This is a genomic window from Desulfitobacterium elongatum (assembly GCF_055378975.1).
Genome location: NZ_AP038772.1, coordinates 57,672 through 115,342 on the forward strand (window position 1 = coordinate 57,672; position 57,671 = coordinate 115,342).

Below are 57,671 nucleotides of genomic sequence, written 5' to 3' on the forward strand. Positions count from 1 at the left end.
ATTTGGCCCTTGAGTTGAAGGAGAAAATCGGGATCCGACTTGAATTCGTAAACTTCGGAGGAGGAATCGGAATTCCCTACCGTCCGGAAGAAGAACCCGTCAATCTAGAGTATCTGAGCGAAGGTATCAGAAAAGCATATGAAGAGAAGATTATTCCTAACGGTTTAGATCCTTTGAGAATATCTATGGAATGTGGACGAGTGATTACGGGTCCTTATGGTTATCTTGTAACTGAAGTTCTGCACAAGAAAGATATTTATAAAAATTACGTCGGTCTTGATGCGAGTATGGCGGATTTAATGCGTCCGGGGATTTATGGAGCTTATCATCATATCACCGTAATGGGAAAGGAAAACCGGGCAAAAGATCATGTCTATGATGTAACAGGAGGGCTATGCGAGAATAACGATAAATTCGCTGTGGATCGCGAACTTCCTCAAGTGGATATCGGGGATATTGTGGTCATTCATGACACAGGCGCACACGGGCATGCCATGGGCTTTAACTATAATGGGAAACTACGTCATGCAGAGTTATTACTCAAACCCGATGGTAGCGTGAAACTCATCCGCCGGGCCGAAACCATTGAAGATATCTTCGCTACACTTGATTTTTCCAATCTCTAAGTCCTTAATTTTACTGGAATGAAAGTAAATTCCCTTTATTCAACAAGCGACTACAGGAGCAAGTCTCCTGTAGTTTTTGTTCATTAATGAGAAGGTGATGCCCTAATTTTGGAGGTCGTACAAGCCAGAGAAAGTCATATGTTCTGCTGTTTAATTCACCTCGGATTAATTCCTAGAAAAAAAGTATGAATTAAGATTGACAAGATAAGCTCATTGGAATTATACTATGGTTAGTAACGAGAATCGTTATCAATAAGAAACTTAAAATAGTCACAAACATAAAGCTGATTTCAAATGGATTTGATGGGAGGAGAGATAATTATGACTCTTGATACTGTAAAACGAGGTCAATCCTTTACCATAACAGACATTGCTAGTGATTCGGTTCGCGCTCAGGCAATCCGCTTTGGAATTGGTACTGGGGAATGGCTGGTCTGCGAAGAAGTTGTGCCTGCAGGACCTATAGTTGTCCGAAAGAACCGCCAGCTTATTGCGATGGGGCGTAGCCTAGCACAAGGAATCCAAGTCTCAATTAACTAAGTTTAGTACAAGATTTAACGTCACAAAAGTTAACTTAAAGAGTCAATCTCACTAATCGTTGAGCGTTTTAAACGATTGAGTTCCTTCACTAAAATGATTAACCGGCTTAAATTTGTGAACCGGGTTCTTAATGAGGAGATGAAACACAATGGCACATTGTCATGGAGCAAATGTACAGATCGATGCTCCAGAAGGAGCCCGGCGAATTGTTTTGGCCGGAAATCCGAATGCAGGGAAATCAGTATTTTTTAATAACTTAACAGGGATGTATGTTGATGTCTCGAATTATCCGGGGACAACACTTGAGATCTCCTCGGGTCGTTATCTAGACGATGTAGTCATTGACACACCAGGCGTATATGGAATTTCTTCATTTAATGATGAGGAACGTGTCGCCCGAGATGTAATCCTTTCAGCTGACGTGATTGTTAATGTTGTGAATGCGGTGTATCTGGACCGGGACCTTTTCTTAACTCAACAAGTCATCGATACAGGGATTCCAGTTATCGTTGCCTTGAACATGGTTGATGAGGCCGAAGCCCAGGGATTGAAAATCAATATCAACCACTTAAGCGAATTATTGGGTATTCCAGTCATCCCGACCGTAGCCATCACGCGGAAGGGAATGAATGAACTTAAACAGAAAATCTTCGACGCAACACCCGGTCATATCGATGCTTCGCTTGAGACGGAACTTAAGGAAATAACCCAACAAGGAGTGCCCCAGGCTGAAGCGCTTCTGATCCTTGAAGGGGATACGGCTGTAGCAGAACGTCATCAGCTTCAACCGATGAATCTGCGTGAACAAGTCTACCAGACGCGGCGCAAACGGGTCAATATGATAGTGGCTGAAGTTGTCCGTGAAGAAAATAAAAGTGTAGCCGTTAGCCAACTTTTGAACCGGATTATGATTAAGCCTTTTACCGGGATTCCAATCCTACTGGTTGCCTTATACTTAATGTATAAACTCATCGGGGTTTTTGTGGCGGGAACAGTTGTGGGCTTTACAGAAGAGACCGTCATGGTGGGATACTTCGAACCCTTCATTCGTTCAGTCGTCGGGCACTTTATTCCGGAAAGTACTGTATTGGGAACTATATTGATCGGTGAATTTGGGCTTTTAACGATGACCTTTACGTATGTCTTTGGCTTACTCTTGCCTTTAGTCGTAGGGTTCTACTTCTTTCTTTCCCTTTTTGAAGACTCGGGGTATCTGCCACGAATTGCGACATTAGTTGACCGGGTACTCAGTGGGATTGGACTCAACGGCCGGGCGGTTATTCCCCTTATTCTTGGATTCGGTTGTGTGACTGTGGCTACGATTACCACGCGTCTACTCGGTACGGAGCGTGAAAAGAGGATTGCCACCTTTATATTGGGGTTAACAATTCCTTGCTCTGCCCAACTAGGAGTTATCGCTGGAATGCTTGCTTTTGTAGGGCCAGCGTATGCAGTTCTCTATGTGGCTGTAATTTTTGCAATCTTAGTTTTGGCTGGAACCGCGATGAATACCCTATTGCCAGGAAAATCTTCTGACTTGCTGATTGACCTACCACCTCTGCGCGTGCCCCGTTTGAAGAATGTATTGACAAAGACTTGGATTAAGTCTTATCAATTCATTATGGAAGCGTTTCCCCTTTTTGCTTTCGGCGCGCTCTTGATTAGTGTACTTCAAGTAAGTGGTATACTTGTGGCCATGCAAAATCTCTTGATGCCTCTAACCGTGAATTGGCTTGGCTTGCCGAAGGAATCCGCTACGGCGTTTATTATGGGGATTGTGCGACGTGACTTCGGGGCAGCAGGTTTAGCAGATCTCCCACTAACCTCAATCCAAACGATTGTTTCATTGATAACGATTACCCTATTCGTTCCCTGTATCGCCTCAATCATGGTCTTGTTTAAAGAACGCTCTAAGAAAGATGCTGCTATCATGTGGTTGAGCACTTGGGTCATCGCCTTCCTCGTGGGAGGGATCGTTGCTCAGTTATCGAAACTGATTGGAACTACGACCTCTGCGCAAGTTCTTTTAACGGCAGTAGCATTTTGGGGAATCGTTCTCGTGCTAGTTTTTACTTTCAAAACCTATCGGAAGAAAAGCAATATGAGGGATAAAGAAGGGAGCTCCTTAACAGCAAAAGGGGTGGTATAACATGTTTTGGACGAAGAAGAGTAATGATGAGCAATTAAGTACTCACGCAGAGGGGAAATCGACGCCACTGAGTAACTCATCTTGTTGCCATAACGCAAGATGTCCGCGGTGTGGATACTCTGTAGAAGGGCTGGCCTTAGTTTGCCCGCGTTGTAGGGAACAACTGCCCCGTGGGTGTTCAGGGAATTGCTCGGGGTGCGGAAACTAGGGTATAGGCTTCCGTGCAAAGGTTTTATTCTACACCTCACTACTTTGAAATAGGTATGACTAGGAAAAGGTTTTGAACCTAATATAAGAGAACCGAGGCAAGCTGCCCCGGTTCTCTTTTCCCATATAACATTATTTTTTATACTAACCTACTATACTTGAATACCTGAAGATTTTCCGGTCGTTTCGATAATTGTTATCGAAAAATTTAGTAATCCCATGCAATTTTAATATTAAAGATTTAATATCATGAGAATTCACTAATGTTCAGGATATCTTTTTTCTCTGGCTTTTTTAGTTAGGACATAGTTATATGGGCCTAACAGAAATTAGAGAATTAGAGGCTAAGTTTGTTGCTGGTTAAATTTGTTAGAAAGGGCCGATAAATGCAGCCAAAAAATTAACTTACTGCGTATTACCGACGCTAATAGCTCGTCAGGGATTGGGTAAAATAGTTATGCTTCAGTTTTGTTTATGCAGAATGAAAGTTTCGGTTTTGTAAGAGAAGATATGAATATTTCGGTCATTTATATAAGATCATCAAAACTCTTTTATAAATAAAAAAGGGATAAGAAAGTAATTTGCGAATTAATCATTATGACAAAGATCGTGCTTTTTTGAGCTTTCTTGGAGGTTTTTTTATGCAGCAGCTAAAATTTGAACAACTCGTCAAATTATTACCTATACTTGCCCAAACAACAGGTGGCTATGCAGCTATAACTGATTCCGAAGGTTGTAGAATATTGACATTCGACTATAATGGTCAGGAAATCAGTCATCTTAAGGGAGAGGTCTATGAACTGGCTAAAAAAGCAGCAAAAGAGGGGAGACCGCTTGTTGGTTCTTCGCAAATTGTTGATCTAGCTGATGCTTGGGCCTTACCCTTAGGTAGCTTTGTCCTGACTTGTAGTAACGTGGAACGGTTGAAAAGCGAGCAGAAGTTTCAAGAGTCCTTGAAGCGGGCATTGCCAATGATTGCACAAGTAGCTGGTGGTGAGGCAGTCCTTTTTGATGAGCATGGTAAACGTATTATTAGTTATAATGCGGATGGCACAGAAAGTCCCCATATGAAAGAAAAGGTTAGTAGACAGGCACTTAAAGCTATGGAGTCCCAAGAGCCAGTGGTTGGTAAATCCTTTTCTATCAATGGAGCTATGGCGGTACGTATTCCTATTACCAAAAAATTCGGTTTCGGTTTTAATAACGAAAATGCTGCGCATCAGCAGCAAAAATTATATGAAGAAGTTAAGAAGTTGCAAAATACACGCTATACTTTTGAAGATATCATCGGTGATAGTGATTCTATAATTAAAACAAAGAGTATGGCCAAATTTGTAGCAAACGGAATTTCTTCAATATTAATATACGGGGAAACTGGAACAGGTAAAGAACTGTTTGCACAATCTATTCATAATGCAAGTTCTAGACGTAATAAACAGTTTGTAGCCCTAAACTGCGGGGCCTTACCAGCAACCCTTATCGAAAGTAATCTCTTTGGCTACGAAGAAGGTGCTTTTACGGGAGCTAAAAAAGGAGGAAGCCCTGGTGCATTTGAACAAGCGAATGGGGGTAGTATTTTCCTTGATGAGATCAGCGAGATGGAACTGGGCTTACAGACAAAATTATTAAGGGTATTACAAGAGAGGGAAGTAGTGCGTATCGGCGGTTTGAAACCTATTAAAATAGATGTGCGCGTTATTGCTTCTACCAATAAAGATTTAAATGTTTTATTAGCTGATGGGAAATTCCGTCAGGATTTATTCTATCGCCTTAATGTGGTACAGATTAAAATACCCTCTCTGAAGGAACGGCAGGGGGATACTGTTCTATTAGCAAGATATTTCATAAGGAAATATAATGCCTCTTTTATGAAATCCGTTGAAGATATCAACCCGGAGGCGATTAAAATTCTGCAAAATCACGCATGGCCCGGTAATATTCGAGAACTTCAGAACTGTATCGAGCATGCTATGAATATGGTCGGACGTGATGATCCAGAACTTTTGCCTAAAGACTTACCATCCTATTTGCGGCAGACTACAAGTCAGGTGAAAGAGTCTTTAGTCCTCGAAATCAAACCAGGTAATCTTAACCTTGGGGACGCTTTGCGCGAGACAGAGAAGAAAATAATTAAGGAAGCGCTAGAAGTTGTAAAGCATAAGAAAGTTAAAGCAGCCCAACTTTTAGGGATTAGTACAACGACACTTTGGCGAAAATTGTGTGAGTATGGCTTGAGTGATAGCTTAGAAAGAGAATAAAAGAAATGAACCATTTCTAAAATGAAATGGTTCATTTCTTTTGCGCTGGCAGTATTATAAACAAGTTACAGCATAAACGTAGGAACCAGTGTGTACCGAATGGTACGAACGTAGGTGTGGAAGGTTGGAGGCTCATACAATAATTAGTGGTCTCCAACCCGATTTAACTTCTTTGTGAAATGGATCCCAAGAAAACTTGTGCCATATCGTTTCGCAAATGAAATGAAACCTTTTACTTTAATCTTATTGTGAAATGGATCCCAAGAAAACTTATGATATATCGTTTCATAAATGAAATGGTGCCTTATACTTTAACCCTATTGTGAAATGGATTTAAAAAAATCTATCGTATTTCATTTCACAAATGAAATGGACTACAATGTTATGTGTCGAAATTTGTACATAAATGTTATGAAGTAGAATGAGGGATGCCCAATAAAATAAGGCTTTAAGGCCTTTCTTACTTTTTTTGGCGAGTTGACTAGAGTTGGCATGAATCTTGCTTATTATATGAGCGTGACCAACAGAAGAAACTAAAATAGTTTTCCTCATGGCACCGAAAGATATGGGGGAATCTATAAAAGGGCATATTTCGGTACTCAATAAGGGAGGCGCTAGCAAAGGTGAGTAAATTCGAGTATTTTAGACCAAGCTCTCTAGAAGAGACCTTTGACTTGATGTTAGGGAATCCTAGCCATTGTCTTTTAGCTGGTGGAACTGACGTAATGGTTAAACTTAAAGAAAACATAATTCATCCTTCGGTTATCCTGGATTTAGGGGCCTTAGATGATTTAAGAGGCATAAAAATCGAAGGTGGAAAGATAACCATTGGTCCTTTAACTACCCATACTCAACTTGCTGAATCAGATATTATTAAGAAATACGCTCCAGCTTTAGCTAAAGCTGCAGGATTAGTTGGATCTCCACAAATACGCAATGAGGGAACTGTAGGGGGAAATATGGGTAACGCTTCCCCAGCAGCGGATACAGTACCGGCACTGATTGCTTATGACGCAACAATTACGATAGCGAGCGTGACTGGGGCCAGAGAAATCCCCTTAAATGACTTATTTGTAGGTCCGGGTCGTACGAAGCTTAAACCCGGGGAGTTAATCATAAAAATATCTTTTGAAGCTCAAGAAGCTAATCAAAGCAGTAGTTTTGAAAAACTTGGTAAACGTAAGGCTTTGGCAATTTCGGTAGTTAATGCTGCAGTATTTATTGAAGTTCATCCGAAGACTAAAATCGTTACTAAGGCTAGATTCGCTTTGGGTTCTGTAGCCGCTACTCCGATTAGAGTGCATACTGCTGAAGAATATTTAATTGGAAACGTCATATCGGAAAAATTGCTTTTAGAAATTGCTGATGTTGTATCAAATACGATTAAGCCCATTGACGATGTTCGTTCGACGGCGATCTATCGTAAAGAGATAGCGGGTACGTTGATTAAGCGGGCACTCGAAAATGCCTTGAGCACGCTTAGCATTTAGATTGGGGGTAAATGATATGTCAAAAGTAACGATAAGTTACGTTTTAAATGGAGAAAATCAGACGACTCAAGTCGAATCAGACATGCGTTTGGTCGATTTTTTACGGGAAGAGTTATCGCTCACCGGAACAAAGATCGGCTGCGGTGAAGGTGATTGTGGCGCTTGCACAGTGATTATCGATGGAAAAACAGCGAATTCGTGTTTAGTATTGGCTCCTCAAATTGACGGTAAAGAAATTGTAACAATTGAAGGATTAGGTGACTACGAACACATTCATCCCCTTCAACAAGCCTTTATAGAAGAGGGTGCAGTACAATGCGGATTTTGTACTCCTGGAATGATTATGTCAGCAAAAGCTTTGCTTGATAAGAACCCCCATCCAGAAAGAGAAGAGATTATCCGTGAGATTTCTGGAAACCTTTGTCGCTGTACTGGTTATGCCAAGATTGCTAATGCTATCGAAAAGGTTGCCAATCAGAAGAAGGAATAGGCTTAAAGAGGAGTTGAAAATATGCAGGAATTCAACGTCGTAGGAAAGTCTGTAATCAGAAAAGATGCCTTAGATAAGGTTCTGGGTAAAACGCAATTTGCTGCTGATATAAAGCTACCTGGAATGCTATACGCAAAAATTCTTCGTAGTAAAGTACCACACGCTATTTTGAAAAGTGTAGATACAAGTGCAGCTGAATCACTGCCGGGGGTATATGCAGTTCTTACGGCTAAAGATGTACCTGGAAGTAATAGTCACGGAATTATTCTTAAAGATGAGCCTGTTTTGGCTCATGATAAAATTCGTAAAATCGGAGAACCTCTAGCAGTGGTTGCTGCTGAGAGTGAAAAAATAGCTGAGCAAGCTTTGGCGTTAATCACGGTTGAATTTGAAGAGATCCCAGCTGTATTTGACCCTGAAGAAGCGATGAAACCAGACGCTCCTAAGGTCCACGAAAAGGGTAATATTGTTCAATTGAGGAAAATCCGTAAAGGGGACGTAGAGAAAGCTTTCGCAGAGGCAGATATTGTGATAGAAAATGTCTATCGTACCCAAATGCAAGAGCACGCTTATATTGAACCTGAAGCCGGAGTTGCTTACCTTGATCGGGATGTCGTGGTCTTAAATGTCTCTACGCAGAATCCTCATTTTGACCGTAAAGAAGTTTCTCGTAACCTTTCTTTACCAGTTAATAAAGTAAGAATTATTCAAACAACCACTGGAGGGGGCTTCGGTGGAAAACTGGATATTTCAGTTCAGGTGTATATAGCTCTCTTGTCTATACGGACGAAACGACCCGTGAAACTAGTTTATTCTAGAGAAGAGTCTTTGGTTGCATCTACCAAACGACACCCCTGCGTGATCTATTACAAAACGGCTGCTGACAAGAATGGTAAACTTCTTGCGGTTGATGCAACTATCATTGGCGATACAGGTGCCTATGCTTCTTATGGCCCGGGAACGATTACGAGGTCTGCTGTCCATGCTACAGGTCCTTATGAGGTTCCAAACGTGAAGGTAGATGCTTATACTGTCTACACCAACAATCCGACTGCCGGGGCTATGCGTGGTTTCGGAGTTCCTCAGGTGGCATTTGCCCATGAACAACAAATGGACATGCTTGCTGAAAAGGCTGGGATCAATCCTGTTCAAGTTCGTCTACTGAACGCGCTGAGACCTGGAAGTTTGACAGGTACTGGACAGGTTTTGAAAACAGGGGTTGGAATCAGTGAAACTATAAATAAAGCTTATGGAAAAGCTAAGGAAGTCGTAGGCGAGATTTTTTAGAGAGGAGGCGGGCATCGATGAAAAAAAGAGGTTTTGGTGTTGGCTGCATGTGGTATGGAGTAGGAAATACTGGCTTACCAAATCCTGCTGGGGCCTTTGTTGATTTATTAGATGATGGAACTGTTACCCTTTTGTTAGGTGCGGCTGACATCGGTCAGGGCTCAAACACAACAATAGCACAGATTGTTGCTGAAGAGTTAGGCGTTAATTTCGATGATGTTCATGTAACGTCCGCTGATACGGGGATTACGCCCGATGGTGGTGCTACTTCTGCAAGCCGCCAGACTTATATTTCTGGTAATGCTGCTTTACGTGCTGCTAGGGAAGCTAAAAAGGTACTAATTGAAGAAGCAGCCCATTTATTTGGGGTTGATACTTCAGAAATCTGTGTTAAAAACCATCGTGTTTATGTAAACGGTGATAAAGATAATTTTAAGAAGATACAAGATATTATTGCCAGTTGTCGGGGCAAAGGAAAAATGACAATAGGACATGGATGGTATAATCCTGATACTACCGGTCTAGATGATGAGACTGGTATGGGTAGTCCCTATGGAGCTTATGCCTTCGCTACTCAAGTTGTTGAAATTGAGGTAGATACTGAGACAGGGCAAGTAGAAGTTATCAACATCTTTGCAGCTCATGATGTCGGAACTGCGATTAATCCGATGCAAGTTGTGGGTCAAATTGAAGGCGGAAGCACTATGGGCTTAGGATTTGGTCTTTACGAAGAAGTCAAGAAATCTGAAGGCAAAATCAAAACCCCATCATTTGCAACCTACACAATCCCCACGGCCATGGATGTTCCAACGGTTTATCCGATCATTATAGAAGATCCTGTTGAAAGTGGTCCTTTTGGGGCAAAAGGGGTTGGTGAACCAGCGCTTATTCCGACGGCCGCCGCTATTGCTAATGCAGTTTATGACGCCATAGGAATCCGTATTATGGATTTACCTGTAACTCCGGAGAAAGTTTTATCTCAATTAAATAGAGATAAAAAAAATTTTTAGGGGGTATTTTTATGGCTACTATAGCACTTACCAACATTGGGAAATTAGTTACTGGTGACATTGAAAATCCTGTCAGTAGTGCAAACACCATCGTAGTCCAAGAGGGGAAAATTGCTAAAATTGGAGATGCAGAAATTCTTAAAGGTTTCACCTTGGACAAGACGGTTGATGTCGCTGGTATGACAGTAACCCCTGGCTTAATAGACTCTCACGTTCATACCATGCTTGGAGATTATTCACCTCGTCAAAAAACCCAGGATTATATTGATGGTTCAGTACACGGGGGCGTAACAACGTTTATCTCTGCTGGGGAGTGTCATACTCCCGGTAGGCCAAAAGATCCGGCTGGCACAAAGGCACTGGCGATTTTGGCTCATAAATCTTATAACAACTTGCGTTCCACTGGACTTAAGGTTCATGGTGGCGCTGTCATTCTAGAGAAAGGCTTAGTTGAAGCCGATTTTGATGAGATGGCAAAAGAAGGCGTATGGTTAGTGGGGGAAATCGGTCTTGGCAGTATCAAGAAACCGGAAGATGCCAAACCGATGGTAGAGTGGGCTAAAAAACGCGGAATGAAAGTAGCAATGCACTGTGGTGGTACTTCGATTCCAGGAAGCTCAACCGTAACTGCTGAAGATGTCATGGCTGTTGAACCAACGGTGGTTTCCCATATCAATGGCGGACCTACTGCAATTGCTCCTGAAGAAGTCGAAAGATTAATTAACAATACGGAACTTACCCTTGAAATTGTTCAATGTGGTAACCCCAAAATTGGTGATTTAGTTGTTCGTAAACTTGCTGAAAAAGACGCTTTGCATCGTGTTATTTTTGGTAACGATTCTCCATCCGGTACAGGGATTATTCCACTCGGTATTTTAAGAACAATGAGCCTGATTGCCTCCATGTCTGATATTCCTGGTGAAAAAGTTGTAGCAATGGCTAGCGGTAATACAGCCAGAGTATTCGGTTTGGAAACAGGCTTGATCGAAGAAGGAAAAGATGCAGATTTGGTCGTTATGGATGCTCCAATGGGTTCGATCGGATCGGATGCTATGGAAGCATTAGCAGTGGGCGACTTACCGGGTGTTGCGATGGTTATTGTTGATGGTGTTATAAAAGTGAGTAAGAGTCGTAATACCCCTCCAACTGCCCACAACTATACGATTCAATAGCTTTTGTTATAAGAGGAGATGTTCAAGTGGCGGTTTTAATTGATCTTGAGTTATGTAAAGGATGCGGGATTTGTACTAAAGAGTGTCCAAACAAAGCGATAGTTCTTGAAAATAAGAAGGCTGTACTCCAACAAAGTTGTACAAGTTGTGGTGTATGTACCAAGGTATGTCCTTTTAAAGCAGCTACTAAAAATACGGAAATTAAAGAGAACGCAGTAAAATGCACATCTTGCCCAGTTCAATGTGAGATCTTAGAAGGATATTCTGGAGCCTGCCAACGTTACCGCAACGTTGAGGGTAAGTTAGTACGTAATCGTCAACTTGTTACGGATACCTATGAAGGTGGGCCGCTTATCACTGCAGTTGGCGCTGGAACAAGCTATCCATGCTGCCGCCCAGCACCGCATATTGTTCAAGATACTGTAGATGGGGTAGAAATTGTAACAGTAGTTACTGAAGCCCCGTTAAGTTATAGCGGTGTTAAGGTTAAGATTGACACCAATCTCTTTATCGGAGAAGAAGGAGCTAAGGTCAAACGCAACGGTAAAGTTGTAGGGATGGTAGACACAGAAGAATATGGTTCAAAAATGCTTTCAATCGGTGGTGCGAATCTCCTAACGGGTAATGAGGGTTTCGTTGTTGCCCGTACGATTGTAGAAATCTCTAACGGTGAACGCGTGACTTTAAAAGTTAACGAAGGAAGTACATTAGAACTTCAAGTCGGTTATCCTCCCATTATTAATGGTGTAGAGGATACAAAAATGAGGGTAGGTTGTGGCAGTGCCACAATCGGAATGTTCGCCGCCAGACTTAAGGAAGCTGTAGATGAAGCTATCATTCTTGACCATCACGTCGTTGGACTTTTATCCGAACATCTCGCCGGTGAAGTGGTGGGTATGAGTTGGAGCGGTGTCGTTCCGAATGCCAGAAGAAGTACTCGCGGACGCTATTTCGGTGAACATGGTAAGGGTTGGGGCGGTACTCATATCGAGAACCCCAGAGATGCCATTAAATCAGTAGATATGACTATAGCTAAGCCAGGGATCAAAGTACTTGTCACAGAAACGACAGGACAAAAAGCTGCGCTTTTCCAAGTTGAAGAAGACGGAGCTGTCAAAGAGATCCCAATGACTTCTGAGGTAAAAGCTGCAGTTGATGATATTGCTGCAAACTGTGAAGACGCTAGAGTTTCCGCTCTGTATGTGGGAGGAACTGGTGGCAGTGCCCGCGCTGGGGTAGCAGTAAATCCTATTAAAGTGACACAGGCTGTGCATCAGGGTGATGCTAAGATGACTGTCGGGGGTGCTAAAGCCTTTGTTCTTCCGGGTGGCGGCATTAACTTTATGGTTGATGTAGAAAAAATTGTGCCGAAAGCCTTTACCTGGGTTCCAACACCAGCAACTGTTGCTCCCATAGAATATACAATGCCTCTGGCCAAGTACAAGGAAATCGGTGGTCACGTCCAGGCTATTAAGAAGTTAGACGAACTTAAGAAGTAATTGATACGAATCTAAGCCGGGGAGAAACAGGCATGATTACGGTGTTATCTGACGAACGGGTATTCCTAAACTTTGGACCAATGCAAATGATGCTTGTGGCAAGTTCAAAAACAAGAACATTTACCCAGGAATTACAGGAAGCGGCTAATTACGCAATAACAATTCTAGAAGACCTTGCCAAAGTGATTGATAGGGCTAAGAATGTCAAAACAGTAAATGATCCTCATACTGCAGAAGGGCCTTTACCTTTAAGACTCATGGTTGAATCAGTACAAGCAACCGGAGATGAGACTTTGACTCCGATGGCTGCAGTCGCTGGAACATTCTCAGATCTGGTAGCGGATTGGTTAGTCGCAAAGGGAGCTACCAAGGTCATGATTAATAATGGTGGGGATATTGCAGTGAGGTTAATAGAGGATGAGGAAACAAAGGTGGGCCTTACGCCGAGTATTGGCGCCCCCAGCTTCACTCATGTTCTACCGATCTCGTCGGAGGATGGCATTGGTGGAATTGCTACAAGCGGTTTAGGTGGAAGAAGTTTTACTAAAGGAATTGCTAGCGCCGTAACAGTATTAGCTTCCACGGCCAGGGTTGCTGATAGCTGTGCAACCCTTATAGCAAATCATTGCTATGCAGATGACCTAGGTATCTTAAGAGTACCAGCGGAAATACTCGATCCAAATACGGACATCCCCGGTCATTTGGTTACGACCAAAGTAGAGAATATTAAAGCCGAGACCAAGCGCCTAGCGCTCTTGAACGCTCTGGCAAAAGCCGAAGAATTAAAGTCTAGAGGTGTTATCCTGGGGGCAGTTATTTTTGTAGATGATCTGGTTGCTATGATCCCCGATGGTTTATGTTATCAAGTGAATTCTAAGGAGGTAAATGAAAATGGAAATCCGTAAAATTGTTACCGTCGTTGAAGAAACACATAAGGATGGGGAAAAGGCTTTAGCTAAGCCAACGCGTAAAGCTTCTGTTGCCGCGGTTATCAAGAACCCATTCGCAGGGAAATACGTTGAAGATCTAACTGAGCTTAGTAAAATTGGCGAACAATTAGGTCAAATGCTAGCTGAAAAAGCTGTTAAAGCTCTCGGTATTGCTAAAGAAGAAGCTAATAGCTATGGTAAAGGTGCTATTGTTGGGGAAAAAGGAGAGCTGGAACATGCAGCAGCCATTCTCCATCCTCTTATGGGCAAACCTTTCCGTGAAGAGGTTGGAGGCGGAAAAGCAATTATTCCTTCAGCTAAAAAACTCGGTGGGGTTGGAACTGGCTTAGATGTTCCTGTTCATTACAAAGATGCTGCTTTCGTTCGTACACACTATGATGCTATGGAAGTTAGACTTCCTGATGCTCCGAGAGCAGATGAGATCGTTGTTGCAATCGTTGTAACTGACGCAGGACGTCCACATCCAAGAATCGGCGGCTTACAAGTAGCAGAGATCAAAGGGGAAGACGGATTAAGATAAGAAGCTTCACAGGAGTTTATTATACTTCGTTAGCTTATAAGTGAATTTATGACGTAGTGCGGTCTACCTTGAGGGTAAAAAGCACTACGCCATAAATCCATATATTGATGGGGAAGAGATTTAGGAGGAACGTCATGAAAGTAGGATTTATAGGTGTAGGCGCGATGGGCAAACCAATGGCACAGAACATCATTCGAGCTGGGCATACTCTCGTAGTTAATGATGTTAGTGTAGCTGCTGTTGAAGAGCTCGTAGCAAATGGAGCACTTCGTGCAGAAAGCCCTCGGGAGCTTGCAGAACAAGTAGAAGTCGTTATCACGATGTTACCTAATGGAGCAATTGTTGAACAGGTTCTTCTTGGTGAAAAAGGCGTATTTGCCGGCGCTAAACCTGGTTTTGCTATTATCGATATGTCCAGTGTTGCACCTAGTTTTACAAAAAAAATTGCAAAGCTTTCTGCTGATCGGGGTATTAGTTACATGGATGCACCTGTCAGTGGCGGTGTAAAAGGTGCTACCGAAGGAACGCTAACCATTATGGTAGGTGGCGAAAAAGAACTTGTTGATCGTTACCAACCTCTATTAGAGATTATGGGTAAGAAGATCTACCATGTTGGCGGCGTTGGCGATGGAGACGCTGTTAAGATTGTCAATAATCTTCTTTTAGCGGTAAATATGGCTGCAGCAGCTGAAGCGTTTGCCCTAGGAACTAAAATTGGTCTTGATCCAAAGACTTTATTTGAAATCATCAGTGTAAGTTCTGGTAACAGCTACGCAATGACGGCTAAGATGCCGAACTTCATACTAAAAGGAAACTTCGCTCCAGGATTCGCTATTGACCTTCAGTATAAGGATCTCGAGCTTGCGGTACAGACTGCAAAAGAAGCAAAAGTCCCAATGATGTTGACGAACGTTGCACAGCAACTTTATGAAAATGCACGGGCTGCAGGGTTAGGACGTGAAGATATTTCAGCTATTATCAAGCCGCTTGAAGAATTATTAGATATTAGTGTCAGAGCTTAGAACTTTTATTCGGAGGTGACTCAAAATGAAAAAAATTGTTGATCACATTAAGGAAAAGGGATATCAAGTTGGTAGCTTAACCTTGGGCGAAGTAATAGATATTGCAACTGATTTGGATTTACGTGTCAGTGATGTCATCATCGCGGAAGCAATGCACAAGAATTCAATGACTAAAGAAGAGGTTGTGGATGCCGTATTAAACGCATTCGCTCATAACCTGTATGCAGCTAAAGTAGGGATCACCTCCGGCTCGAGTTTCTTGCTCGGCAAGGTTCCACAAGAATTGGCAGCTGATAATTATGCAAATCGGTTGTTTGAGGATGATTTCATTAACAAAATACTGGTAAATACGTTGGCCTCGCAAGTAGGTAATCATTCTTGCGGATTACAACCGTGTGCTGGTACGGGAGATTCTTGCACTTATACGGGTTTATTCATTGCGTTACAGGAGACTGTCGAAGATAAAGAGGAATTGGCAAGGGCAGTATCAGTAATGCTCAAAGTCGGGACGATCTTCCGGGCAGGAAAGACCTCTACAGGCTGTAATATGGAGGGGTTTGGAGCAGGTGCTGCGGCAACTGCGGCCACTTTAGTAGAACTGCGTAAAGGAAGCCCAAAAGCTATGGAGAGGGCTGTCGTATTAGCGCTTTCTCCAACGATTGGTAACCCATGTACACCAAGGGTTATGGTCGCCGGACTTTGCGCGACCCATATCGGTGGGGGCGTTGTCATTGCTAACCTTGCTGCTAACTTAGCACTTCATACGACAATCCCTGTTAATGTTCCGGTTGATGTTATGATCTCAATGGCTGCTGCTGTGCACCCAGTTTCTGCTAAACAAATCGTGCCAGTAGTTGTTAAATATATGCAACCTTTCTTCAAGACAAATCTTGAAGTGGAACACTTTATTAGTGATCAAGTAAAAGAACGTGAACATGCTACCATTAAACAAACTATGGAATTAGCTGTTGAAGAAGCTCGAGCATTAGCCAGCAAGGCGAATTCGATTGTGAAGCCTTTTGGAGATGCAGTCGTTGGCGGTAGCAGTCAAGCTGTTGGCTCGCCTACGAATACTGGACGGATTGCGCATGAGTTAGCTAAAGGTGAAATCACTGGTGTTAAGATCGAGTTATATCCAGAATTGTTTGCTCGTCGTGGTATTAACGTTCCAGGAATTCTTATGGGAGCTGTTCTTGGAGCAAGCACTGACAACGGCAAAGCCTATCGTGAAGTTATGGCAAGTGTACTTGATAAAAAGATAACGGTTGATATTGTTGAGGTTGATGAACCTCAGATGCAGAGGGTTACAATTTATGCAACTGAACAAAATGCCATGGTTGAAGCTCTTAATCGAGGTGGCGCGCGACTGGTTCTCAAGAATGCCAGTCCTTCAAAAGAAGAAGCACGCCTTGCGGCTCAAAGACTTGGGATTGTACTTGTTGACTAACTATTAAAGACTGTCAGTTCTGGAGGAGAAGGAAAGTGAACCAAGTAGAAAAGTACCTAGCCAAAGCAGCTGGGCTGGAGAAGGTTCAAGCGGGCGAAGATATTACCGTTAAGGTTGACTTAGTCATTGCTCACGACGTTACTGGCCCTATGGCTGTTGAACAGTTTAAGAAAATCGGGGTTAATCGGGTCTTTGACTCTCAGAAAGTCGTATTTGTTGTGGATCATATTATTCCGGCTGCTACTCCTGAGGTTAAAGCGCTTCATAATATCCTTAAAAGATTTTCTCAGGACTATGGCGTTAAGGTTTATGACAAATGTGACGGAGTTATTCATCAGGTCATAGCCGAAAAGCACCGCTTAGACAGAGGCTCAATTCTTATGGGTGCTGACTCGCATACTTGTACAGCAGGAGCATATGGGGCTATAGCCATACCAGTAGGAGCCACGGAGTTAGCAGCAACGATGGCTACTGGAACACTTGATTTAGAAGTTCCGGAGACGTTTGAGCTCCGACTGGAAGGTAAGCTCACTCCTGGAGTATATGCGAAAGATGTTATCCTGCACCTTATCGGACATTTTGGGACAGGGGGCTTCACGGATAAAGCAGTTATCTATTCAGGTAGCCTTATTGAAAATATGACCTTAGATGACAAGATGACTATTTCCAACATGGGAATTGAAATGGGTACCATGATCAGCTACTTTGCTGATGAGAATGAACCTGTTGGACCAGTTAAAGAAGTATATACCTTTAAGGCTGAGGAGATTCCAGCAAGTGTTGCTTGTCCACCAAACCCGGGTAATGTTGCTAAGGTTACAGATATCGTGGGGACTAAAATAACCCAGGTTGTGATTGGAAGTTGTACGAACGGGCGTCTGAGTGACATGAAGATTGCTGCTGAAGTTCTTAAGGATCGTAAGGTAGCCGATGCAGTAACATTATTGGCAATTCCTGCTTCCACCAGCATTGCGCAGGAGATGGAAGACCAAGGAATAACACGCATCATCCGTCAAGCTGGTGGTATTGTCACTAGTCCGGGATGCGGTCCATGCTTCGGAGCGCATATGGGGCTCTTAGCCGAAGGTGATGTCGCTGTTTCTACTACTAATCGTAATTTCCCAGGACGGATGGGTCATCGGAATGGCATGGTTTATCTTGCATCACCGCGTTTAGCTGCGGAAAGTGCGATCGCAGGGGAAATCGTCGCTCCGGGCACGATTGTCGAGTTAGGGGAGGTAGACTAATGGCTTGGAATAGCAAGGTTAGAGGCCGAGTTTGGAAATTTGGCATTAACGTTGATACAGATCAGATTTTACCGGGCTACGCTATGGCAGCCCCTATCGATAAGTTAAAGGATCATGCTCTTGCCGGAAGTGAAATCCCGGATTATGCCCAAAAAGTACTGCCTGGTGATATTGTCATCGCAGATGAGAACTTTGGTTGCGGTTCAAGCCGGGAGCAAGCACCCGTTGCTTTAAAAGACGCGGGTACTGGGCTTATTATTGCCAAATCGTTTGCTCGGATTTTCAGACGGAATTCTATTAACATTGGTTTGCCGGTATTGATTGCAGATGTAGTGGATAAAGTAAAACCCGGACAGGAAATCGAAGTCGATCTGGAAACAGCTGAAATAACGATCGTCGAGACTGGAGAAAAATTACAAGGGCAGCCTCTTTCAGCTAATGTTTTAGAAACGTTAGAAGCCGGAGGACTTATTGCCAAGGTACGCAAACAACTCCAACTATCTTAGATTATTTAAGTTAAGGCTATTAGGAGGAAAAGACTTCAATGCAAGAAAAGACTAAGAAAATTATTATCGAAGACTATGAAGGTGTTCAGGCTTACGAAAGAGTATTCGGGGTCGAAATGCCAAAAGTAGGTCCGGATGGTACCGTTACCGGTCTGCCAGCCCCTTATCCTCGAATTGTTAATGGGGTTGAACGTAGCGGTTATCGGATTGCAGAGTTAGGTCGCCAAGCAGTTCAGACGGGTATTCCTGTTCAGAATCCTATCTTAGGAAGAAATAGTGCCGAGGAGACTTATAAAGAGTCCAATGAAATGTATAAAGTCGCTGAGGAACTGGGGACTTCTCTCTTCCAATTTGTTCACTCTGAGGCAACCCGGCATATTGATCCGCTCAAGGGAGCTGATCTGATTGAACAATCAAGAGGAAAAGGCGGAATTACCCCTGCCGGAGAACGGGAATTCGTTCAGCTTGGCGGCGGCGCAAAACATCCCCTTCGTATTAACGCGACTGGGGATACGCCACACTTATCCATCATCAATGCCCTGATTGCTGGTTTTGATGGAACGGATATTGGGCCGGTTATCCATGTTCATTTCGGTGGTCGCGGAATTCACGATTATAAAACGAAAGTGACCAATGGCTATAAAGCGCTACAGATTTGCGCTGATAATAACATCTTTGTGCAGACAGATTCTCATAAACATCTTAACAATATCGGTGGGACCGATGGTATGGCATTAGCAATGTGTCTATTGGCTGAGGGTTTAGCAGTTCATGCTGGCTTGCCAAGGGCGCTTAGCGGGATTCAGATGAATGTCGGCGGAATCAATGTATTAGCTGATTTGGCCGTCATGCGCGCCTTTAAGCAGGTCATGTGGAGTGAGTTCTTGATTGTTGTACCAGAAACTTTCCAAAATCCGCCTGCTGACCTCATTGCCGAACAAGCCCACTTCGCCCGCATGGCTGTTAGTGCCAAATTAGGCGGTGCCAATTTCTATCGACCGAAGGCGGCTGAAAATGTAGGCATTCCAACAGGGGTCTCCATGGCTAAGGCTATTTGGGCAACACATAACGTATTTACGAATGTAGCTTCTTATGAAATTAACGATCCAGCCATTGACCGGAGAAAAGACGAAATTATTACTGAAGCAATGGCAGTCTTAACCGCAGCGTTTGCTCTTCCCGAAGAGCTTAAGCCTGAGGAAATCGGGCCTGATTTCTGGTTGAAGTATAGTGCTGAGGAACTCATTGATATCATTGTTGCCGCCGGTAAATCGGGTATTCTTGATGCTCCACGGGCTGGTGGCTGGGATCTTAAACGAGGTGTTAGAACACATCGCGATAAAGACGGAATCCGTCGTTACATTCCTGGCTATGGTCCAGTAGGAGTTCCTGTTGGGAAGTTATCTTTTACTGATGAAAACGTTAAGGTTGAGGCAAAAGCTCCGGTTACGAAAAAAGAGAAGATCTTATTAGCAACCGTTGGTGCGGATGCCCATGTTGTTGGAATTAACACCATTCGGGAAGCTTTCGAACAAGCGGGCTACGAAGTTATCTATCTACGGGGGATGAATCTTCCGGAAACAGTTGCAGAAGTTGCGGCAGAGGCGAAAGTTGATGTTGTTGGTATTAGTAACCTTCTGGGACTTGGAACGACGTTATTCCCGAGGGTAGAACAACGTTTAAAAGAACTCGGTATTCGTGATAAGGTTGTCCTTATGGCTGGTGGCCGGATCGCGGAAAAAGAAGAAGAACATGCTATGTTTGAAGAAAAAATGAAAAGCGAAGGAACAGGGTTCCTTGGAGTGGATGGCTTCTTTGGACCAGGAACGAATACAGAAGATGCTATTAAATGGGTTCAAGCGAGATTTGAGTAAAGGGGAGAAGTAAAATGAGTGATCAACATAGAATCCGCACAGCTATTTTGCGGGCTGGTACGAGTAAGGGTATTTTCTTAATGGAGAATGATTTGTCATCGGACACTAAAAAAAGAGATCAAGAAGTTCTTTCGATTTTCGGAAGCCCAGACGTAAGACAGATCGATGGCCTAGGTGGAGCCGATCCATTAACAAGTAAGGTGGCTATTATCGGACCGGCTACACGTTCAGATGCTGACGTTGATTATACTTTCGGGCAAGTCAGCTTTACTAAAGCATTCGTAGATTACTCAGGTAATTGTGGAAATATCTCTGCTGGCGTTGGCCCTTTCGCTATCGACGAAGGTTTGGTTCGTGTTGTAGAGCCTGTTACGACAGTTCGTATTCACAACACCAACACTGGGAAGATTCTCGTAGCAGAAGTGCCTGTTAAAGATGGGAAATCTCAAGTAGTCGGTGACTATAAAATTGACGGTGTTCCTGGTACCGGCGCTAAGATTATGCTTGATTTTGCAGGTACAGCTGGAGCTGTTACCAATAAAGTTTTGCCAACAGGTAATGCAATCGATGTCATCAATGTACCTGAAGTTGGTGAATTAGAGATCTCCATCGTTGACGTTGCCAATCCCATGGTGTTTGTGAAAGCTAAGGATTTAGGGCTGACGGGGATTGAAACACCTGCTGAAATCGGTGCCAACAAAAAGATGTTAGGGATTCTTGAGCAAATCCGTGGTAAAGCAACTACGATGATTGGTATGGCTAATAGCGAGGACGATGCGCTACAAAGCAGCCCTGCTTTCCCTATGATCGCTTTTGTCAGTGAACCACATGATTATGTTGACTTTACTACAGGAAACACAATTTCAGCCAGTAACGTTGATTTAGTTTCCAGACTTATGTTTATGCAAGTGATGCATAAGACTTATGCAGGTACTGGGACAACTTGCACAGGTGCAGCCTCTAAAATTCCAGGAACGATTGTCAATGAAGTTTCACGTTCTAATGACTCTTTGGTACGTATCGGTCATCCGGCTGGGGTTATTGAGATTGAAGTAGAAGTTGAAGCTAACGGAAAAACCTTAGAAGTTAAACGGGCAGCTTTTGGGCGTACTTCACGCCGCATCATGGATGGTTACAGTTATATCGTGAAGTAACTCCTGGTCTAAAAAATACCAGGGGGTGAAAAAATGCAACATGTTGATTTGTTGGTTTACGACGTAGGAAGCACTTATACCAAAGTGACTGCGTTTGAGAAACAGAATAAAGTTCTCAGCTTTATAGGTCGATCACAAGCACCTACAACGGTCTCAAATATTGAGATTGGGCTTATAAACGCACGAAAAAACCTAGCTAAAAATATGGGTCTGTTAGATATTACGCCGGGTAAGGTTTTGGCTACTAGTTCAGCTGCAGGTGGACTTAGAATGATCGCCATGGGATATATGCCGCGTGTTACTGCAAAGGCGGCCAAAGAAGTAGCCATGAGTGCTGGAGCAAGAGTCTTAGAGATTATCTCCCATGAGACTCCTGTTGATTTCCGGGAAGAGGTCTTACACGAGATTAAACCGGATATCATTCTTCTCGCTGGTGGAACAGATGGCGGCGATGAGGACTCGGTTCTAGAAAATGCTCATATTATTGTCAAGAGCAAATGTGGAGGCGTTGTCATCATTGCCTGTAATGCTCAGGCCCAGCCTAAGGTTGAAGCGTTTTTAAAATCTCATGACGTCAGTACGATCAGAGTACAAAATGTTATGCCAACGATTCACGAATTAAGGGTCAAACCAGCTCGGGAAGCGATTCATAGGGAGTTTATCCGTCAAATTACTCAGGCAAAAGGCTTAGGACGTCTTCTAGAGATGGTTTCGAATAAGAGCGTCATGCCCACACCTGGGGCTGTACTTATGGGGACAGAGGTATTAGCTCTAGGGACTACTGAGAATGAGGGTTTGGGTAGCATTATGGTTATCGATATTGGTGGCGCAACAACGGATGTTCATTCTGTTGTACCGGAACTGGCCGAATTGAGTAACGAGGAAAAAGGGTTAGTTATTTCTAACGAAAAACAGGTCTCCTATCGGACAGTTGAGGGTAACCTGGGATTACGGGTTAGCGCTACTGGAATCATAGAAACAGTTGGTGCCATAGGCGTTTTAGCAAAGATTGGTTTAGAAGGTGAAGATTTAGCCAATGAACTGATCGCGTACACGGAAAATTTGGAGAAGAATCCCGAGCATATCAGCGTTACTGATAAAGAAAAATTGTTTGATAAAGCCATGGCTATCTCAGCCATTGAAGTGGCCATCAAACGTCACGCCGGGTATTTAGCTCAGAGCTTCGACGCAATTATGGGTGTCGCTCCAGGAACTGCTGTCGGACGTGATTTGAGAAAAGTCCAGAAAGTTGTCGCTGTCGGCGGTATTTTTGCCCATTCATCGGAAGAAGATTGTAAAGAGATTCTTAGGAAAGCCTTCGCTAACCGTGGTATTTCTTTGTTGCCTGAAGATCCTCAATACATTATTGATAAGAGTTATTTACTATACACCATCGGTGCTTTAGCACAAGAGTTTCCTAATGAAGCCTTAAAATTGGCTTATAACAATATATATGGTAATCAATAACTAAATTAAGCAGACGAAGGAGTTAACAACATGAATAAAGGTAAAAAACTAAGAGAATTATTAGCAGCAAAAGAGATCCTTGTTGCCCCAGGCGCTCATGATGTACTGACTGCAAAGGTTATCGAGAAAACAGGTTTTTCTGCAGTTTACATGACTGGATATGGTCAGGCAGCTAGCCACTTAGGTACGCCGGACGTAGGTCTCCTAACCATGACAGAGATGTTAGCACGTGCTAATAACTTTGCCAGTGCTGTGGATATTCCCGTTATCGCCGATGGAGATACAGGTTTCGGTAATTCTGTAAATGTTATGCGTACAGTTCGTCAATATGAGATGGCTGGCGTAGCAGCTATTCAACTTGAAGACCAAGTTGCGCCTAAAAAGTGCGGTCATATGACTGGAAGACAAGTTATTCCGATGGAAGAAATGGTCGGAAAGATTAAAGCTGCGGTAGAAGCACGTCAAAACCCTGATTTCGTTATTATCGCTCGTACAGATGCCCGTACTATTCATGGGATTGAAGAAGCTATCCGCCGTGGAAAAGCATATGAAGAAGCTGGAGCTGACGTCATCTTTATTGAATCCCCTGAATCCGTAGAAGAAATGAAAATGATTACTTCTAGTTTCAAAGTTCCTGTCTTGGCTAATATGGTTGAAGGTGGACGTACCCCATTGTTGCCTGCTAACGAATTAGAAAGCATCGGCTACAACCTGGTTATCTTCCCAACCGCTTCTACCTATATTACAGCTCAAGCAATGAAGAATTTGATGGAAGAACTGAAAGCAAAAGGAACAACGGAAGATCTTATGGATCAAATGATCCCATTCCCTGAATTTAATAAAATGATTGGTCTTCCTGAGATCCGTGAAATTGAAGCTAAATTTGTTATAGGCTAATTTCCAAGGTAAGGGTGTGACGGTTCAATGAGTGCTCATTTGGTCGTAGTCAAAGGCGGTGGCGATCTTGCTACAGGTGTTATTCATAGAATCTGGCAAGCAGGCTTTAAGGTAATTATCACTGAAATTGCTCAACCAATGGCCATTAGGCGAACCGTTTCCTTTGCTGAGGCGATTTATCTCGGAAAAATTGAAATAGAAGGCGTTAAGGCTGCCCTAGTAAATAGTAAAGAACAGGCATTTGAGGTTTTGGCAAGCGGGATTATTCCTGTCATTGTCGATCCTCAAGGAGAAATTATCAATAAAGCAGCTCCGCTGGCTGTTGTTGATGCTATTTTAGCAAAAAGGAATCTTGGAACAACTATTAACGATGCTCCTATCGTGATAGGAGTAGGCCCTGGTTTCACCGCCAATAAAGACGTACATGCCGTTATTGAAACAGAAAGAGGGCATAATCTGGGTCGGGTAATTTTAACAGGGAGTGCAGCGCCAAATACAGGGATTCCTGGTTTGATTAATGGATTTGCAGAAGAAAGAGTGATCTACGCCGCAGACTCAGGAAATTTCCGAGCTTACCGTCATATAGGGGATTTGGTTGAACAGGATGAGGTCATAGCCCATGTTGGACAGTCTGTGGTGAAGACTAAAATTAGCGGTGTCTTAAGGGGTATTTTGCACGATGGCTTAGAGGTAGTTAAAGGGACCAAAATAGGGGATGTTGATGCCCGGGCTAAAAAGGAACATTGTTTCACGATATCTGATAAGGCAAGGGCTGTTGGTGGAGGCGTATTGGAAGCGTTAATGTATCTAAACAGGCGACTAACTCGGTGAAAAGAGGTAGCAGAATAAAGCGAACAGAAGTGGTGGCTCCACGCCGAGAAAGCTAGGTGTACGAATGCTATTTTTCCGAGATGGACAAACTGTAGATCTTACAAACGCTATCGCTGCTGAGAGGGTATAGTTTGTGGTGGCATTGATGAAGGTCTTTCAAGCTAAGACCAAGTGGGCATCCTTAAAAAGGAGTAACAAGATGGAACAGCACACGGTGATCGCCGCGGCGTTAGAATTAATCAACTATTTGGCTGTTATAGGAAGTAAAGAAATGACCATTTCAGTTGCTGATACTGAAAAATATATTCTGAATGTTCCTGCCGAAAGATTGAACCTTAATATCAAGCCTGGAGATCCAATTAAGCCGGGGAGTATTGCTGATATTGCATTGCGAGAAGGAACCCGCCAAGTTCAGCGAATACCTAGAGCGGTTTTCGGTGTCCCCTTCGCAGGAGTGGGAGTTCCTCTTAGAGACGAGCGGAATATCATCGTCGGTTTAATTCTCACGGGTACACCCATTGATGATCAAGAAGATGTCCGTGAAATGGCGGATAACCTTGCAGCTGCTTCGGAGCAAATATCCGCTGCTACTGATAATCTAGCGGCAAACTCGCAGCAACTTGCCACAACAACTGAGGAAGTTGCAGTTCAAGCAAGCTCCATGGAAAGTGAAATCCGTCGGATCGACGATATTGTTTGTATGGTAAAACGAATTACGAATCGTTCAAACATTCTAGGATTGAATGCCGCCATAGAAGCTGCCCGAGCCGGTGAATCCGGTAGGGGTTTTGCCGTTGTCGCTGAGGAAATCCGGAAGATGGCAACAGAGACGAATGGCTCTACACTTCAGATTTCGGAGACACTCTCGGGAATCCAAAATCTACTTTCCGATATATCTCATAAAATCAATAATCTTGCTGAACTATATCAAGGACAAGCTGCAACAACAGAGGAGATTGCTTCCTCAACTCAGCAAATTGGCATCATGTCACAAACACTTAAGGATTTAGCTGATCAACTTGCTTAGGTCATGCAAAACTCAATTTAAGCATGATTTAATAAATAGACTCTGAATGAAGCATTATATTAAAGGGGGTGGTACACCAGGGAAAGCTTTCTACGGTCAATTCGGCGTAGCTTGGTCATGTAACCTAGATGATCACAGAAACTTGTAAGGCCGAATACCTTTTGACGAAGCCTGACAGCAGTAGAGTCAGGTACAGTCAAGGAGAGTTTCTAAAGACAGGACATCTTGAATATTAATCTAACCAACCACAAGTGAAAGAAAATGTAAGATCAAGCACTAATAATCGTATCCAGATACCTTGTAATGGTAATAATAAGGAGGTTATTGAATGAGTGTAACAAAACGCCTAGAAAACTTACCAGTTTCTAAATTCCACTATATTCTACTAATTACAGCCGGACTAGGTTGGATGTTTGATTCCATGGATACCGGTATCATTTCCTTCGTTCTTCCTGTTCTTATGAAGACATGGAATTTGTCTACTGAACAAGTAGGTTATATCGGTAGTATTGGCCTTGTAGGTATGGCTTTGGGCGCCGTTTTAGGTGGATCAATTGCTGATATTGTTGGACGTAAAAAGGTTTTTGCTTTTACTCTCGTTATGTATAGTCTTGCCACTGGATTATGTGGCCTTGCCTGGAGTTATGGATCGTTGTTGTTCTTCCGATTCTTAGTAGGTTTTGGTCTTGGTGGACAGCTCCCTGTAGCAGTTACTCTCGTTAGTGAATTTTCCCCTGCGAAACACCGTGGTAAATTCCTAGTATTGCTAGAGAGCTTTTGGGCAGCTGGTTGGTTAATCGCAGCATTAATCTCATATGTTGTTATTCCTAGATTCGGTTGGCAGGTTGCTTTCTATATCGGTGCTCTCCCTGCTCTATATATCTTCTATCTCTGGAAAGCTATTCCGGAGTCCCCACGTTATTTGGAATCAAAAGGCAGACAGGCAGAAGCTGAAGCTACTGTTGCTAGAGTTGAAGCCCAATGTGGTGTAAAATACACCGGAAAAGCTGAGAAAGAAGAAGTTGCCCCTGCTCCTGCAGCACCTGCTGCTAAAATGTCTGCCCTAGATCTATTCAAGGGTTCACTTCTTCGCAGAACGATATTTCTCTGGATCATGTGGTTTGGAGTCGTGTTCTCTTACTATGGTATCTTTACTTGGTTGCCATCCCTCTTAGCACTTAAAGGCTTCGCGTTGACAAAGAGCTTTAGTTACGTAATGGCTATGACTTTAGCGCAAGTACCTGGTTACTTCAGTGCTGCATACTTCGTCGATAAAATTGGCCGTAAGCCTACCATGACGGTGTATATTCTTGGTACTGCAGTCTGCGCTTATTTCTTCGGACAAGGCGACACAGCAGCAACGATTCTGACGTTTGGTTGCTTAATGTCCTTCTTCAACTTGGGCGCTTGGGGTGTAATATACACCTATACTCCAGAAATGTATCCTACTCGTGCTCGTGCAACTGGTACGGGTTGGGCAGCAGGTTTTGGACGTATCGGTGGTATTCTTGCTCCAATCGTTGTAGGAAGTATGATTGGAAAATGGCATTTACCTACGACCTCGGTATTCGTTATGTTTACAGTAGTACTTGTTATTGTTGCACTTGATGTTCTAATCCTCGGGGAAGAAACAAAAGGTAAATCCCTTGATGATATTACCTAAAGTATAATAAAGCAAGCTTAGTGAATTAGTTCCTTTATAGTCATCTTAAAGGGAGCCCCAAATTGTCTTTCGATTAAAAACGGGATGACAATTTGGGGCTTATTTATAAGAAGATCAAGTCGCAGCCTTATATCCATTTACCATAAACTCTAATGAATAAGTCGATACTATTTAGGTAAATTACCACATTAGGTAAGGAGGACTTATTCATGAACTAGTATTTTGATAACATGGATGTTATCGAGAAGAACTTAAATACTTTACTACGAATCATGAAAGTTTACAATGACTATGAAAGGTATGAATTTTTAGATAAGATAAGAGCCATTGGCGGCGGTGTCTTGGAAGCAATACTTTATCTTTCAAGAAGCTTGAGATAAGGAATGGTGGGTAAGATGGACTATTTTTGGCAACGGATTAAACAAGTTATTGAAGAACAAAAGAGTGGCTACCTATTAACGTTTCTTGGTGGTGAAGGAGGAGTTGGCGGATTATCGGGTAGAAAATTATTTTTTGATGACAAAACACATCAAATGTTTGGGGACTTCTCTAAAGAGTTTGAAGATAGCATTATCCCACGATTGCCGAGCCACTCAATAAAAGCGGAAAGGGCACAGCTTGAGATAAATTTAAAGGATTCAAGCCATGTTAAAGTCGATGTATTCATTCAACCCTTGCTCCCCCTTCCAACACTTCTCGTTTTGGGGGGTGGTCATATTGCCCTACACCTGGTCGAGTTGGGAAATATGATGGGATTTAAGGTTACTGTGGTTGATGATCGACCTGAATTTGCTAATTTTGCTCGATTTCCACAGGCAACTCAAGTTATTTGTGATGATTTTGCTCAGGCACTCCGTACATTTCCTATTGAAGAAAACACCTATATTGTTATCGTGACACGAGGTCATAGGTATGATCAAACGTGTTTAGAAAGTGTCATTAATTCGCCCGCAGCCTATCTTGGAATGATTGGAAGTAAGCGAAGGGTCCAGGCGATGAAGAACTTCTTGATCGAGAGAGGTACTAAACAAGTCCTACTGGATGAATTACACTCTCCAATAGGACTAAATATCGGGGCAGAAACCCCTGCAGAAATCGCCTTAAGCATTATGGCAGAAGTGGTGAAGTGCCGTAGACTTACTCAGGAGAATATTAAGCATAAAACAGGAGAGCTAGAAATCGACCATGCTGTGATTGAGAGATTAGTAACAATTGAAGAGGAACAACTGGATGAGCGAGTCGTATTAGCTACGATCATAGAAGTCAAAGGTTCAGCCCCAAGGAAGCCAGGGGCACAGATGCTATTCTATGCTGATGGACGCACTGTGGGGACTATTGGTGGGGGATGTGCTGAGGCCGAAGTGCGTCTCGCTGCTTTGAGAGTCTTGGATCAAGGAACCTCTAGAATTCATACTGTAGATCTCACCAATGATGTTGCTGCCGAAGATGGAATGGTTTGCGGTGGTATAATGAAGGTTTTCTTAGCTAACATTTGAAGGAGGTAAGGAATTATTGGAAAAGGAAAGGACTAAGGTAATAACCTTAGTCCTTTAAAACTATTTAGAATGACCTTAACGATTTATTTTTTAAACAATTCCTTGTGCCAACATAGCATCTGCGACTTTAAGGAAGCCGGCGATATTTGCTCCAACAACGAGGTTCCCTTCATATCCAAACTCTTTAGCAGCCTCGCTAGAATTTTTATAAATATTGAGCATTATATTTTTAAGTTTATTATCAACGTCTTCAAACGACCAAGCATAACGCATACTATTTTGGGACATTTCGAGAGCAGAGACTGCAACTCCACCAGCATTGGCAGCTTTACTCGGTGCGAACAAGACTTTTCTGCTAAGGATATATTCAATTGCTTCAAGAGTTGAAGACATATTTGAACCTTCTCCGATTGCATAGCAGCCATTAGCAATGAGAGTTTTTGCAGCTTCTTCAGTCATCTCGTTTTGAGTTGCACAAGGGAGGGCAATATCACAAATGACATTCCAGACACCAGAGCATCCTTCATGGTATTCTGCAGTCGGGTGAATATTGACATATTCACTGATTCTTTTGCGATCAACTTCCTTAAGTTGCTTAATTGTTGCAACGTTGATACCCTTAGAATCGTAGATGTATCCATTTGAATCACTCATGGCAACAACGATTGCGCCTAATTCCTGAGCTTTTTCTGCAGCATAGATAGCTACATTTCCGGATCCTGAAATAACAGTGGTTGCTCCGCTAAAGGATTTTCCTTGAGCCTTTAACGCCTGATCCATGAAATAGACTAAACCATAGCCAGTAGCTTCAGTTCTTGCTAAACTTCCTCCAAAGGGGAGACCTTTTCCGGTCAGAATACCGGTATATTTATTCGTAATTTTCTTGTATTGACCAAACATGTATCCGACTTCGCGTCCGCCGACACCAATATCTCCAGCGGGAACATCTGTGTCCGCATCAATATGGCGATAAAGTTCATTCATGAAGCTTTGGCAAAATACCATAACCTCGCGATCCGATTTGCCTTTCGGGTCGAAGTCACTTCCACCTTTGCCGCCACCGATTGGTAAACCAGTTAAAGAATTTTTAAAGATTTGCTCGAAGCCAAGAAATTTAATAATACTTAAGTTTACTGAGGGGTGAAAGCGTAATCCCCCTTTGTAAGGTCCAATTGCACTATTAAACTGAACGCGGAAACCGCGGTTTACTTGTAAATTTCCTTGGTCATCAACCCAGGGCACCCGGAATAGTATTTGTCTCTCAGGTTCAACAATTCTTTCAAGGATCCCTGCTTTCTCGTATTGTGGACGCTTTGCAAACACTGGCTCTAGAGAGACTAAAACTTCTTTTAATGTTTGATGGAATTCAACTTCACCAGGGTTGCGGTTAATCGCTTGATCGAGAACCTTTTGCACATATGACATTAAATTATCCTCCTAAACGCCTTTGTTTAGATTGTAGACTTAATTATAGGTGCGCAATTACTCTAGCCATCCTACTGTCCTACCATTCTACCGCACAACACACCTCTCTTATTTTTCAATAAGAATAATTGTAGTCTATCGCAAAGATTATTCTCTAAGATTGTAAAAATTCCTTTAATTATTGCGAATGTGTATTGTATTCTTTTTCGTATAATTGGCCAGTCAAAATCGAGTTGTGCACTATAGTTTTCAGCATAATAAAAATCGTATACGCGGTTTTGATTTTGGGTCATTTATTCCTGCCCGATGACTATTTTACACTGAGACGTGTTTTAAATATCGTTTTTAACCCGTAGGTTCCTTGAAATTTAGCCTTTAATCCCTATAGACCTTGGAGATAGGTGGCTAAAAGGTAAAAGCAAAGAGGATTATCAACTGAAAATGTAGAATTAAGCTTGAAAACAATGTATGTATAGGGGAGACAGAGAATGAAACCTAAAGTTTATATAGCAAAAAAGGTTCCTGATGAGGTTATAGACTATCTGGCTCCTATTTGCGACTTAAAAATGTGGGAATCTGAAGAGACAGTTCCACGGTCAGTGCTCCTTCGAGAAGTGGCAGATTGTGAAGGGGTAATGCTCGCAAATTGTGGGGTCGATGAAGAATTCTTGAACCATGCGCCAAAGCTCAAAGTAGTAAGTAATATCTCGGTGGGATACAATAATTTCGCCCTTCCAATGATGAAGGAAAGACAGGTACTTGGAACAAATACCCCAGGGGTTCTCGATGAAACCGTTGCCGATCTTGTTTTCGGTTTAATTCTTACTACGGCCCGAAGGATTTCTGAGTTGGATCACTATGTGAAAAGGGGGGAGTGGACTGAAAAGATTACTGAGGAACGTTTCGGGATGGACGTCCATCATTCCACGATAGGAATTATCGGGATGGGGAGAATCGGTGAAGCGATTGCTCATCGGGCGAAGTATGGGTTCCATATGAAGGTTATGTATCATAACCGGACTCCCAATCTTAACTTAGATGAAAAATTAGAAGCAGAATACTGCTCTTTAGAGACGTTGTTAAGGGAGTCGGATTTTGTCGTCTTAATGACTCCTTTGACGGAGGAAACTCGAGGGATAATGGGTAAAGAACAATTTTCTCTCATGAAGAAGAGCGCAATTTTCATCAATGCTTCTCGTGGGGAGACAGTGAATGAGGGGGCTTTAGTCAAGGCCCTAGAGAAAAGAGAAATCTGGGGCGCAGGCTTGGATGTCTTTAATCAGGAACCAGTAAATCCAGATAACCCACTGCTTAAATTAGCGAATGTCGTGACCCTACCTCATCTTGGCTCAGCCACAGTAAAGACACGTGCAGATATGGCCATGCATGCTGCTCAGAATATGCGCGCGATACTAGAGGGGAAGGAACCGCCAAGTCTCGTGAGAGAGCTAAAGAAATAGCATTGGGCGATATACTTTTGGAAACTGAAGAGTCAGAGAGTATAATGTACTTTAAGTAGGCATGAATCATGGGGAAACTCCCATGGTTATATAGGTTTTTAAGAAGGGAGATTTTCTGTCCATGCAGACAACATTGATCAAAAAGATTTATCGGGACACCCCCTCATTTCTGAACCAAGAAATCCAAATCTCCGGATGGGTTCGGACGGTACGGGTTTCAAAAACCTTTGGGTTTATCGAACTGAATGATGGATCGTTTTTTAAAAATATCCAAGTTGTTTTTGAGGAGAACCTCGGGAATTTTGAGGAAATCGCCAAAGTAACAACGGGGAGTTCCATAATTGTAAAAGGGCTTCTTGTGGAATCCCCTGGAGCGAAGCAACCCTTTGAACTGAAGGCACAGTCGATTGAAGTCGAAGGACAATGTACTCCAGATTATCCCTTACAGAAAAAACGCCATTCTTTTGAATATCTTCGTACAATCGCTCATCTTCGGCCACGTACGAATACTTTTGCTGCTGTTTTCAGGCTTCGCTCGATGGTAGCGTTCGCCATTCATAAGTTCTTCCAGGAAAAGGAATTCGTCTATGTCCACACCCCGATTGTTACTGGCAGTGATGCTGAAGGAGCAGGGGAAATGTTCAGGGTATCTACCCTCGATGTTGATGCCTTGCCAAGGACGGAAGAAGGTAAGGTTGATTATTCAAAGGATTTCTTTGGACGGGAGACTAATCTTACTGTAAGTGGACAACTTAATGCCGAAACGTATTGCATGGCGTTCCGCAATGTCTATACCTTTGGGCCGACCTTCCGTGCTGAGAATTCAAATACAGCACGGCATGCTGCGGAATTCTGGATGATCGAACCTGAAATAGCCTTTGCCGATTTGGAAGATAACATGCAACTCGCAGAAGAAATGATGAAATATATTATTACCTATGTCCTAGAGAATGCTCCGGAGGAAATTGCTTTCTTTAATGAGTTCGTCGATAAGACCTTACTTGATCGGCTGGATAACATCGTGAACTCTGAATTTGCACGGGTGACTTATACGGAAGCTGTTGAGATCCTCAAAAAGGAAAAGGATCGGTTTGAGTACCCTGTCGAATGGGGTACAGACTTACAGACCGAGCATGAGCGCTACTTAACTGAGCAGATTTTTAAGAAACCGGTTTTTGTCATCAACTATCCGAAAGATATTAAGGCGTTCTATATGCGCTTGAACGAGGATGGCAAGACCGTTGCAGCGATGGACCTTCTTGTTCCAGGCGTAGGGGAGATTATCGGTGGAAGCCAACGTGAAGAACGTTTGGATTACCTTGAGAAGAGAATGGATGAGCTCGGGCTTAGTAAAGAGGACTATTGGTGGTATTTAGATCTGCGCAAGTACGGTGGAACCCACCATGCTGGATATGGTTTAGGCTTTGAACGTGTGATTATGTATTTAACGGGAATATCTAATATCCGAGATGTCATTTCTTTCCCGAGAACAGTAAAGAACGCAGACTTCTAATTCTGCACGTCCTTCGTTTGAAAGTCTCGCTTAGTAAGGAGCTCCCTTGGTAAGTAAGGCAAGGTATGGACAGTGAATTTACGAAGATATTTCAACACTAATAAGGGGGATTGATCTTGAACCTGTTAGTTACGACTGCTGCTAAGAAGTATATTTTTACCAACGGTGGGAAGGCAACAGCCAAATTAAAAGGACATAGCCAGGAGAGGTTTGGCCGTCCTTCAGTGAGGTTGGGGCAACCCAATGAAACTGAGTGGAGTGAATACAAAGAAATAGATATTGGTAATGATATGAAGTTATATGTTCACATGACCTTGCTTAGTCTCGATGATATGTACAATCCGAAGATCGATGTTGGGTGGAAGATTACCGGGAGAGGGCTTGTCGTCAAGGGACTTTAGAAGCATCTTAGAAAACGCTTAATGGAGTAAAACCTATTAAGCGTTTTTGCTTATATCTGATACCTACCGCCTGCTCAATAGGACAACTGAACTGTTGAAGTTACTTTGTTAAACCGCAAACAAGCCGAATATTTTTAGCGGTGAGGATGACTTCTGCTTTAGTGGGAGATAAGTGGCGCAAGTTTCTAAATAAGGTCAGTTAATATACGAGAAAAGTCCTTAGCGGACCTTTTTCGTTTAAGATGGAATCGAAATTTATAAAATGTATACAATGTTCTTAAGGAAGAGAGCAGGAAAACCGAATTATAAGGAGAAGATTAAAGGATTCCTAGGTTCATATATTTTGTCGGAGTAGGAATAATAAAAGGGTCAAGAATAAGGGGGAAAAATCAATGCCAAACAAAGATATGTTGCTCATTCCAGGCCCAACGCCTGTTATAGATGAGATTTATCAAGCATTATCTGACGAAACTTATGCCCATACGGATCCGCGGTTTGTTAAAAGATTTAAGAATAGTTTAGAGTTAACGAAACGCCTTTTTAACACGGATGGGGAGGTCTTCGTGGTTGCCGGATCAGGAACCTTATCCATGGAAATGGCTATCGTGAATACGGTTGCTCCTGGTGAGAAACTCCTTGTTATTAGTCATGGTTACTTCGGCGATCGCTTTACGCCACTGGCGAAGGCATTTGGGATCGATGTTGAGGTTCTCCAGGCCGAATGGGGGCACCATATTGAGATTGCAGAAGTCGAGAAGAAACTCGCTGAAGGCACTTATAAAGCCGTTACCGTAACTCACGTGGATACCTCCACGGGAGTAATGTCCAATCTTGAGGAACTAGTCCCTGTGGTTAAGAAATCAGGAGCCTTATTTATCTTGGATGGAGTCTGTGCAGCCGCAGCCACAGAAGAAGATATGCAAAAGGAATACGGACATCCTGACTATAAAATGGATGTCGTATTAACCGGTTCACAGAAGGCGATTGGGGTTCCACCAGGCCTTGCTATCGTAGCTTTTGGCCCTAAAGCGATGCAAGCACGTGAAGCCATGGAAAATGTCACAGCCTATTATGTGGATATCTTGCGTTGGATTCCGATTATGCATGACCCTGGGAAATACTACGCAACCCCCCCAGTCAATATGATTTATGCCTTCGAAAAAGGAATGGAAATTCTCATGGCAGAAGGCTTAGAAACTCGTTTCAAACGTCATGATGCTTTGGGAAAGGCTGTCCGTGCAGGCCTAGCTGAGTATGGGATGAAGGCTCTAGCCCCAGAAGAGATAGCAGCACCCACCTTAAGCTGCATTCTTTATCCTGAAGGGGTCAACGATGCAGAATTCCGTTCTAAGCTTACAGAAAAAGGGATGGTTATTGCAGGCTCGTTAGCTTCTCTAGCTGGAAAGGCTTTCCGGATTGGGCATATGGGAAATGTTACGGAGGACATGTTTGTTAAAGCTATGGAGCTTGTTGGAGAGACGCTCAATGAGATGGGCATCAAGGCTGACGCTTCTAGAGCAGTAGAGAAGTTTAAGGCCGTGTATCAGGCTGGACTGGCGAAGTAGATTTTGAGTAGTCCTATTAAATCCAAATATGAATGCGAGAAAAGCAGCCCTGAGGGCTGCTTTTTTGATGTCAGAGTGCTCGATAGAAATTCCATCTCTTTTGGATAATTTATCATCTCCTCAGCCACACTAATCAAGAAATCTTTAGAGTGAGGTGAGGATATGATGTCAAGAAGGAGACTGTGGGTAGGGGTATTGACTCTTATCATTGCCCTAGTCGTATCCGGCGTCGCGTATGGAGCCCTGGGAGATCGCACACTTGGTCAAGGAGCAAGAGGCCCTGAGGTAACAGAACTCCAAAAACGCCTATCCCAACTTGGCTATGTCATCGGGACAGCTGATGGGGTATTCGGCGCGAAAACCAAAGCCGCTGTGCAACGCTTTCAGAAAGAACGCGGCCTAAAAGTGGATGGGATCGCTGGAACACAAACCATCAACGAGTTGAAGCGTCTAACAGGTACGAGTACAACTGCATCCGGGAAATCGGTTGGCCCTAAAAACGTAGATATTAACCTCCTAGCACGTTGTGTTAGCGCAGAGGCACGGGGGGAACCTTACGTCGGGCAGGTCGCTGTTGCGGCAGTTATCCTAAATCGTATGAAGGACCCAGCTTTTCCAAACACTGTAGCAGACATTATTTATCAACCCTTGGCCTTCTCAAGTGTAGCTGACGGTCAGATTAATATGGCACCGACATCTTCAGCCTTAAAAGCAGCACAGGAAGCAGCAAGTGGGGTAGATCCTACAGGAGGAGCGCTCTTCTTCTTTAATCCGGCTAAGACGAAGAATAAGTTTATTTGGTCAAGACCACAAATTATGCAAATCGGAAATCATATTTTCACTCGCTAGGAGGGGATTTAAATGCGAAAGAATTTTTGGCTTGGTGTCTTAGGAGCCGCTTTTGTCCTCTCATTGGGTTGGGGGTATAATGAGTACCGACAAGCGGAGAATTTTCGGCTGACTAATGAAAATCAATATCAGCGTTCTTTCAAAGATTTCGCTAGTCACTTGGATCAGTTAGAGACAGATTTAGCGAAGGGCCGTGTTGCTGGGGCTCCGAGTCAAAAGGTGCTCTACCTGAGTCAAGCGGGTAGCATGACGCAATCGGCAATGAAGGACTTAGCGCAAATCCCTGCAGAACAAGCTGGACTAAGTTATGTTGGAGAATTTCTAAATCGTACAGGTGATTTCACGAGAAGCCTTGCTTACCGAGTATCGGTCGGGAATAATCCTACTCCAGAAGAGGAAAAAACCTTGGCAGATGTTCATGAACGACTTCTGCTGGTGAACCAAAATGTTCAAGATTTAGTTACGAGAGTGGATACCGAGAACCTTGCCTGGACGAGTGAAGCATCTCATTGGCGTCAACGGTTAAGCTTCTGGAAAATAGAACAGGCAGAAGCAGCTGCGGAGGGTGCAGATGGACCGGCGAGTTCAGTTCGCTCCGGTCTCGATCAGTTAAATGCAAGTCTTCAAAAGCTCCCTCCGTTTTCTTATACTGGGGAATACGAAACACGTTCAGTCAAGGAGCCTTTAGGACTTCCTTCTCAGGAGGCCAATAAAGATAAAGCCTTAGAAGTAGCTAAAGATTTTCTAAATAAGACAGGTTACCCAGGGAGTAACCCCGAGTTTGCAGGTGTAACTCAAGGTGGTTTGGGCGGATATCTCTGGAAGCAAGGGGATATCTTCATGACGGTCAGCAAACGTGGGGGTGTAGTCACGATATTCCGGGATCAAAGGGAGCTCAACGAGCGAACGTTAGATGCTGATCAAGCAAAAACCAAAGTGGGTGAGACCCTTAAAGCTTTGGGCTGGAAGCTCGTTCTCACTTCGACAGAGGATTTCGGCGGATATCTACAGCTTGAATATGTTGACGAGAGCGAAGGTATCCGTTATTATCCCGATAAAATTCGTTTGACCGTTTCACTAGATAACGGTCAGATTATTGGGTACGACTCTACTCCCTATTGGGCCTATCACCAAAAGCGTAACTTCAATAAGAAGCTCTCCCTAGATCAGGCGCGGACAAAGCTTAGGACAGGCTTCCAGGTTAAAGAGACTCGGATGGCCGTTATTCCAGTCATGGGGAATCGTGAAGTCATGGCCTATGAGTTCCGAGGAGATTACCAGGGAGAAGAATATTTGATTTATATTAATGCAGAAAACGGAATAGAAGAAAAGATCCAGCGTATTATCAAGACCCCACGTGGAGAGTATCTGCAGTAGTTTTCGTTCACTCTTAATTGGGTATATTAAAAGGTGGTAATGGAAAAACATTACCACCTTGTTCTATATTCAACCTTTTATATCACACAGAGGATGAAGATTAATATATAATAAGATAATATGGCTAATGTAAGAAAGCTTAAATGGAAGCCACTATATTTTGCGAGAGGAAGTCAGAGAGGAGAGTCTCGTGCAGAAACAAGCGATAATCCAGGTCATAGGGACACAGGCATATTCTGAAGGAAAAGATGACCGAATGGATTTTATGACCCTAGGGACTTTCCACAAACGGGAAGATACCTATTACATTATTTACCGAGAGACTGAAGTGACAGGGATGGCAGGGGTCACGACAAGCCTCAAAATAGAAGCGGAGAAAGTCATCCTCAATCGGATGGGAGCAGCGAATTATAAACTAATCTTCGAGTTAGCGACTCTTAACCATGCCGTCTATGTCACTCCCCACGGCTCCCTTTACTTAGGTGTGTATACACAAGAAATGGAGATTCACTTGACAGAGCAGGGAGGACATATTACTCTAAAATATAATCTTTTCGCTGATGACGATTTGGTAAGTCAGAATACATTAAGGATAATGATAAAGGAGGATGCTCCTCAATGAGTCTGTACATTTCAATCAAAGAAAGCCTTTATGCTAATTTAGCAAAGGCTGCGGAAGCAGCACAAAATGCTGGTGAACTAAGCTTCGATAGCCTACCAAATTACGTTTTGGAAGAGCCACGGGAAAAACAGCATGGGGATTTTGCGACAAATCTCGCTATGGTCTTAACCAAGCAGGCTCGTAAAGCCCCTCGGGATATTGCGACCATTCTTATTAAGCACCTGGATACAGAGGGTACTTGGGTAACTGCATGCGAAATTGCTGGTCCCGGCTTTATCAATTTTAGATTAGATCCAACCTGGTTAACAGGGGTGATTCCAGAAGTCCTAACCATGGAAAAGGATTATGGAAAGGTAAACGTGGGTCAGGGGAAGAAAGTCCAAGTGGAATTCGTCAGTGCGAACCCCACAGGTCTTCTCCATATGGGAAATGCTCGTGGAGCGGCTCTCGGAGATAGTCTAGCCTCCCTTCTCTCCATGGCAGGATATGAAGTCAGTCGAGAGTTCTATATTAACGATGCAGGAAATCAGATTCATAATTTCGCCTTATCTCTAGAAGCCAGGTATCTTCAACAATATGGTCAGGATGTCCCCTTCCCAGAAGGGGGATATCATGGGGAAGACTTGGTTGATACGGTCAAGGGCCTGATTGCCAAAGTCGGGGAGAAATATCTTAATGTAGAGCCTGAGTTGCGTCGAGAGTTTCTCGTTCGCTATGCTTTGGAAGAGAAGCTATCCAATATACGTGAGACCCTCACCGATATGGGTGTACATTATGATGTATGGTTCAGTGAACAGTCTCTTCATGACTCTGGAGAGGTCAAAGCAGCCATGGAGGAACTCGAGAAAAAGGGATATATCTACGAAAAGGAAGGAGCTCAATGGCTGAAGTCCACCTTGTTCGGGGATGAGAAGGATGAAGTTGTCGTACGCAGCAATGGTACTCCGACCTATTTCGCTGCTGATATAGCTTATCATCGTAACAAGTTCGATCGGGGATTTGAAAGGGTTATTAATATTTGGGGTGCAGACCATCATGGACACGTTGCCCGGATGAAGGGCGCGATGTCTGCTCTAGGCTATGATCCGGATAATTTACAAATTATCTTAATGCAACTCGTACGCCTCATTCAGAACGGAGAAGTCGTTCGGATGTCGAAGCGCTCTGGACAATATATCACCTTACGCGAATTGATGGATGAAGTCGGTAAGGATGCAGCTCGCTTCTTCTTTATTATGCGTGATCCAGACTCTACTGTAGAGTTTGATTTAGATTTAGCCAAAGCAGAATCCTCTGATAATCCAGTCTATTATGTACAGTACGCTCATGCACGTCTCTGCAGTATTCTCCGCCAGGCGAATGAATTAGGGTATACCTTCGAAGGTATCCCTGGAGAAGCAAACTTAAAAAGACTAGAGAGCACTGAAGAACGAGAGCTCTTAAAGAAAATTGCTGAACTACCCAATGAGATTGAAGTGGCGGCGCGTCTGACAGAGCCCCATCGTTTAGCCCGTTATGTCATGGATTTAGCTGCACTTTTCCATTCCTTCTACAACAGTCAAAGAGTACTTGTAGAGGATAGCGAACTAAGAGAGGCACGCCTAGGATTAGTACGCTCCACCAAGCAAGTGCTTGCAAACGTCCTAGGGATACTGGGTGTAACTGCACCTGAGCGGATGTAAAAATCTATTCTGAACAATCTATTAAGAAAGACTATAAAGACCCGAAAGCGTAGCTTCTCGCACAGGAGTGAACGATTTGCGGCGGAGGGGCGATAAAGCGAACGAGGCATTCGTAGGATAGCGTAGCCACCTGGTTCACATCAGGTATTACCCTGAGGTTTGGCGAAGCTCCTACGGAAGCGAGTTCGCGCCTTCGTCCGAATGCTCCGCCGCATTCGAGCCCTGGAGCGCTAAGAACGTAAGTCTCCGGTGGAGATTTACGCCCGAAGGTACGGATGTGCGAGAAGCTACACGACCACAGAAGGTTCCAGATGGTGCTTAAAGCAGGTATGAAGTCTACTCTTCTTCAAAAAAGGCTCGTAAACTTTTAGTTAGTTTCTTCGGTATTAGCAGGAAATATTTAGGGATGGGTCGAATATACTGACTTAACATTCTGAGATTGAAGAAGGGCGGTGGAATATTGACCCATTCCTTAACACCGAAATTCAAACCATCTGATGAAGATATTGCTTGCGAAATCCTTGCAGCACAAGGCCGACCCATGTATTATTACGATCTCATTAGTGAAGTTTTAAACTCTCAGGAACGCCCACTGGATCCAACGTATATATCGGGGGTTCTAACTCAAATCAACCTTGATACTCGCTTTTCATATTTGGGTAACGGAGAATGGGGGCTAAGAGTCTGGGTTCCCACCAAGGGAAGTAAGAAGCTACCCATCATTACTTTAATGAATAAAGAATTGGCCGATGATGAAGCTAATATCTTGGATTCAGATAAAGATTTGCTTTTCGAAGATGTCGAAGAAGAAATTGATGAAGAAGTAGAGAGCGACATTGAGGAAGATTCCTTTGAAAAAGAAGAGCGCCAAGCCAGAAAAGGGGAACGGAAGGGTGAATCCTGGTAATCTTCGAACTCTTAAAATGAAGCCTTGACAGCCCATAAGAATCTGGCTAGAATAAACAATAGTGGTAAAAATAAAGCTAGTGCGTCTTGCGGACTAGCTTTTTTTATGTGTATACGTTCGGCTTAATATTTGGTATTTCATCATTTTTTGCTGTGCGGGAATCCTAAAGCTTGTAAAAAAAAGAAAATGGTTGAGAAAGGATAGGGAAACATGACGAAGTTTATTTTTGTCACGGGTGGCGTTGTATCCTCATTGGGGAAGGGGATCACGGCTTCAGCTCTCGGATGCTTACTGAAAAATAGGGGGCTTAAGGTCGCAATCCAAAAGTTTGATCCTTATATTAATATCGACCCTGGAACGATGAGCCCTTACCAACATGGAGAAGTTTTTGTAACCGATGATGGAGCTGAGACCGATTTGGATCTTGGCCATTACGAGCGTTTCATAGATGTACCAGTTTCTAAAGCGAGTAACGTGACAACGGGTAAAATCTATTGGTCGGTTCTTAACAAGGAAAGAAGAGGAGATTATCTGGGCGGAACAGTTCAGGTCATCCCGCATATTACGAACGAGATTAAGGAACGAATCTATCGTGTCGCTCGGGAAACCCATCCAGATGTAGTTATTACAGAAATTGGGGGAACGGTCGGGGACATTGAATCCTTACCTTTCCTTGAAGCGATCCGTCAAATACGAAGTGATATCGGCAGAGAGAACGTGCTCTATCTTCATGTGACACTTGTTCCCTACCTTGCTGCCTCGGGTGAATTGAAAACAAAACCCACTCAGCATTCGGTGAAAGAACTACGTGCGATTGGAATTCAGCCTAATATCTTGGTCTGCCGTACTGAACGCGATATTCCTGATGAAATGAAAGAGAAACTCGCTCTATTCTGCGATGTTGATCGAGAAGCAGTTATTCAGCTTGTGGATGCTTCAAGCATTTATGAAGTTCCTCTCAACATTCTGGAAGAAGGACTCGATGACATCGTGCTTCGTCGTCTTGGACTTGAGGCTCCTCCTGCAGATATGACCGAATGGAAAGCCATGGTCGAGAAGATTAAGACTCCTTCCCGCGTGACGGAAATTGCAATTGTGGGTAAATACGTGGAGCTTCCTGATGCTTATTTGAGTGTGGCCGAGGCTCTCCGCCATGCAGGGACAGAGCATGGTGCTAAAGTTAAAGTCCGTTGGGTGAATTCGGAGCATATTGAGGAAACCTCTGCTGAGGAACTCCTTAAAGGAGTGGCAGGAATTCTCGTTCCTGGTGGCTTTGGTAATCGGGGGATCGAAGGAAAGATTGAGGCTATCCGCTATGCCCGTGAGAACAAGGTTCCTTTCTTAGGGATTTGTCTGGGGATGCAAACTGCGGTCATTGAATTTGCTCGGAACGTTTGCGGTATGAAGGGTGCGAATAGTACTGAGTTTGATATCGATACACCCTATCCAGTGATTGATATTCTACCAGAACAAAAGGAAATTGAAGATAAAGGCGGAACCATGCGTTTAGGAGCTTCGCCTGTAAAACTTCTTGAAGATAGCAAGGTCAATGCAGCTTATCGGGAAACTGTGATTTATGAGCGGCATCGTCACCGTTATGAGGTAAACAACCAATATCGCTCACAGTTAGAAGCGGCAGGGCTCAAGTTCTCAGGGACCTCGCCTGATGGACGTTTAGTCGAAGTCTCAGAGTATCCAGATCATCCGTGGTTTGTGGCTTCCCAGTATCATCCAGAGTTTAAATCTCGTCCCAATCGTCCGCATCCTCTCTTCAGAGATTTTGTGAAGGCCACTTTAGATTAATGTTTTGAAAACTTCCATGGCTCGCTTCGGGCCATGGAATACTTTTAATATTGATAAGAATCGGATGAATTCGTTTGGGTTTATACATATATGGCAAAACTTTAATAAGGAATTCATGCAGATTGTTATAATAAGATTACTGTTTTTTTATAAAGAGGGATTACGGTATCGAAATGAAATTACAGGAGGCTGAAGGGATGCCTTATACGGCTCGAATAATCGAAGAAGCAGAAAAGTCTCGTTTTGATACGTTTATGGCTCGTCACCCTAAAGGGCATGTCTTGCAAACTTGGGGTTGGGGAGAACTGAAAAGTCGCACAGGTTGGAAGCCTTGGCGGTTGGTTTTAGAAAAAGAGGGGGAAATTGTAGCTGGGATCTCGATTTTGGAACGGAAGCTACCGGTTATTGGCACCCCGATATTTTATGCATCTCGTGGACCTGTTCTCGATTGGCAGGATCAGGAGTTATTCGACGTTCTTCTCACAGAGGTCAGAAAACTTGCTAACAAACGGGGCGCGATCTTTTTGAAGGTTGATCCAGATGTTCCCTCCTCTGCGCAGGATTTGGAGAACTATTTTAAGACGAGGGGTTTTCGTTCTGCAGAATCGGGGAAAGGCTTCGAAGGGGTTCAGCCAAAGTATGTTTTCCGGTTGGATATCTCGCCCGATGAAGAAACCTTACTAGCTCAGATGCATCAAAAAACGCGGTATAATGTTAAGTTGGCACAGAAAAAAGGTGTTAAGATTCGCATCGGAACAAAGGCAGACCTGCCTGAATTTTACCGTGTACTTAAGGAAACTACGGAGCGAGATCGTTTCTTGGTTAGATCCTACTCCTATTTTGAAGATATGTATGATACCCTATATCCCAACGGGATGGCGGAACTTTTCATCGCAGAGTTTGAAGGAGAAGTTATCGCCGGAACCCTTGCCTTGATCATCGGGGAAAAGGCTTGGTATCTTTATGGAGCTTCATCTAACGCACACCGAAACGTCATGCCTAACTATCTAATTCAATGGGAGATGATTCGTTGGGCAAAATCACGGGGATGTACCCTTTATGATTTTCGTGGAGTACCTGGACATCTCACTGAAGATAATCCGCTTTATGGGCTATACCGCTTTAAAAAAGGATTTAATGGGGAATACACTGAGTTTATTGGGGAATGGGATTTAGTGTACCGTCCTTTAATCTATTTCCTCTGGACGCATTTAGAGCCTGTTTATTCAGATGTCGTAAAAGGGATCATTGGGAAGATTCGTAGGGCGCGGAAAGGGTAGAACAAGAGGTGAGGAGTTTATGAGCGGAGCTTGGATTGATATTGACTTAGATGCGGTGGCAAATAATTATCAAGAAGTAGTTAAACATCTCAGCGCGGGCGCTAGGGTGCTTGCTGTCGTCAAGGCAGATGGGTATGGGTTAGGTGCTGTTCAGGTCGCTCTGACGCTTGTAGAGCAGGGGTGTGATGCCTTTGCGGTTACGACGGTGGAGGAAGGCCTGATTTTGCGCAAGCATGGAGTCCATGCTCTGATTCTTGTCTTAGGACCTGCGTCAGCTTCTCAGATGGAAGAGGCCATTCAAGCGGACTTACAGCTCACTATATCTGACTTTGGTATGCTAAGAGAGTGTGAGGAGGCTGCGGCTCGTTTACAGAGCGAAGCGCGAATTCACCTTAAATTGGAAACGGGAATGGGCAGAACGGGTTTTTTTGAGAAAGATTTAGAGGATTTAGCCCAAAGTTTGAGGGAGGCCTCCCACATTACTCCAGTGGGAGTGTTTACCCATCTTGCTAGGGCTGCTCAGCGTGATGCAGCCTATACTAAGGAACAGTATGCTTGTTTTCTGCGTGGGTTTGAGAAGCTTGATTCCCTAGGAATCAGTGGACTGTGGAAACATATATGCAATAGTGCTGCTTTTTTAGATTACTCAGAATGGCATCACGATTTTGTTCGAATTGGGACACTCCTCATTGGGCATTTCCCAGCGCCTGGTTTCGCTGGGAAGTTGAAGCTTCAGGATCCATGGGTGGCCAAAGCTCGAATTGTGCATGTTCGTCAAGTACCTAAAGGGACTTTTGTTGGGTATCAAAGTATCTATCGAACAAAATCGGAAACCCAATTGGCCGTGATTCCTGTCGGGTATGCTGATGGCTTCGGCGTGCAGCCGCATTTTGTTCCTCAGGGCTTTTGGGATTTCATTAAAATTGTGATCAAAAATTTCCTGGCCTTAGTCGGAGTGTATCTTGGACAGGAAACTGTATCTTTTAAAGGACGTACGATTCTTGTTGCCGGCAAAATCGGCATGCAGCTGACCGTACTTGATGTCGGCACGGCTCCCTGTCAGGTTGGAGATGAAGTTACTCTTCCACTTCGGCGTACGCTCGCTAATCCACGACTTGTCAGACAATATTGGCAAGGAAAAAGATTAATCGCGAAGCGAGTCGTAGAAGAAGGATTTTCACATTATATCCAGAATATGTGAAATAATGTCTTTGATTGAAAGGGTGATGAATGGCATGGCGAATGTACTGGTAGTTGACGACCAGCTAGGAGTACGACGACTCCTTTTTGAGACATTCCGAGAAGAGGGGCATCATGTGGAGATGGCGGGAAATGGAAATGAGGCACTCCAGATTTTAAAGGACTTTCAACCTAATATAATTTTGATGGATATGAAAATGCCGGAAATGAACGGACTTGATACGTTGCGTCAGATCCGGACGTTCGATAAAGAAGTTGGAGTCATCATGATGACTGCATATGGGGATGCCCAGAATATGGAGCAGGCTCATGAGCTGGGGGTCACGCACTACATGAGTAAACCATTTGACCTTTTTGAGCTTCGTGATCGGGTTCGTGAAATTCTGGCTAAGTCCGAAGTTAAAGGACGTTCAATGTGCTAGCAAACTTGCAAGGGATAATTCTTTGAATAGGGGACGTCTTGACCGTTCCGGTGCTTTGTATTCAGAAGATGACATTACGTAACGTCAAGATCCTTCCCTACAAGCTTTGGAAGGGTAAAAGCTATTGGATTTCTGTTATTTAAAACAATCTGATATATAGTTTATATTATCTATTAAGTTTAGGCTTAAACGTTGAGAGGCTTCCGTAGGATGGGAGCCTCTTAACTTTTTAAAATAAGTATGGCAGGAAAATCCTCAGATTTGACGAAGTATAGTTCAGGTAGAAAGAGGTGGGAAAATTGATCCTGACAACCCATACATCGGTTGCGATCCAGTGCCCAAAATGTGGAGAATTAGAATTTCAAGCCCTTTCTCTTTTTGCATTTTCAGGTAAGGGGCGAGAAAATTTATATTGCCGGTGTGGTGAACCTTTATTATCAGCAGCCAGCCGCGATCGTAAACACTTTAACTTATCTTTCCATTGCGCTTTTTGTGGGCAAGTTCACTATCTGCGTCTAAAACGAGGAGCACTCTGGGGTAAAACGGCGATGCCTTTGGTTTGCCCAGAAGTTGAGGCTTCCGCTGGATTTATCGGACCTAAACAAAAAGTATCACAAGCTTGCCAGGAGCGAGAGAAATCGATTGCTGAACTTGCAGCTGAGTTGGGCTATGAAGAAGAGTTTGAAAATCCAGAGGTCATGTTACGGCTATTGGATCACTTGCATCGTCTGGCAAAAGATGGTGCTTTAGGCTGTAAATGCGGGAATCACAACTTATCCTTTGAGCTTTTACCCGATCGAATTGAGCTCTACTGCGAAGATTGTGAAGCAGTCGGAATAATTTACGGTGAAAATGCTGAAAATATTCGAATATTTGAAGGCATGACATCCGTTAATTTGGACGAAAATAAGACATGGTTGATAAATCGTACGCAGCGAGGGCATCTCGCTACGGCAAATGAGGAGGAATAAGAAAATGAGTTTGGTTTCTGTCGCTGAACTTTTGCTCAATGCCCAAAAAGGTAAATACGCAGTTGGAGCTTTTAACTGCAATAACATGGAAATTGTTCAGGCTATCGTGGCCGCAGCAGAGGCTGAGAAATCTCCTGTAATTGTTCAGGCAAGTCAGGGTGCAATAAAGTACGCTGGTATAGAGTATATTGCAGCAATGACAAGGTTAGCGGCGGAAAAAGCCAGTGTTCCGGTCGCACTTCATCTTGATCATGGAACAAGCTTTGCTCAAGTGATGCAATGTGTAAGAAATAGTTTCACCTCCGTCATGATTGATGGCTCAAAGCTTCACCTTGATGAGAATATTGCTTTGACCAATAAAGTAATCGAAGCTGTACGTCCGCTCGGGGTCTCTGTAGAGGCGGAATTAGGTAAAATCGGTGGAACAGAAGATGATATCACAGTAACTGAGCGGGAAGCACTTTTCACTGATCCTGCTGAAGCAGAACAATTTGTCCAAGAGACGCACGTGGATGCATTGGCCATCGCGATTGGAACCGCTCATGGACAGTATAAAGGGGTACCAAAGTTAGACTTCGATCGTCTTAAAGAAATCAGGAAAAGAATCGAAGCGCCGATTGTCCTCCATGGCTCATCTGGAGTACCAGAGGAGGCGATCCGTGAGGCGATCTCTCTCGGAGTTTGCAAGGTGAATATCGATACGAATATTCGTGAAGCCTTCGTCGCCGCAGCTCGCTTAGCGTTAGCAAATGCTCCACAAGAAATTGATCCTCGCAAAATGCTTGGACCTGCTCGAGAAGCTTCCATAGGGATTATTAGGGAAAAAATCCGTATCTTTGGGAGCAATGGGAAAGCATAAGGAGGAATAGAAGATGCAATTTTTTCTAGACTCGGCAAACATGAACGAAATCATTCAGGCGTGGAGTATGGGGGTAATAGCGGGAGTCACTACAAATCCAAGCTTGGTTGCAAAAGAAGGAAAGGACTTCCATCAGCTTTTAAAGGAATTGGTTCAGGTCGTCGATGGTCCAATCAGTGCAGAAGTTATCGCTCTTGATAAAGAGGGTATGCTCAAGGAAGCTCGCGAACTTGCAGCGATGCACCCAAATATAGTCGTGAAGATTCCCATGACGGAGGAAGGCCTGAAAGCGGTTAAGACGTTGAGCGCAGAGGGGATCAAAACCAACGTGACGCTTATCTTCTCAGCGGTGCAAGCTTTGCTAGCAGCTCGTGCAGGAGCAACTTATGTAAGCCCATTTTTGGGGCGCTTAGATGATATCGGAGAAAATGGACTCCTTCTCGTTGATGAGATTTGTGATATTTTCGGAGTGCATGGACTCGACACGAAGGTTATTGCGGCGAGTGTTCGCCACCCGGTTCATGTCACAGAAGCAGCGAAGCTTGGTGCGGACTATGCAACGGTTCCCTTTAATGTTCTTCGCCAACTTTTCAAACATCCTCTGACCGAGGCAGGAATTGAAAGGTTTCTGGCGGATTGGAAGAAGCTTGGATCAAGTGATTCTTAGCTTCAGATGGAGTTTGCCTAAGAGGAATACTTACTCCAGCTGAAGCTTAGAAGAACTTATCCAGGGACGTAGCAGCCGTTATCTCCCACTTATAGAAGATGGGAGTCTTACGGCTGGTAGTCATCGGGCAAGTTAGCGATTTAAAATGAAATCATGAAAGCTCTAACGGACGGAGGACTCTTCGTCTGTAAGAGCTTTTGTTTATGTAATGTGTTCTACATATTTACCTTGCATCGCACTAAAAGGTATGGCACAATAAGTTTGATAACGTTAATTGTGATGAACATATGGATGGTTTTTGCGAAAATGTTACGTTTGATAAAGTTAAATTGCTATAGGGGGATATAATAATGGAACGTGAATTAACCATGGAATTTGCTCGAGTCACAGAGGCAGCAGCCTTGGCCTCAGCGCGTTGGGTAGGACGTGGAAATAAAGAAGCTGCTGATGATGCAGCAGTGCAGGCGATGCGATCCGTTTTTGATACGATTCATATGAGTGGCACGGTAGTCATCGGTGAAGGGGAAATGGACGAAGCCCCAATGCTCTATATTGGAGAACAGGTAGGAAATGGAGAAAGTCCAGAGCTCGATGTGGCTGTCGATCCACTTGAAGGAACAAATAGTGCCGCCAAAGGTTTAGCCGGGGCGATAGCCGTCGTGGCAATAAGCAAAAAGGGTGGGCTCCTGCACGCTCCTGATATGTACATGGATAAGATTGCTGTTGGTCCTAAAGCGAAGGGCAAGATTCATTTGGATGCGCCTGTCCAGGAGAATTTAGCCAATGTGGCTCAAGCCTTGGGAAAAAGCATGGATGATCTGACTGTCGTGATTTTGGATCGCCCACGTCATCATAAGATGATTCAAGAGATTCGGGAGCTAGGGGCGCGTATTCGTCTTATTTCAGATGGAGATGTCTCTCCAGCAGTGGCTTGTGCCATTGAGGGAACCGGGATCGATATTATGATGGGGGTTGGTGGGGCTCCTGAAGGAGTGCTAGCAGCGGCAGCTCTGCGCTGTTTGGGCGGAGAAATGCAAGGAAGACTCTGGCCGGAAAATGATGCAGACATAGAAAGAGCCAAAGTACTAGGGATTAAAGATGTAAATAAACTCTTGACGATGGATGATTTGGTTTGCTCAGATGACGTTTTCTTCGCAGCAACAGGGATTACTGAGGGACCTTTGCTTCGTGGAGTCCATTTCAGTGCTCAGGGAGCCTCAACTCATACAGTGGTCATGCGAGGCAAGACAGGAACCGTACGTTTTATCGAGGCACAGCACCGGTTTGATAAGAAACCCCAATATGCGATAAAAGGGGTCTAAGGTATTTTATTTCCGGAGTTTGGAGAGAATAGCTAGGAATGCCTTAAAGAGGTGGCTCGACTTTACCTAATAGGTATTCTAGATTGATCAAAACTCTGAGGTGGTTTCAAGAAATGAGTATTCAAGAACATGGGCGAAAGCGGCGCGCCCGGCTTGTACAGGGGTGTACCGCTTTACTCATGTGTGCTTTTTTGTTTAACGAAGGTGCGATACCTGCATTTTCGCAAGGTGAAAAATCGGTTGCCTACTTTTCTGTTGTTACGTTAGAGCAAGGACAAAGTATCGAGGGCCTAGCTAAGAAATATCAAACAACGGCTGCGCAGATTCTGGAGGATAATCCTTCAGTTAAAGTAAAACCGGGGGTTACACTCACAATTCGAGAAAATACAGTGACAGATATTGCCTTATCTCGTGGGACGACAGTCTCTTGGCGTTGGCCAGCTTCTGGACGGATTAGTTCAGATTTTGGTTGGCGAGGGTATAAAGAGTATCATCATGGGATCGATATCGCCATTCCTAATGGAACGGATATTAAAGCCGCTCGCACTGGAAAGGTCGTTAAAGCCGGGTGGATAGGAGTGTACGGGCTAACTTTGTTGGTAGACCATGGAAACGGGATCCAAACGTTATACGGGCATAATCAGAAGTTACTTGTTAAGGCCGGAGAATCTGTAAATATTGGGGAAACGATAGCGATTTCAGGGAATACAGGAAAGACCACAGGCCCACATTTACATTTTGAAGTCCGCCTTAACGGAAAGACGGTGGACCCGAATCAGTATCTTCCACAGATGGCATCGATCAATTAAGTCTAACTTGGCATCACGAACTTCCGTAGAGAATTATTTCGAGGTGGCTTGAATTTTATCTTGAATTTTTTATCTTGAAATTTTCTTGACCTGTAGGAAGTCTCTGTGCTAAAATGTTAAGAGTTGACGATTCGGTTGGGAAAGAAGGTGACGACATGAAAGAAAACACACACCCGAAATATGAACAAACCACTATCACTTGCGCTTGCGGTGAAGTAATTCCGACCGGCAGCACTAAGAAAGATATTAAGGTGGAGATTTGTTCTAAGTGCCATCCCTTCTATACCGGTGTTCAACGCTTTGTAGATGCTGGTGGACGTGTGGACCGTTTCAAAAAGAAATACGGTATGTAATAATAACAACGGCCTGCGGTCGTTGCTGGGGGAAAAGCAGAGCGCACGCTCTGCTTTTTTCTTTGGTAAAGATTTGCGGGGGCAAAAGAAAACTGCGCTTGCTGTGCGTTTGCCCAATGGAGAAATCGAGTGAAGCGGCAAGAGATTAAGCCTTGGTCCAATAAATGCTTTTGGAAATTGCCGATTATCCAATCAATTTAAATTGACCCAAATTATTTGAGGTGTTAAGAATATGCAAAATAAATTAATTGAAATTGAACGTCGTTATGATGAGCTGACCCAGCTATTAAGCGACCCAGAAGTGATCGGCAACCAGGAAGTGTGGCAGAAATATGCCAAGGCGCAAGCGGGTATGACCGATATTGTGGCGGCTTTTCGCGAGTATAATGAGGTATCGAAGAGCCTTGAAGATACTGAGGCTCTCCTTCAAGAGAAGCTAGAACCTGAATTGAAGGAAATGGCAGACTTGGAACGCAGTGAGCTGATAGAACATCGTGAAGAGCTCGAGGACCGCATGAAGATTCTCCTCTTGCCAAAGGATCCCAATGATGAGAAGAATGTCATCATGGAAATTCGGGCCGGCGCAGGCGGAGAAGAAGCTGCTCTTTTTGCGGGAGATCTCTATAAGATGTATACGAAGTATTCTGAACGTCAGGGATGGCGGACAGAACTTATGAGTGCAAGCTATACCGATATTGGGGGCTTTAAGGAAATTGTCTTCCTTATTGAAGGACAAGGAGCCTATAGCAAGCTGAAATTTGAGAGTGGGGTTCATCGGGTACAACGAATCCCGGCGACCGAATCGGGTGGCCGGATTCATACGTCCACAACGACAGTAGCTGTTCTTCCAGAGGCGGAAGAAGTAGATGTCAATATTAATCAGAATGATATTCGCATAGATATCTTCTGCTCGAGCGGACCTGGAGGACAATCGGTAAACACCACTCAATCGGCGGTGCGGATCACACATCTTCCTACGGGGACCGTAGTATCCTGTCAAGATGAAAAGTCCCAATTGAAGAATAAGGAAAAGGCTCTTCGAGTACTACGTGCTCGGCTTCTTGAGAAAGCCCAAGATGAGGCAGCAGGTGAAATGGCGAGTGAGCGGCGGAGTCAAGTGGGGACAGGAGACCGAAGTGAGCGGATTAGAACCTATAATTTTCCCCAAGGTCGGGTAACCGATCATCGAATCGGACTAACACTACATCGTCTGGAATCGGTTCTTCTAGGTGATTTGGACGAAGTGATCAATGCCCTGATAACCACAGATCAAGCCGAACGGCTTAAATCGGAGGACTAATGCGAATCATAGATGCTTTGCAGTGGGGTGAGCAGGAATTAAAAGCTGCTGCAGTAGACAATCCCCGTTGGGATGCTGATCTCCTGCTTGCACAGGTTCTCGATGTAAGACGGGAACAACTTTATCTGGAGCGTGAGCAACTTCTTAATTCAGAGCAGCAAACGGAGTATCGTGAGGGGATAGCCCGTAGATCGAAGCGTGAACCACTTCAATATATCTTGAAACATCAGGAATTTATGGGGCTTGATTTCTATGTAGATCAACGGGTTCTTGTTCCGAGGGCAGATAGTGAGGTTCTTATCGAACGGTTGTTGGAGTTGAAAGAAGAATGGCAACCACTCGAAGAAGGGATCAAAGCGCAAGTCGTAGATATATGTACTGGAAGCGGAGCCTTAGCCATTTCTATCGCCCATTACTGGCCTGAAGCGAAGGTTGTCGGAACGGATTTATCTTCTGATGCACTCGAGGTCGCCAAGCTCAATGCAAAAAGGCTTGGGGCTCAGATTGAGTGGCGTCAAGGGGACTTTCTTGCCCCGATTCGTGGAGAGACTTGGAATTTCATTATCAGTAATCCTCCTTATATTGGAAGAGAAGAATATGCTGAACTGGCTCCGGAAATATTTCGGGAGCCAGAGATGGCTTTTTTAGCCGGAGAAGATGGCTTGGATTTTTATCGAGACCTCGCCAAGGAGGCACGATCTCTGCTAAAGCCCGGTGGGAAAGTTGTGCTGGAGATTGGTTGGCAACAGGGTAAGGCAGTAGAAGAGTTTTTTAGACAGCAGGGGTTTGATACTCAGGTCTTTCAAGATTTTGGAGGGAGAGACCGAGTTGTTTTAGCGAGGTGAAAAAATGGAGACAAAACGTGTATACATTGATGCTGAAAATCCGGAGCCTGAGCTGATCCAGGAGGGGGCAAGGCTCATTCGAGAGGGACAACTCATCGCTTTGCCGACGGAGACCGTCTATGGACTCGGTGCAAATGCGATGGATGCTCAAGCCTGCAAAGAAATTTTCCAAGTCAAAGGCAGACCACAGGATAATCCGCTAATTGTTCATGTCGCCAATTTAGACATGGTAAAGTCTTTAGTGGAGCGGTGGAGTCCTGAAGCCGAACTTTGTGCTGAAAAATTTTGGCCAGGGCCTTTAACACTCGTCCTCGAGAAGACGGCCTTCGTTCCTGATGTGGTCAGTGGGGGATTAGGAACAGTAGCGGTACGAATGCCGAGACACCCGGTCGCGTTGCGTTTGATTGAAGAGGCAGCGGTTCCAATAGCGGCTCCTAGCGCGAATCTTTCTGGCAAGCCAAGTCCAACGAATGGGATTCATGTCTGGAAGGACCTGCGTGGGCGAATCCCTCTTATTCTCGATGCCGGAGTATGTGCAGTGGGAGTTGAATCCACAGTCTTAGACTTGACGGGAAAAACCCCAACCATCCTCCGCCCAGGAGGAGTCACCAAGGAACAGCTACAAGAAGTACTCGGCGAAGTTGCAGTGGATCATCCCTCAGAGAACCAGCCACCAAAAGCGCCTGGGATGAAGTATCGACACTACGCACCCAAGGGAGAACTGATGCTTCTCATCGGAGAGCGGGAGAATATTTTACGTCGGATGACGAATGAAATTCTTAAAGGGCACTCACGTCTAAAAAAAGTGGGAATCCTTTGTACATTAGAAAGTGCAGATGACTTGCATAGCAAGCTCCCAGATTTGCTTTTCGTCCTTGGTTCAGAGAACAGTCCAGAGACGGTCGCTGGGAGTCTGTACGAAGGCTTAAGGCTCTGTGATGAGCGCGGTATGGATATTATTCTCGCTGAAGGGGTCAATGAAAATGGCCTCGGCTTTGCGATCATGAATCGGCTGGAGAAGGCCTCAGGACAGAGAATAGTGAGAGTTTAAAGTTTTGCCTAATAAAGGATTCATGACCCGATAGCGTAGCTTCTTGCACAGGAGTGAACGATTTGCGCGGAGGGGCGAGAAGGTGAACGAGGCTTTTGGGGGTTAGCGGCGCCACTGGTTCACATGCAGTAAGCAGAAGGGTTTGGCAGAGCTCCCCCGGAAGCGAGTGAACCAGCTCTGGAGCGCCAAGTGAGCGGATGTGCGAGAAGCTACACGACCCCATTTTTCGTTTCTAAAGGACAAGATAGTATGTCATGCAAGCTCTTCCCGAAGCATAGAATACAAAGACACTGTATTCTAACCTCGGAGGAGGAATGGGGATTGAACCTTGCATGGATCTTAGCCTTGTCGGTCGCCCTGGGAGCGGATGCCTTTTCCCTCGCCCTTGCGATTGGCTTAGTGGGCGTCGGAAAACGGATGACACTTAGGCTATCTTTCGTTGTTGCAGTCTTCCACGTATTGATGCCTTTGGGAGGACTCCTTTTAGGGCAAACCTTAGGAATGGTTATTGGGCAGTTTGCCAGAGCGATTGGAGCGCTCGTCCTGTTATGGTTAGGCGGACGAATGCTTTTCCATGTTTGGCGGCCTAGCCCAGAGTATATTTCGCTTTCCAAAGCCCGTAAGACAATAAATCATTCACAATTACCAACGGGGATCTCTTTACAAGGTATTGGGGTCTATGCTCTAGCAGCCACTGTTAGCCTAGATGCGCTCAGTGTAGGGTTCTCCTTGGGTACCGTGGATAGTCGGATTGGGTTAACTGTTTTAATTATGGGAACGGTTGCAGGAATAATGATGGGAAGCGGCCTCGTTCTTGGGCGATTTGTTGGAACCTGGCTGGGTGAGCGGGCAGAAGCAATGGGTGGTTTGGTCCTTGTTCTTATTGGGTTAAGGATGCTGTTTTGATAAGGAGTAGAACTGTGAGATTATTATTTGTCTGTACGGGGAATACGTGTCGAAGTCCTATGGCAGAAGGGTTAGCTCGGAAGATTGTTAGCCCAAATATCCAAGTCGAGTCTGCGGGACTTGCGGCCTGGGAGGGTGATTCTGCTAGCTCACAAGCACTTGAGGTGTTAAGGGAGAAAGGAATTGATCTAACTTCCCATCGGGCTCGCCGAGTGAGTCGGGAGATTCTGGCTGAAGCTGATTGGATTATTCCGATGACAGCAGATCAAGAAAAGCGACTTCTGGCGATGTTCCCAGAGTTTAACTCAAAAATTAAGCGACTGGGGGTTTGGAGCACACAGGTGGAGGATTACGATATTATCGATCCCTGGGGCGGCTCTGTTCAGGTCTATCGGAAAAGTGCTGAGGATATCGAATTTCTTATCCGCGAGATCAAGAAATATTTGGATAATCTTGGTGAAAGTAGATAAACTAATTTGTGGAGCGAGTAAGCTTGGCGTAAGCCAAGCATTTTCTATACGGTCTTTGAAGTTATATGAAAACTCTTTTTTCGATGATTAGGCAGGGTTTTATCTATTTCATGTAGAAATTGCAATAAATAAGTGGAGGTGGCTTCATTGATTATCGCTTTAGGTGCTGACCACGGGGGTTTCGAACTCAAAAATGAGATTCGCACTCATCTGGAAGGCCAAGGAATTGAAGTAATTGACTTAGGGACGAACTCGAAGGACTCTGTGGATTATCCAAGATTTGGTTTCCTAGTCGGAGATGCAGTAACGACGGGTAAAGCAGATTTGGGAATCACTGTTTGCGGGACCGGTCTGGGCATTTCTATTGCAGCGAATAAGGTTCCAGGAATTCGCGCTGTCGTCTGTACGGAGACTTATTCCGCTCGAATGGCACGTGAACATAATAATGCGAACATCCTAGCACTTGGTGGAAGAGTAACTGGTGTCGGGCTGGCCTTGGATATCGTGGATATCTTTATCAAGACACCGTTTGCCGGAGGACGACATGCACGCCGAATTGAGCTCATTGCTTCCATTGAAAAAGGGGAGAACATCTAGGGCTTATTTGGAGTTGCGGAGGAAGTTATGGAAACAAGACGAAGTGAAATTGCAGAGGTATGGGAAAAAGTTTTAGACGGATTTTTTCTTCAAGCCAATCTGAAGCCAAAGCAGATTTTAATTCTCGGTTGTAGTACAAGTGAAGTGTTAGGTCAGCATATCGGAAAGGGAACCAACACAGAGGTAGCGGAGATTCTTCTGCTCCCTTTACTGGAGCGTGTTAGACAGATGGGGGTCTACCTGGCTGTTCAAGGGTGCGAACACATTAACCGCTCCTTAGTCGTAGAGGAAGAGTGTGTGGAGAAGTATGGCCTGGAACCTGTGACGGTTATGCCAGGATTAAAAGCAGGTGGAGCGATGTCTGTTCTGGCGTGGAAGAACTTTGGACAACCCATTATGGTAGAGACGATTCGAGGGCATGCTGGAATTGATATTGGGGATACTTTTATTGGGATGCACTTGCGTCCAGTTGCTGTGCCGATTCGACTCCCCATAAAAGAAATAGGGCAAGCCCATTTGACGATGGCAAGGACACGTCCTCGTCTAATCGGAGGTTCACGGGCAAGCTATCCGGAGTAAAAGTAATAAACGAAGCAAGAGAACCGTCCCCTTGCTTCCAAGATAATGAAAGAGTAGGAGTGGTAACGTGGATTACATTAAGGAATGGGTTCTCCCACAAGATCCTGAGGTAGCAGAAGCGATTGCTAAGGAGGAGGGGAGGCAACGCAATAAGATTGAGTTGATTGCCTCCGAAAACTTCGTTAGCCGAGCAGTCATGGCCGCACAAGGGTCTGTCTTAACGAATAAGTACGCTGAAGGATATCCAGGTAAGCGTTATTACGGCGGTTGTGAATACGTAGATATCGTCGAGGACTTAGCTCGCGAGCGGGTGAAGAAGCTTTTTGGAGCTGAGCATGCTAATGTTCAACCCCATTCGGGTGCACAGGCGAATACTGCTGTGTATTTTGCAATTCTCAAACCGGGGGATACAGTCCTGGGAATGGACTTATCTCATGGGGGTCACTTAACGCATGGTAGCCCGGTCAATATTTCGGGGATGTACTATAATTTCGTAGCTTATGGAGTAGATCAGGAGACTGAACAAATCGATTATGATGCTGTGCGGAGTTTGGCGATTAAGCATAAACCTAAACTCATAGTGGCCGGGGCGAGTGCTTATCCTAGGCAAATCGATTTTATTAGATTGCGTGAAATTGCCGATGAGGCTGGTGCATATCTCATGGTTGATATGGCACATATTGCGGGGTTAATCGCTGCGGGTCTCCATCAGAACCCAGTTCCATATGCTCATTTTGTCACGTCCACAACCCATAAAACTCTTCGCGGTCCCCGTGGAGGACTAATTCTCTGTAAGGAAGAATTCGCTAAGGCAATTGATAAAGCTATTTTCCCTGGAATTCAGGGAGGGCCGCTCATGCATGTGATTGCGGCGAAAGCGGTGGCCTTCGGTGAAGCCTTGAAACCTGATTTTATGGAATATCAAAAGCATATTATCGAAAATGCTAAGGCCTTAGCTGAAGCGCTTGCTCAGAAAGGGTTCCGCATAGTCTCGGGCGGGACAGATAACCATCTCATGCTCTTGGATGTCCGAACAAAAGGATTGACGGGAAAAGAAGCAGAGCATATTCTTGATGAGGTAGGTATTACAGTAAACAAAAATACAATTCCCTTTGATCCAGCCAGTCCTTTCGTGACAAGCGGAATTCGTATCGGAACTCCGGCAGTAACCAGCCGCGGCATGGATACACAAGCGATGAATCGGATTGCGGACGCTATTGATGTGGCTCTAACTGAGCGCAATGAAGTCGGCGAAGCAAAAGCAAGAGCGATTGTTGCTGGCCTCTGTGAAGAGTTTCCACTCTACCCAAATTTAGATTAGGAGTTGACTAATTCATGGCACAAGTACACGTTCTTGATCATCCTCTGATTCAACATAAGCTATCCCTTATCCGAGATGAAAACACAGGCTCAAAAGATTTTCGCGAACTCGTTGAAGAGGTTGCGATGCTTATGGCATATGAAGTCACTCGGGATTTCCCGCTTCAGGAAGTCGAAGTGAACACTCCTGTTGCGACGATGAAGGCCAAGGTGATAGCAGGCCGGAAAGTTGGCCTAGTTCCGATTTTACGTGCTGGCTTAGGTATGATTGATGGAATGTTAAGGCT

Annotated in this window: 53 protein-coding genes (2 of these 53 cut by a window edge); 52 read left to right on the forward strand and 1 reads right to left on the reverse strand. The window is 44.1% G+C overall.

The genetic code is table 11. The features are described 5' to 3' along the window. From lysA to ACZ42W_RS00435, 24 genes are all read left to right on the forward strand, one after another. Window positions 1–626 carry the 3' end of a diaminopimelate decarboxylase gene (gene lysA, locus ACZ42W_RS00320; RefSeq protein WP_464167555.1) on the forward strand. The gene continues 628 nt to the left of window position 1, outside the view, so 626 of the gene's 1,254 nt are visible here — the last part of the coding sequence; its start codon lies off the left edge, out of view; it ends in the stop codon at window positions 624–626. Window positions 627–947: 321 nt separating this feature from the next. Continuing rightward, a complete protein-coding gene (locus tag ACZ42W_RS00325) occupies window positions 948–1,166 on the forward strand; it encodes a FeoA family protein (protein WP_464167556.1) in 219 nt (72 codons plus the stop codon). Between the two features lie 148 nt (window positions 1,167–1,314). Continuing rightward, entirely contained in the window at window positions 1,315–3,315 is a 2,001-nt protein-coding gene (gene feoB / locus ACZ42W_RS00330) for a ferrous iron transport protein B (protein WP_464167558.1), read from the forward strand. Window positions 3,316–4,163: 848 nt separating this feature from the next. Continuing rightward, window positions 4,164–5,780, forward strand: a complete 1,617-nt coding sequence (locus ACZ42W_RS00335) for a sigma-54 interaction domain-containing protein (RefSeq protein ID WP_464167559.1) — start codon at window positions 4,164–4,166, stop codon at window positions 5,778–5,780. A 623-nt stretch (window positions 5,781–6,403) separates the two neighbouring features. After that, window positions 6,404–7,270, forward strand: a complete 867-nt coding sequence (locus ACZ42W_RS00340; protein ID WP_464167561.1) for an FAD binding domain-containing protein — start codon at window positions 6,404–6,406, stop codon at window positions 7,268–7,270. Between the two features lie 16 nt (window positions 7,271–7,286). Further along, complete coding sequence (locus ACZ42W_RS00345) at window positions 7,287–7,760, forward strand: (2Fe-2S)-binding protein (RefSeq protein WP_464167563.1); 474 nt, start codon at window positions 7,287–7,289, stop codon at window positions 7,758–7,760. 21 nt (window positions 7,761–7,781) lie between these two features. After that, window positions 7,782–9,047, forward strand: coding sequence for a xanthine dehydrogenase family protein molybdopterin-binding subunit (locus ACZ42W_RS00350; RefSeq protein WP_464167565.1), 1,266 nt, complete (start codon window positions 7,782–7,784; stop codon window positions 9,045–9,047). Window positions 9,048–9,064: 17 nt separating this feature from the next. Beyond that, the gene (locus ACZ42W_RS00355) at window positions 9,065–10,057 is read left to right on the forward strand and encodes a xanthine dehydrogenase family protein molybdopterin-binding subunit (protein ID WP_464167566.1); all 993 of its coding nucleotides are present in this window, start codon (window positions 9,065–9,067) and stop codon (window positions 10,055–10,057) included. Window positions 10,058–10,068: 11 nt separating this feature from the next. Beyond that, on the forward strand, window positions 10,069–11,229 hold the full coding sequence (locus ACZ42W_RS00360; RefSeq protein ID WP_464167568.1) for an amidohydrolase family protein: 1,161 nt from the start codon (window positions 10,069–10,071) through the stop codon (window positions 11,227–11,229). A 26-nt stretch (window positions 11,230–11,255) separates the two neighbouring features. Next, window positions 11,256–12,728: an indolepyruvate ferredoxin oxidoreductase subunit alpha gene (locus tag ACZ42W_RS00365; RefSeq protein WP_464167570.1), complete on the forward strand. Its 1,473-nt coding sequence runs from the start codon at window positions 11,256–11,258 to the stop codon at window positions 12,726–12,728. 32 nt (window positions 12,729–12,760) lie between these two features. Continuing rightward, window positions 12,761–13,633, forward strand: a complete 873-nt coding sequence (locus tag ACZ42W_RS00370; protein ID WP_464167572.1) for a UPF0280 family protein — start codon at window positions 12,761–12,763, stop codon at window positions 13,631–13,633. Continuing rightward, window positions 13,620–14,198 (forward strand): amino acid synthesis family protein, encoded by a 579-nt coding sequence (locus ACZ42W_RS00375; RefSeq protein WP_464167574.1) that lies wholly within the window; start codon window positions 13,620–13,622, stop codon window positions 14,196–14,198. Before ACZ42W_RS00370 ends, ACZ42W_RS00375 begins: the two co-directional genes overlap by 14 nt. A 134-nt stretch (window positions 14,199–14,332) precedes the next feature. Then, window positions 14,333–15,220: an NAD(P)-dependent oxidoreductase gene (locus ACZ42W_RS00380; RefSeq protein WP_464167576.1), complete on the forward strand. Its 888-nt coding sequence runs from the start codon at window positions 14,333–14,335 to the stop codon at window positions 15,218–15,220. A 25-nt stretch (window positions 15,221–15,245) separates the two neighbouring features. Further along, window positions 15,246–16,667: an L-serine ammonia-lyase, iron-sulfur-dependent, subunit alpha gene (locus tag ACZ42W_RS00385; RefSeq protein ID WP_464167577.1), complete on the forward strand. Its 1,422-nt coding sequence runs from the start codon at window positions 15,246–15,248 to the stop codon at window positions 16,665–16,667. A gap of 35 nt (window positions 16,668–16,702) precedes the next feature. Then, window positions 16,703–17,914 carry a 3-isopropylmalate dehydratase large subunit gene (locus ACZ42W_RS00390; protein WP_464167579.1) on the forward strand — a complete coding sequence of 404 codons (1,212 nt, stop codon included), beginning with the start codon at window positions 16,703–16,705 and terminating at the stop codon, window positions 17,912–17,914. Further along, window positions 17,914–18,420, forward strand: coding sequence for a LeuD/DmdB family oxidoreductase small subunit (locus ACZ42W_RS00395; RefSeq protein WP_464167581.1), 507 nt, complete (start codon window positions 17,914–17,916; stop codon window positions 18,418–18,420). Before ACZ42W_RS00390 ends, ACZ42W_RS00395 begins: the two co-directional genes overlap by 1 nt. A 38-nt stretch (window positions 18,421–18,458) precedes the next feature. Beyond that, window positions 18,459–20,294, forward strand: a complete 1,836-nt coding sequence (locus tag ACZ42W_RS00400; RefSeq protein WP_464167583.1) for a cobalamin-dependent protein — start codon at window positions 18,459–18,461, stop codon at window positions 20,292–20,294. 14 nt (window positions 20,295–20,308) lie between these two features. Continuing rightward, complete coding sequence (locus ACZ42W_RS00405) at window positions 20,309–21,448, forward strand: PrpF domain-containing protein (RefSeq protein ID WP_464167585.1); 1,140 nt, start codon at window positions 20,309–20,311, stop codon at window positions 21,446–21,448. A gap of 33 nt (window positions 21,449–21,481) precedes the next feature. Further along, a complete protein-coding gene (locus ACZ42W_RS00410; RefSeq protein WP_464167587.1) occupies window positions 21,482–22,915 on the forward strand; it encodes a glutamate mutase L in 1,434 nt (477 codons plus the stop codon). A 30-nt stretch (window positions 22,916–22,945) separates the two neighbouring features. After that, window positions 22,946–23,812 (forward strand): isocitrate lyase/PEP mutase family protein, encoded by an 867-nt coding sequence (locus ACZ42W_RS00415; protein ID WP_464167589.1) that lies wholly within the window; start codon window positions 22,946–22,948, stop codon window positions 23,810–23,812. A gap of 27 nt (window positions 23,813–23,839) precedes the next feature. Then, window positions 23,840–24,643 carry a selenium-dependent molybdenum cofactor biosynthesis protein YqeB gene (gene yqeB / locus ACZ42W_RS00420; RefSeq protein ID WP_464167591.1) on the forward strand — a complete coding sequence of 268 codons (804 nt, stop codon included), beginning with the start codon at window positions 23,840–23,842 and terminating at the stop codon, window positions 24,641–24,643. A gap of 199 nt (window positions 24,644–24,842) precedes the next feature. Further along, window positions 24,843–25,670, forward strand: coding sequence for a methyl-accepting chemotaxis protein (locus tag ACZ42W_RS00425; RefSeq protein WP_464167593.1), 828 nt, complete (start codon window positions 24,843–24,845; stop codon window positions 25,668–25,670). Between the two features lie 328 nt (window positions 25,671–25,998). After that, on the forward strand, window positions 25,999–27,333 hold the full coding sequence (locus ACZ42W_RS00430) for an MFS transporter (protein WP_464167595.1): 1,335 nt from the start codon (window positions 25,999–26,001) through the stop codon (window positions 27,331–27,333). 395 nt (window positions 27,334–27,728) lie between these two features. After that, window positions 27,729–28,829 (forward strand): XdhC family protein, encoded by a 1,101-nt coding sequence (locus ACZ42W_RS00435; RefSeq protein WP_464167596.1) that lies wholly within the window; start codon window positions 27,729–27,731, stop codon window positions 28,827–28,829. 90 nt (window positions 28,830–28,919) lie between these two features. Here the strand turns inward: ACZ42W_RS00435 and gdhA are convergent, their stop codons facing one another. Continuing rightward, entirely contained in the window at window positions 28,920–30,254 is a 1,335-nt protein-coding gene (gene gdhA, locus ACZ42W_RS00440) for an NADP-specific glutamate dehydrogenase (RefSeq protein ID WP_464167597.1), read from the reverse strand. A 488-nt stretch (window positions 30,255–30,742) separates the two neighbouring features. On the opposite strand from gdhA, the gene ACZ42W_RS00445 reads away from it, so the two are divergent. The 28 genes from ACZ42W_RS00445 to upp all read left to right on the forward strand — a co-directional run. Then, complete coding sequence (locus ACZ42W_RS00445) at window positions 30,743–31,714, forward strand: 2-hydroxyacid dehydrogenase (RefSeq protein WP_464167599.1); 972 nt, start codon at window positions 30,743–30,745, stop codon at window positions 31,712–31,714. A 121-nt stretch (window positions 31,715–31,835) separates the two neighbouring features. Further along, a complete protein-coding gene (asnS, locus tag ACZ42W_RS00450) occupies window positions 31,836–33,227 on the forward strand; it encodes an asparagine--tRNA ligase (protein ID WP_464167601.1) in 1,392 nt (463 codons plus the stop codon). Between the two features lie 116 nt (window positions 33,228–33,343). Next, complete coding sequence (locus tag ACZ42W_RS00455; RefSeq protein ID WP_464167603.1) at window positions 33,344–33,628, forward strand: hypothetical protein; 285 nt, start codon at window positions 33,344–33,346, stop codon at window positions 33,626–33,628. 392 nt (window positions 33,629–34,020) lie between these two features. After that, on the forward strand, window positions 34,021–35,193 hold the full coding sequence (locus ACZ42W_RS00460) for a pyridoxal-phosphate-dependent aminotransferase family protein (protein WP_464167605.1): 1,173 nt from the start codon (window positions 34,021–34,023) through the stop codon (window positions 35,191–35,193). Between the two features lie 165 nt (window positions 35,194–35,358). Then, window positions 35,359–36,042 carry a spore cortex-lytic enzyme gene (gene sleB, locus ACZ42W_RS00465; protein WP_464170827.1) on the forward strand — a complete coding sequence of 228 codons (684 nt, stop codon included), beginning with the start codon at window positions 35,359–35,361 and terminating at the stop codon, window positions 36,040–36,042. A 12-nt stretch (window positions 36,043–36,054) separates the two neighbouring features. Then, window positions 36,055–37,419, forward strand: coding sequence for a PepSY1/2 domain-containing protein (locus tag ACZ42W_RS00470; protein WP_464167607.1), 1,365 nt, complete (start codon window positions 36,055–36,057; stop codon window positions 37,417–37,419). A gap of 190 nt (window positions 37,420–37,609) precedes the next feature. Beyond that, a complete protein-coding gene (locus ACZ42W_RS00475; RefSeq protein ID WP_464167610.1) occupies window positions 37,610–38,041 on the forward strand; it encodes a YwiB family protein in 432 nt (143 codons plus the stop codon). Continuing rightward, complete coding sequence (argS, locus tag ACZ42W_RS00480; protein ID WP_464167611.1) at window positions 38,038–39,723, forward strand: arginine--tRNA ligase; 1,686 nt, start codon at window positions 38,038–38,040, stop codon at window positions 39,721–39,723. Before ACZ42W_RS00475 ends, argS begins: the two co-directional genes overlap by 4 nt. Window positions 39,724–40,183: 460 nt before the next feature. Then, window positions 40,184–40,630 carry a DNA-directed RNA polymerase subunit delta gene (gene rpoE / locus ACZ42W_RS00485; protein ID WP_464167613.1) on the forward strand — a complete coding sequence of 149 codons (447 nt, stop codon included), beginning with the start codon at window positions 40,184–40,186 and terminating at the stop codon, window positions 40,628–40,630. Between the two features lie 210 nt (window positions 40,631–40,840). After that, the gene (locus ACZ42W_RS00490; RefSeq protein WP_464167615.1) at window positions 40,841–42,433 is read left to right on the forward strand and encodes a CTP synthase; all 1,593 of its coding nucleotides are present in this window, start codon (window positions 40,841–40,843) and stop codon (window positions 42,431–42,433) included. 197 nt (window positions 42,434–42,630) lie between these two features. Continuing rightward, on the forward strand, window positions 42,631–43,713 hold the full coding sequence (locus ACZ42W_RS00495) for a lipid II:glycine glycyltransferase FemX (RefSeq protein ID WP_464167617.1): 1,083 nt from the start codon (window positions 42,631–42,633) through the stop codon (window positions 43,711–43,713). A gap of 19 nt (window positions 43,714–43,732) precedes the next feature. Beyond that, the gene (gene alr / locus ACZ42W_RS00500; RefSeq protein ID WP_464167619.1) at window positions 43,733–44,914 is read left to right on the forward strand and encodes an alanine racemase; all 1,182 of its coding nucleotides are present in this window, start codon (window positions 43,733–43,735) and stop codon (window positions 44,912–44,914) included. A 34-nt stretch (window positions 44,915–44,948) separates the two neighbouring features. Continuing rightward, the gene (locus ACZ42W_RS00505; protein WP_464167620.1) at window positions 44,949–45,335 is read left to right on the forward strand and encodes a response regulator; all 387 of its coding nucleotides are present in this window, start codon (window positions 44,949–44,951) and stop codon (window positions 45,333–45,335) included. A 299-nt stretch (window positions 45,336–45,634) separates the two neighbouring features. Continuing rightward, window positions 45,635–46,306, forward strand: a complete 672-nt coding sequence (locus ACZ42W_RS00510) for a hypothetical protein (protein ID WP_464167622.1) — start codon at window positions 45,635–45,637, stop codon at window positions 46,304–46,306. Between the two features lie 4 nt (window positions 46,307–46,310). Beyond that, on the forward strand, window positions 46,311–47,165 hold the full coding sequence (locus tag ACZ42W_RS00515) for a class II fructose-1,6-bisphosphate aldolase (RefSeq protein WP_464167624.1): 855 nt from the start codon (window positions 46,311–46,313) through the stop codon (window positions 47,163–47,165). A gap of 13 nt (window positions 47,166–47,178) precedes the next feature. Then, window positions 47,179–47,832 carry a fructose-6-phosphate aldolase gene (gene fsa, locus ACZ42W_RS00520; protein WP_464167626.1) on the forward strand — a complete coding sequence of 218 codons (654 nt, stop codon included), beginning with the start codon at window positions 47,179–47,181 and terminating at the stop codon, window positions 47,830–47,832. Window positions 47,833–48,182: 350 nt separating this feature from the next. Further along, window positions 48,183–49,154, forward strand: coding sequence for a class II fructose-bisphosphatase (gene glpX / locus ACZ42W_RS00525; protein WP_464167628.1), 972 nt, complete (start codon window positions 48,183–48,185; stop codon window positions 49,152–49,154). A gap of 113 nt (window positions 49,155–49,267) precedes the next feature. After that, complete coding sequence (locus tag ACZ42W_RS00530) at window positions 49,268–49,963, forward strand: M23 family metallopeptidase (RefSeq protein ID WP_464167630.1); 696 nt, start codon at window positions 49,268–49,270, stop codon at window positions 49,961–49,963. Between the two features lie 155 nt (window positions 49,964–50,118). Further along, window positions 50,119–50,316 carry a 50S ribosomal protein L31 gene (rpmE, locus tag ACZ42W_RS00535; protein WP_464167632.1) on the forward strand — a complete coding sequence of 66 codons (198 nt, stop codon included), beginning with the start codon at window positions 50,119–50,121 and terminating at the stop codon, window positions 50,314–50,316. A gap of 232 nt (window positions 50,317–50,548) precedes the next feature. Next, entirely contained in the window at window positions 50,549–51,616 is a 1,068-nt protein-coding gene (gene prfA / locus ACZ42W_RS00540; protein ID WP_464167634.1) for a peptide chain release factor 1, read from the forward strand. Next, window positions 51,616–52,461, forward strand: a complete 846-nt coding sequence (gene prmC, locus ACZ42W_RS00545) for a peptide chain release factor N(5)-glutamine methyltransferase (RefSeq protein ID WP_464167636.1) — start codon at window positions 51,616–51,618, stop codon at window positions 52,459–52,461. Before prfA ends, prmC begins: the two co-directional genes overlap by 1 nt. A 4-nt stretch (window positions 52,462–52,465) precedes the next feature. Continuing rightward, window positions 52,466–53,512 (forward strand): L-threonylcarbamoyladenylate synthase, encoded by a 1,047-nt coding sequence (locus ACZ42W_RS00550; protein ID WP_464167638.1) that lies wholly within the window; start codon window positions 52,466–52,468, stop codon window positions 53,510–53,512. A gap of 321 nt (window positions 53,513–53,833) precedes the next feature. Further along, entirely contained in the window at window positions 53,834–54,418 is a 585-nt protein-coding gene (locus ACZ42W_RS00555; protein WP_464167639.1) for a manganese efflux pump MntP, read from the forward strand. 14 nt (window positions 54,419–54,432) lie between these two features. Then, entirely contained in the window at window positions 54,433–54,888 is a 456-nt protein-coding gene (locus ACZ42W_RS00560) for a low molecular weight protein arginine phosphatase (protein ID WP_464167640.1), read from the forward strand. Between the two features lie 147 nt (window positions 54,889–55,035). Continuing rightward, window positions 55,036–55,485 (forward strand): ribose 5-phosphate isomerase B, encoded by a 450-nt coding sequence (rpiB, locus tag ACZ42W_RS00565; RefSeq protein ID WP_464167642.1) that lies wholly within the window; start codon window positions 55,036–55,038, stop codon window positions 55,483–55,485. A 27-nt stretch (window positions 55,486–55,512) separates the two neighbouring features. Beyond that, window positions 55,513–56,064 carry a TIGR01440 family protein gene (locus ACZ42W_RS00570; RefSeq protein WP_464167644.1) on the forward strand — a complete coding sequence of 184 codons (552 nt, stop codon included), beginning with the start codon at window positions 55,513–55,515 and terminating at the stop codon, window positions 56,062–56,064. Window positions 56,065–56,131: 67 nt separating this feature from the next. Then, on the forward strand, window positions 56,132–57,385 hold the full coding sequence (locus ACZ42W_RS00575; RefSeq protein ID WP_464167646.1) for a serine hydroxymethyltransferase: 1,254 nt from the start codon (window positions 56,132–56,134) through the stop codon (window positions 57,383–57,385). A 14-nt stretch (window positions 57,386–57,399) separates the two neighbouring features. Next, a protein-coding gene (gene upp, locus ACZ42W_RS00580; protein WP_464167648.1) for a uracil phosphoribosyltransferase crosses the window boundary here: on the forward strand, window positions 57,400–57,671 show its beginning. 358 nt of this gene lie beyond the right edge of the window; only the first 272 of its 630 coding nucleotides appear in the window; it begins with the start codon at window positions 57,400–57,402; its stop codon lies beyond the right edge, outside the window.

What these genes read in the sequence shown, in the direction of transcription:
- ACZ42W_RS00325 (WP_464167556.1), top strand. Translation starts at nt 948, where the DNA reads ATGACTCTTGATACTGTAAAACGAGGTCAATCCTTTACCATAACAGAC.
- feoB (WP_464167558.1), top strand. Translation starts at nt 1,315, where the DNA reads ATGGCACATTGTCATGGAGCAAATGTACAGATCGATGCTCCAGAAGGA.
- ACZ42W_RS00335 (WP_464167559.1), top strand. Translation starts at nt 4,164, where the DNA reads ATGCAGCAGCTAAAATTTGAACAACTCGTCAAATTATTACCTATACTT.
- ACZ42W_RS00345 (WP_464167563.1), top strand. Translation starts at nt 7,287, where the DNA reads ATGTCAAAAGTAACGATAAGTTACGTTTTAAATGGAGAAAATCAGACG.
- ACZ42W_RS00350 (WP_464167565.1), top strand. Translation starts at nt 7,782, where the DNA reads ATGCAGGAATTCAACGTCGTAGGAAAGTCTGTAATCAGAAAAGATGCC.
- ACZ42W_RS00355 (WP_464167566.1), top strand. Translation starts at nt 9,065, where the DNA reads ATGAAAAAAAGAGGTTTTGGTGTTGGCTGCATGTGGTATGGAGTAGGA.
- ACZ42W_RS00360 (WP_464167568.1), top strand. Translation starts at nt 10,069, where the DNA reads ATGGCTACTATAGCACTTACCAACATTGGGAAATTAGTTACTGGTGAC.
- ACZ42W_RS00370 (WP_464167572.1), top strand. Translation starts at nt 12,761, where the DNA reads ATGATTACGGTGTTATCTGACGAACGGGTATTCCTAAACTTTGGACCA.
- ACZ42W_RS00375 (WP_464167574.1), top strand. Translation starts at nt 13,620, where the DNA reads ATGGAAATCCGTAAAATTGTTACCGTCGTTGAAGAAACACATAAGGAT.
- ACZ42W_RS00380 (WP_464167576.1), top strand. Translation starts at nt 14,333, where the DNA reads ATGAAAGTAGGATTTATAGGTGTAGGCGCGATGGGCAAACCAATGGCA.
- ACZ42W_RS00385 (WP_464167577.1), top strand. Translation starts at nt 15,246, where the DNA reads ATGAAAAAAATTGTTGATCACATTAAGGAAAAGGGATATCAAGTTGGT.
- ACZ42W_RS00395 (WP_464167581.1), top strand. Translation starts at nt 17,914, where the DNA reads ATGGCTTGGAATAGCAAGGTTAGAGGCCGAGTTTGGAAATTTGGCATT.
- ACZ42W_RS00400 (WP_464167583.1), top strand. Translation starts at nt 18,459, where the DNA reads ATGCAAGAAAAGACTAAGAAAATTATTATCGAAGACTATGAAGGTGTT.
- ACZ42W_RS00405 (WP_464167585.1), top strand. Translation starts at nt 20,309, where the DNA reads ATGAGTGATCAACATAGAATCCGCACAGCTATTTTGCGGGCTGGTACG.
- ACZ42W_RS00410 (WP_464167587.1), top strand. Translation starts at nt 21,482, where the DNA reads ATGCAACATGTTGATTTGTTGGTTTACGACGTAGGAAGCACTTATACC.
- ACZ42W_RS00415 (WP_464167589.1), top strand. Translation starts at nt 22,946, where the DNA reads ATGAATAAAGGTAAAAAACTAAGAGAATTATTAGCAGCAAAAGAGATC.
- yqeB (WP_464167591.1), top strand. Translation starts at nt 23,840, where the DNA reads ATGAGTGCTCATTTGGTCGTAGTCAAAGGCGGTGGCGATCTTGCTACA.
- ACZ42W_RS00425 (WP_464167593.1), top strand. Translation starts at nt 24,843, where the DNA reads ATGGAACAGCACACGGTGATCGCCGCGGCGTTAGAATTAATCAACTAT.
- ACZ42W_RS00430 (WP_464167595.1), top strand. Translation starts at nt 25,999, where the DNA reads ATGAGTGTAACAAAACGCCTAGAAAACTTACCAGTTTCTAAATTCCAC.
- ACZ42W_RS00435 (WP_464167596.1), top strand. Translation starts at nt 27,729, where the DNA reads ATGGACTATTTTTGGCAACGGATTAAACAAGTTATTGAAGAACAAAAG.
- gdhA (WP_464167597.1), bottom strand. Translation starts at nt 30,254, where the DNA reads ATGTCATATGTGCAAAAGGTTCTCGATCAAGCGATTAACCGCAACCCT.
- ACZ42W_RS00445 (WP_464167599.1), top strand. Translation starts at nt 30,743, where the DNA reads ATGAAACCTAAAGTTTATATAGCAAAAAAGGTTCCTGATGAGGTTATA.
- asnS (WP_464167601.1), top strand. Translation starts at nt 31,836, where the DNA reads ATGCAGACAACATTGATCAAAAAGATTTATCGGGACACCCCCTCATTT.
- ACZ42W_RS00460 (WP_464167605.1), top strand. Translation starts at nt 34,021, where the DNA reads ATGCCAAACAAAGATATGTTGCTCATTCCAGGCCCAACGCCTGTTATA.
- sleB (WP_464170827.1), top strand. Translation starts at nt 35,359, where the DNA reads ATGTCAAGAAGGAGACTGTGGGTAGGGGTATTGACTCTTATCATTGCC.
- ACZ42W_RS00470 (WP_464167607.1), top strand. Translation starts at nt 36,055, where the DNA reads ATGCGAAAGAATTTTTGGCTTGGTGTCTTAGGAGCCGCTTTTGTCCTC.
- argS (WP_464167611.1), top strand. Translation starts at nt 38,038, where the DNA reads ATGAGTCTGTACATTTCAATCAAAGAAAGCCTTTATGCTAATTTAGCA.
- ACZ42W_RS00490 (WP_464167615.1), top strand. Translation starts at nt 40,841, where the DNA reads ATGACGAAGTTTATTTTTGTCACGGGTGGCGTTGTATCCTCATTGGGG.
- ACZ42W_RS00495 (WP_464167617.1), top strand. Translation starts at nt 42,631, where the DNA reads ATGCCTTATACGGCTCGAATAATCGAAGAAGCAGAAAAGTCTCGTTTT.
- alr (WP_464167619.1), top strand. Translation starts at nt 43,733, where the DNA reads ATGAGCGGAGCTTGGATTGATATTGACTTAGATGCGGTGGCAAATAAT.
- ACZ42W_RS00505 (WP_464167620.1), top strand. Translation starts at nt 44,949, where the DNA reads ATGGCGAATGTACTGGTAGTTGACGACCAGCTAGGAGTACGACGACTC.
- ACZ42W_RS00515 (WP_464167624.1), top strand. Translation starts at nt 46,311, where the DNA reads ATGAGTTTGGTTTCTGTCGCTGAACTTTTGCTCAATGCCCAAAAAGGT.
- fsa (WP_464167626.1), top strand. Translation starts at nt 47,179, where the DNA reads ATGCAATTTTTTCTAGACTCGGCAAACATGAACGAAATCATTCAGGCG.
- glpX (WP_464167628.1), top strand. Translation starts at nt 48,183, where the DNA reads ATGGAACGTGAATTAACCATGGAATTTGCTCGAGTCACAGAGGCAGCA.
- ACZ42W_RS00530 (WP_464167630.1), top strand. Translation starts at nt 49,268, where the DNA reads ATGAGTATTCAAGAACATGGGCGAAAGCGGCGCGCCCGGCTTGTACAG.
- rpmE (WP_464167632.1), top strand. Translation starts at nt 50,119, where the DNA reads ATGAAAGAAAACACACACCCGAAATATGAACAAACCACTATCACTTGC.
- prfA (WP_464167634.1), top strand. Translation starts at nt 50,549, where the DNA reads ATGCAAAATAAATTAATTGAAATTGAACGTCGTTATGATGAGCTGACC.
- prmC (WP_464167636.1), top strand. Translation starts at nt 51,616, where the DNA reads ATGCGAATCATAGATGCTTTGCAGTGGGGTGAGCAGGAATTAAAAGCT.
- ACZ42W_RS00550 (WP_464167638.1), top strand. Translation starts at nt 52,466, where the DNA reads ATGGAGACAAAACGTGTATACATTGATGCTGAAAATCCGGAGCCTGAG.
- ACZ42W_RS00570 (WP_464167644.1), top strand. Translation starts at nt 55,513, where the DNA reads ATGGAAACAAGACGAAGTGAAATTGCAGAGGTATGGGAAAAAGTTTTA.